At 69.0% G+C, this 56109-nt stretch carries 50 protein-coding genes and 1 pseudogene; 23 read left to right on the forward strand and 28 right to left on the reverse strand.

The window, feature by feature from the left end; translation table 11 throughout:
- Window positions 1-174 precede the first annotated feature (174 nt).
- The 5 genes from EJC77_RS12205 to EJC77_RS12220 are packed head-to-tail and all read right to left on the reverse strand — an operon-like array spanning window position 175 to window position 5010.
- Window positions 175-1449: an MFS transporter gene (locus EJC77_RS12205; protein WP_240630188.1), complete on the reverse strand. Its 1275-nt coding sequence runs from the start codon at window positions 1447-1449 to the stop codon at window positions 175-177.
- Window positions 1446-1592 carry a hypothetical protein gene (locus tag EJC77_RS20720; RefSeq protein ID WP_205787219.1) on the reverse strand — a complete coding sequence of 49 codons (147 nt, stop codon included), beginning with the start codon at window positions 1590-1592 and terminating at the stop codon, window positions 1446-1448. Before EJC77_RS20720 ends, EJC77_RS12205 begins: the two co-directional genes overlap by 4 nt.
- Window positions 1589-2518: a LysR family transcriptional regulator gene (locus tag EJC77_RS12210; RefSeq protein ID WP_125612995.1), complete on the reverse strand. Its 930-nt coding sequence runs from the start codon at window positions 2516-2518 to the stop codon at window positions 1589-1591. The genes EJC77_RS20720 and EJC77_RS12210 overlap by 4 nt, the downstream gene beginning before the upstream one ends.
- 28 nt (window positions 2519-2546) lie before the next feature.
- Window positions 2547-3701 carry an ROK family transcriptional regulator gene (locus EJC77_RS12215; RefSeq protein ID WP_240630190.1) on the reverse strand — a complete coding sequence of 385 codons (1155 nt, stop codon included), beginning with the start codon at window positions 3699-3701 and terminating at the stop codon, window positions 2547-2549.
- Between the two features lie 31 nt (window positions 3702-3732).
- A complete protein-coding gene (locus EJC77_RS12220) occupies window positions 3733-5010 on the reverse strand; it encodes an FAD-binding protein (protein WP_125612999.1) in 1278 nt (425 codons plus the stop codon).
- 213 nt (window positions 5011-5223) lie between these two features.
- On the opposite strand from EJC77_RS12220, the gene xylA reads away from it, so the two are divergent.
- Together xylA and xylB are read left to right on the forward strand one after the other, a co-directional pair.
- Window positions 5224-6414: a xylose isomerase gene (gene xylA, locus EJC77_RS12225; protein WP_125613001.1), complete on the forward strand. Its 1191-nt coding sequence runs from the start codon at window positions 5224-5226 to the stop codon at window positions 6412-6414.
- 6 nt (window positions 6415-6420) lie between these two features.
- Complete coding sequence (xylB, locus tag EJC77_RS12230; RefSeq protein ID WP_125613003.1) at window positions 6421-7893, forward strand: xylulokinase; 1473 nt, start codon at window positions 6421-6423, stop codon at window positions 7891-7893.
- Between the two features lie 188 nt (window positions 7894-8081).
- Here the strand turns inward: xylB and EJC77_RS21095 are convergent, their stop codons facing one another.
- From EJC77_RS21095 to EJC77_RS12245, 3 genes are all read right to left on the reverse strand, one after another.
- On the reverse strand, window positions 8082-9092 hold the full coding sequence (locus EJC77_RS21095) for a C40 family peptidase (RefSeq protein WP_240630191.1): 1011 nt from the start codon (window positions 9090-9092) through the stop codon (window positions 8082-8084).
- Between the two features lie 162 nt (window positions 9093-9254).
- Window positions 9255-9899, reverse strand: coding sequence for a response regulator (locus EJC77_RS12240; RefSeq protein WP_125613005.1), 645 nt, complete (start codon window positions 9897-9899; stop codon window positions 9255-9257).
- Entirely contained in the window at window positions 9896-11176 is a 1281-nt protein-coding gene (locus EJC77_RS12245) for a sensor histidine kinase (protein ID WP_240630193.1), read from the reverse strand. Before EJC77_RS12245 ends, EJC77_RS12240 begins: the two co-directional genes overlap by 4 nt.
- A 165-nt stretch (window positions 11177-11341) precedes the next feature.
- Here EJC77_RS12245 and EJC77_RS12250 point away from each other — a divergent pair, with 165 nt between their 5' ends.
- From EJC77_RS12250 to EJC77_RS12285, 8 genes are all read left to right on the forward strand, one after another.
- Window positions 11342-12439: an ABC transporter permease gene (locus EJC77_RS12250; RefSeq protein WP_125613006.1), complete on the forward strand. Its 1098-nt coding sequence runs from the start codon at window positions 11342-11344 to the stop codon at window positions 12437-12439.
- Window positions 12440-12592: 153 nt separating this feature from the next.
- The gene (locus EJC77_RS12255) at window positions 12593-13297 is read left to right on the forward strand and encodes an ABC transporter ATP-binding protein (RefSeq protein WP_125613008.1); all 705 of its coding nucleotides are present in this window, start codon (window positions 12593-12595) and stop codon (window positions 13295-13297) included.
- Window positions 13298-13386: 89 nt separating this feature from the next.
- A complete protein-coding gene (locus tag EJC77_RS12260) occupies window positions 13387-13749 on the forward strand; it encodes an META domain-containing protein (protein ID WP_125613010.1) in 363 nt (120 codons plus the stop codon).
- Between the two features lie 91 nt (window positions 13750-13840).
- A complete protein-coding gene (locus EJC77_RS12265; RefSeq protein WP_125613012.1) occupies window positions 13841-14173 on the forward strand; it encodes a trypsin-like peptidase domain-containing protein in 333 nt (110 codons plus the stop codon).
- Window positions 14174-14293: 120 nt separating this feature from the next.
- Window positions 14294-14416: a hypothetical protein gene (locus tag EJC77_RS21355; RefSeq protein WP_276309074.1), complete on the forward strand. Its 123-nt coding sequence runs from the start codon at window positions 14294-14296 to the stop codon at window positions 14414-14416.
- 111 nt (window positions 14417-14527) lie between these two features.
- The gene (locus EJC77_RS12275; RefSeq protein WP_205787221.1) at window positions 14528-15340 is read left to right on the forward strand and encodes a TIGR04255 family protein; all 813 of its coding nucleotides are present in this window, start codon (window positions 14528-14530) and stop codon (window positions 15338-15340) included.
- On the forward strand, window positions 15340-16083 hold the full coding sequence (locus EJC77_RS12280; protein ID WP_125613016.1) for a hypothetical protein: 744 nt from the start codon (window positions 15340-15342) through the stop codon (window positions 16081-16083). The genes EJC77_RS12275 and EJC77_RS12280 overlap by 1 nt, the downstream gene beginning before the upstream one ends.
- Entirely contained in the window at window positions 16080-16964 is an 885-nt protein-coding gene (locus EJC77_RS12285; protein ID WP_125613018.1) for a hypothetical protein, read from the forward strand. Before EJC77_RS12280 ends, EJC77_RS12285 begins: the two co-directional genes overlap by 4 nt.
- 192 nt (window positions 16965-17156) lie before the next feature.
- Here the strand turns inward: EJC77_RS12285 and EJC77_RS12290 are convergent, their stop codons facing one another.
- From EJC77_RS12290 to EJC77_RS12315, 6 genes are all read right to left on the reverse strand, one after another.
- Window positions 17157-18179 (reverse strand): zeta toxin family protein, encoded by a 1023-nt coding sequence (locus EJC77_RS12290; protein WP_125613020.1) that lies wholly within the window; start codon window positions 18177-18179, stop codon window positions 17157-17159.
- A 14-nt stretch (window positions 18180-18193) separates the two neighbouring features.
- Entirely contained in the window at window positions 18194-18682 is a 489-nt protein-coding gene (locus EJC77_RS12295) for a helix-turn-helix domain-containing protein (RefSeq protein ID WP_125613022.1), read from the reverse strand.
- A gap of 274 nt (window positions 18683-18956) precedes the next feature.
- Window positions 18957-20495 (reverse strand): arabinosylfuranosidase ArfA, encoded by a 1539-nt coding sequence (gene arfA / locus EJC77_RS12300; protein WP_125613024.1) that lies wholly within the window; start codon window positions 20493-20495, stop codon window positions 18957-18959.
- A gap of 34 nt (window positions 20496-20529) precedes the next feature.
- The gene (locus EJC77_RS12305) at window positions 20530-21432 is read right to left on the reverse strand and encodes a carbohydrate ABC transporter permease (protein WP_125613026.1); all 903 of its coding nucleotides are present in this window, start codon (window positions 21430-21432) and stop codon (window positions 20530-20532) included.
- 2 nt (window positions 21433-21434) lie between these two features.
- A complete protein-coding gene (locus tag EJC77_RS12310; RefSeq protein ID WP_125613028.1) occupies window positions 21435-22376 on the reverse strand; it encodes a carbohydrate ABC transporter permease in 942 nt (313 codons plus the stop codon).
- A gap of 12 nt (window positions 22377-22388) precedes the next feature.
- The gene (locus tag EJC77_RS12315; RefSeq protein WP_240630195.1) at window positions 22389-23738 is read right to left on the reverse strand and encodes an extracellular solute-binding protein; all 1350 of its coding nucleotides are present in this window, start codon (window positions 23736-23738) and stop codon (window positions 22389-22391) included.
- A gap of 17 nt (window positions 23739-23755) precedes the next feature.
- Here EJC77_RS12315 and EJC77_RS12320 point away from each other — a divergent pair, with 17 nt between their 5' ends.
- Window positions 23756-25804, forward strand: a complete 2049-nt coding sequence (locus EJC77_RS12320; protein ID WP_125613030.1) for a hypothetical protein — start codon at window positions 23756-23758, stop codon at window positions 25802-25804.
- A 9-nt stretch (window positions 25805-25813) separates the two neighbouring features.
- Here EJC77_RS12320 and EJC77_RS12325 read toward each other — a convergent pair.
- Window positions 25814-26826: pseudogene (locus tag EJC77_RS12325) on the reverse strand (LacI family DNA-binding transcriptional regulator).
- 396 nt (window positions 26827-27222) lie between these two features.
- On the opposite strand from EJC77_RS12325, the gene EJC77_RS12330 reads away from it, so the two are divergent.
- On the forward strand, window positions 27223-27486 hold the full coding sequence (locus tag EJC77_RS12330; protein WP_125613032.1) for a hypothetical protein: 264 nt from the start codon (window positions 27223-27225) through the stop codon (window positions 27484-27486).
- Between the two features lie 64 nt (window positions 27487-27550).
- On the opposite strand, the gene EJC77_RS12335 is transcribed toward EJC77_RS12330, so the two are convergent.
- The 6 genes from EJC77_RS12335 to EJC77_RS12360 all read right to left on the reverse strand — a co-directional run bounded on the left by EJC77_RS12335 (window position 27551) and on the right by EJC77_RS12360 (window position 35194).
- The gene (locus EJC77_RS12335; protein WP_125613034.1) at window positions 27551-28459 is read right to left on the reverse strand and encodes an aldose 1-epimerase family protein; all 909 of its coding nucleotides are present in this window, start codon (window positions 28457-28459) and stop codon (window positions 27551-27553) included.
- Between the two features lie 5 nt (window positions 28460-28464).
- Window positions 28465-29979, reverse strand: coding sequence for an L-arabinose isomerase (gene araA / locus EJC77_RS12340; RefSeq protein WP_125613036.1), 1515 nt, complete (start codon window positions 29977-29979; stop codon window positions 28465-28467).
- Between the two features lie 23 nt (window positions 29980-30002).
- On the reverse strand, window positions 30003-30692 hold the full coding sequence (locus EJC77_RS12345) for an L-ribulose-5-phosphate 4-epimerase (protein ID WP_125613038.1): 690 nt from the start codon (window positions 30690-30692) through the stop codon (window positions 30003-30005).
- Window positions 30689-32437 (reverse strand): ribulokinase, encoded by a 1749-nt coding sequence (gene araB / locus EJC77_RS12350; protein ID WP_125613040.1) that lies wholly within the window; start codon window positions 32435-32437, stop codon window positions 30689-30691. Before araB ends, EJC77_RS12345 begins: the two co-directional genes overlap by 4 nt.
- Before the next feature lie 118 nt (window positions 32438-32555).
- Window positions 32556-34070, reverse strand: coding sequence for an arabinosylfuranosidase ArfA (gene arfA / locus EJC77_RS12355; protein ID WP_125613042.1), 1515 nt, complete (start codon window positions 34068-34070; stop codon window positions 32556-32558).
- 98 nt (window positions 34071-34168) lie between these two features.
- A complete protein-coding gene (locus EJC77_RS12360; protein WP_125613044.1) occupies window positions 34169-35194 on the reverse strand; it encodes a LacI family DNA-binding transcriptional regulator in 1026 nt (341 codons plus the stop codon).
- Between the two features lie 85 nt (window positions 35195-35279).
- On the opposite strand from EJC77_RS12360, the gene EJC77_RS12365 reads away from it, so the two are divergent.
- On the forward strand, window positions 35280-36530 hold the full coding sequence (locus EJC77_RS12365) for a D-arabinono-1,4-lactone oxidase (protein ID WP_125613046.1): 1251 nt from the start codon (window positions 35280-35282) through the stop codon (window positions 36528-36530).
- On the opposite strand, the gene EJC77_RS12370 is transcribed toward EJC77_RS12365, so the two are convergent.
- Window positions 36527-36925, reverse strand: a complete 399-nt coding sequence (locus tag EJC77_RS12370; protein ID WP_125613048.1) for a winged helix-turn-helix transcriptional regulator — start codon at window positions 36923-36925, stop codon at window positions 36527-36529. The genes EJC77_RS12365 and EJC77_RS12370 overlap by 4 nt on opposite strands.
- 83 nt (window positions 36926-37008) lie before the next feature.
- On the opposite strand from EJC77_RS12370, the gene EJC77_RS12375 reads away from it, so the two are divergent.
- The gene (locus tag EJC77_RS12375; protein ID WP_125613050.1) at window positions 37009-37623 is read left to right on the forward strand and encodes an NAD(P)-dependent oxidoreductase; all 615 of its coding nucleotides are present in this window, start codon (window positions 37009-37011) and stop codon (window positions 37621-37623) included.
- Here the strand turns inward: EJC77_RS12375 and EJC77_RS12380 are convergent.
- From EJC77_RS12380 to EJC77_RS21360, 3 genes are all read right to left on the reverse strand, one after another.
- On the reverse strand, window positions 37605-39077 hold the full coding sequence (locus EJC77_RS12380; protein WP_125613052.1) for a phytoene desaturase family protein: 1473 nt from the start codon (window positions 39075-39077) through the stop codon (window positions 37605-37607). The genes EJC77_RS12375 and EJC77_RS12380 overlap by 19 nt on opposite strands.
- Complete coding sequence (locus tag EJC77_RS12385; RefSeq protein ID WP_125613054.1) at window positions 39070-40518, reverse strand: glycosyltransferase family 87 protein; 1449 nt, start codon at window positions 40516-40518, stop codon at window positions 39070-39072. The genes EJC77_RS12380 and EJC77_RS12385 overlap by 8 nt, the downstream gene beginning before the upstream one ends.
- A gap of 129 nt (window positions 40519-40647) precedes the next feature.
- Window positions 40648-40779, reverse strand: coding sequence for a hypothetical protein (locus tag EJC77_RS21360; protein WP_276309075.1), 132 nt, complete (start codon window positions 40777-40779; stop codon window positions 40648-40650).
- Window positions 40780-41597: 818 nt separating this feature from the next.
- On the opposite strand from EJC77_RS21360, the gene EJC77_RS12390 reads away from it, so the two are divergent.
- The 4 genes from EJC77_RS12390 (at window position 41598) to EJC77_RS12405 (ending at window position 47417) form a co-directional block, all read left to right on the forward strand.
- Complete coding sequence (locus EJC77_RS12390; RefSeq protein WP_125613056.1) at window positions 41598-42581, forward strand: ABC transporter permease; 984 nt, start codon at window positions 41598-41600, stop codon at window positions 42579-42581.
- A gap of 3 nt (window positions 42582-42584) precedes the next feature.
- Window positions 42585-43511: an ABC transporter permease gene (locus EJC77_RS12395; RefSeq protein WP_125613058.1), complete on the forward strand. Its 927-nt coding sequence runs from the start codon at window positions 42585-42587 to the stop codon at window positions 43509-43511.
- Window positions 43504-45591: an ABC transporter ATP-binding protein gene (locus EJC77_RS12400; RefSeq protein ID WP_240630196.1), complete on the forward strand. Its 2088-nt coding sequence runs from the start codon at window positions 43504-43506 to the stop codon at window positions 45589-45591. Before EJC77_RS12395 ends, EJC77_RS12400 begins: the two co-directional genes overlap by 8 nt.
- Before the next feature lie 95 nt (window positions 45592-45686).
- Entirely contained in the window at window positions 45687-47417 is a 1731-nt protein-coding gene (locus EJC77_RS12405) for an ABC transporter family substrate-binding protein (protein WP_205787223.1), read from the forward strand.
- 210 nt (window positions 47418-47627) lie between these two features.
- Here EJC77_RS12405 and EJC77_RS12410 read toward each other — a convergent pair whose 3' ends face one another.
- From EJC77_RS12410 to EJC77_RS12420, 3 genes are read right to left on the reverse strand one after another with little or no spacing between them, the layout of a single operon-like run.
- A complete protein-coding gene (locus tag EJC77_RS12410; protein WP_205787225.1) occupies window positions 47628-48170 on the reverse strand; it encodes a PH domain-containing protein in 543 nt (180 codons plus the stop codon).
- 33 nt (window positions 48171-48203) lie between these two features.
- The gene (locus tag EJC77_RS12415; protein WP_125613064.1) at window positions 48204-48791 is read right to left on the reverse strand and encodes a histidine phosphatase family protein; all 588 of its coding nucleotides are present in this window, start codon (window positions 48789-48791) and stop codon (window positions 48204-48206) included.
- On the reverse strand, window positions 48788-50257 hold the full coding sequence (locus EJC77_RS12420) for a CCA tRNA nucleotidyltransferase (RefSeq protein ID WP_125613066.1): 1470 nt from the start codon (window positions 50255-50257) through the stop codon (window positions 48788-48790). Before EJC77_RS12420 ends, EJC77_RS12415 begins: the two co-directional genes overlap by 4 nt.
- A 137-nt stretch (window positions 50258-50394) precedes the next feature.
- Between EJC77_RS12420 and EJC77_RS12425 the strand changes: the two genes are divergently transcribed.
- The 5 genes from EJC77_RS12425 (at window position 50395) to trxA (ending at window position 55647) form a co-directional block, all read left to right on the forward strand.
- Window positions 50395-50889, forward strand: coding sequence for an NUDIX hydrolase (locus tag EJC77_RS12425; RefSeq protein ID WP_125613068.1), 495 nt, complete (start codon window positions 50395-50397; stop codon window positions 50887-50889).
- Between the two features lie 59 nt (window positions 50890-50948).
- Complete coding sequence (gene murJ, locus EJC77_RS12430) at window positions 50949-52718, forward strand: murein biosynthesis integral membrane protein MurJ (RefSeq protein WP_240630198.1); 1770 nt, start codon at window positions 50949-50951, stop codon at window positions 52716-52718.
- 83 nt (window positions 52719-52801) lie between these two features.
- Window positions 52802-54244 (forward strand): ABC transporter substrate-binding protein, encoded by a 1443-nt coding sequence (locus EJC77_RS12435; protein WP_125613071.1) that lies wholly within the window; start codon window positions 52802-52804, stop codon window positions 54242-54244.
- Window positions 54245-54326: 82 nt separating this feature from the next.
- The gene (gene trxB / locus EJC77_RS12440; protein WP_125613073.1) at window positions 54327-55304 is read left to right on the forward strand and encodes a thioredoxin-disulfide reductase; all 978 of its coding nucleotides are present in this window, start codon (window positions 54327-54329) and stop codon (window positions 55302-55304) included.
- A 16-nt stretch (window positions 55305-55320) separates the two neighbouring features.
- The gene (gene trxA, locus EJC77_RS12445; protein WP_125613075.1) at window positions 55321-55647 is read left to right on the forward strand and encodes a thioredoxin; all 327 of its coding nucleotides are present in this window, start codon (window positions 55321-55323) and stop codon (window positions 55645-55647) included.
- The last annotated feature ends 462 nt before the right edge of the window (window positions 55648-56109 follow it).

A 56109-nucleotide genomic window follows, 5' to 3' on the forward strand; every position in this document is an offset into this window, starting at 1 on the left:
ATGACCCGGAGGCTGGCACCGGCCCCGGGACGCCGGCCATGGCAGACGGGAACAGCACAATGAGCGCTTTCCCAACACGTTCTTAGCGTTGGGTGATGGCAATGTGGTGACGCAGGTGCGTGGGTTGGCGCGGGCCGGGTCAGCCCAGGCGTCCGCGGGTCTCGGGCACCTTGGTCAGCGTGATGAGGAGGAAGACGACGACGGCGGCGGCCGCCATGTAGATGCCGGGTGCGTGCGGCAGCCCGGTGCCGTGCCGACCAGCGGGGCCGTGCCGCCGAACACGGCGTAGGCGGCGTTGTAGCTGACGGCGGCACTCGTGAAGCGGGTCTTGGTGGTGAAGATTTCCACGAAGAACGTGTAGCAGCCGCCGCCGTAGATGCACAGCGGGATGACGAACAGCGCCTGGCCGAGCAGGGCCAGCGGCAGGCTTCCGCTGGTGACGAGCATGAAGCACGGGATGGACAGCACCGCCAGCGCCGCCGAACCGGCGATCAGCATCGGCTTGCGGCCCACCTTGTCGCCCAGCCGGCCGCCAAACGGAAGGAGCAGTGCGTACAGGGCCAGCGCCATGGCGTTGACCATCAACGACTGGCCGCGGCTGAGGTGGCCCGTGGTCTGGACGTAGGAGACGAAGTAGGCGGAGAGGAAGTAGAACCCCATGGCCGTCAGACCCATCACGAAGATGACCTGGACCATGCGCAGGCCGTTGTCGCGGAAGGCCTCGCGGACCGGGCTGAATTCCTTGCCCTGCCGCGCCCTGGCCTCCTTGAACTGATCGCTCTCATCGGTGCGGCTGCGGATCCACACGCCGAACAGGGCCAACGGCAAGGCGAGCAGGAATGGCAGGCGCCAGCCCCATGCGGTGAACGCGTGGTCGGGCAGCAGCTGGCTGAGGGCCAGGATCAGCCCGCCGGCCACAACCGACGGCAGTGCCGTCGCGGCGATGGTGATGTTCAGCCAGAAGCCCCGCCGGTCCACGGGGGCGTGCTCGAACACGAACGACGGGGCCCCCACCGATTCGCCGCCGGCGGAGAAGCCCTGGACGAGCCGGCACAACACCAGCAGGATGGGGGCGAGCGCGCCGATCTGGGCATAGCCGGGGAGCAGGCCCATTAGGGCCGTGGCCGCACCGATGGCCGTCAGGGTCACGGCCAGCACCCGGCGCCGGCCGATCCGGTCGCCCAGAGCGCCGAAGAAGAGACCGCCCAGCGGCCGGACGACGAACGCCACGCCGAAGGCGGCGAACGTGGCCAGCAGGCCGGCGGCCTGGCTTTCACCGGGGAAGAACTGTTGGGAGAAGATGACGGCCGTCAGCCCGTAGAGCGTGAAATCGTAGAACTCGACGAACTGGCCGACGCTGCCGCCCAGCAGGACGCGCTTCTTGAGGGCGTGCGACGCGTCGGGGCCGGCTGCTGTGGCCGACCGCGTTTCGAGTTTGTTTGCGCTCATGAGCCGGACGCCGGTTCCGCTGTGTGGCAAATGGTGGGCAAAAGCATGGGGTCTCCTTCGATGGCCAACTGTCCACAAGCTTCGGTGACGCCCATCACATCTGTCCAATTGATTGTTTCTGCCGAATCAATCAATTCGTTCAATACATTGATGATGCCCCGGCGCCGTCGGCACCGTAGACCAGCTTGCAGGTTTCCTCGAAGGCCAGGGCCCGCCGCGTGGGGCGCACCCCGTCGGGCCGCACCAGCATGACCTCGATCGGGGGCAGCTCCTCGGTGATCCGGAGGGCGACGACGCGGCCGCCCGAGTACGTGACGTCGCTGTGCAGGCGCTGGTTCAACACGGCGTAGCCGTGGCCGCTGGCGACGAACGAGCGCACCGTCTCGTAGCCGGAAAAACGGTGCCGGATGTTCGGGCTCACCCCGACCATGGCATAGAGGCTTTCGTAGTATTCCCGGCTGTGCCGGACATCGAGGGCGACGGCGGGCTCGGCGGCAAGCTCGCGCAGCGACACCGCCCGCCCGGGCCGGCCGGCGGCCGGATGCCCGGCGGCCACCAGGACATGCGGGGGCACGCGCTCGAGCACGTGAGCGCTGAAGCCCGGCCCCAACCCCAAACCGTAGGTCAGGGCCACTTCGCACCGACCGTCGAGCAGCGCGGCCTGCAACGTCGCCAGGTCCGCCTCGACGATCGACACGGCGACACCGGGATGCTCGGCCTCGAAGGCCTGCAGGATCACCGGCAGCCGGAACGGGGCCAGCGGCGAATACACGCCGACATGCAGCGTCCCCGCCAGGACCCCCTCGGCCCCCCGGGCGGATTCGTACAGCCAATCGGCCTGCTCCAGGAATCCGTTCGCATCCTGGGCGAACTGGCGGCCCGCTGCGGTGAGGGTGATTCCGCGCCGGCGCCGAAAGAGCTGCACGCCGAGACTGGCCTCCAGCTGCGTCATGGCGGTCGAGAGTGCCGATTGCGTCACCCGCAGCCGCTGCGCCGCGGCGGTCATGTTCTCCAGCTCGGCGACCACGGAGAAGTACCGGAGCTGGATCAGCGTAAAGGGTCTGGCCATGGTGCCATCGTGCCACCCGCGGACGGCTCTACCGCACCCCACCACCGGCGGGATCGGCCAACAACGCGGCAAACGCGAGTTCGGCGGCGCCCACCATCATCAGGTCCGGGCCGAGGGCCGCCCGGGAGATGTGTACCTGGGCGGCCGGTTCCCGGATCGCCTGCGCGGCCACGGCCGCGTCCAGCTCCTCCGCGGCGACACCGTGCAGCGCGGCGAGGAAGCCGTCCAGCACGATCGCCTCCGGGTTGAACACGTTGACCACATTCCGCAGGGCCGTCGCGAGATGGCCGATCTGGCGGCTCACCTCCCTGTGCACCACCGGGTCCGTGCTGGCACCCAGTGCAGCTTCGAGATCACCGGGCGCACCGCCGTCGAGCCTCAACAGCGCCAGCAGCGCCTCCTGGCGCACCTCCGTCTCCAGGCAGCCGGAGGCGCCGCAGTGGCAGCGCAGGCCGTTCGAGCGCACGAACGTGTGGCCGAGCTCGCCGGCGAACCCGGACGTGCCGGCGAGCAGCCGGCCCTCGGCGATGATGCCGCCGCCGATGCCGCTGGCCCCGCCGTTGAGGTACACCAGGTTGCCGGCGCCCGTGCCGGCGCCGAACACCATTTCCGCCTCCGCGGCCAGGGAGGCGTCGTTGGCCGCGTGCGCCGGGTACCCGGTGGCGTCCGCCAACATGGCCGCGACGGGTTCGTCGTGCCAGCCCAGGTGCGGCGCGTGGCGGACCACCCCGTCTTGGGCCGTCACCAGCCCCGGCACGGCGATCCCGATCCCGCACACGCGGTAGTTGGCGTCCAGCTCCGCCCGCATGCCGGCGATGACGGCGGCCGCGATGTTGACGGCCTCCGCGGCGCTGGGGATGCGTTCGGTGGCGTACCGGATGTGCTTGTCCACACGCCCGCCGAGGCCCACCAGGCCGATCGTCACGGCGTCGACCTCCGGGTTCACGGCCAGCGCGGCCACGGCCGGATGCGGCCGCACGTCCGGGCTCGGCCGGCCCACCTGCGCCTCCCCCGCCGGCGCCTCCTCATAGACGAGGCCGAGGGCCACCAGCTGGCCGATCAACACGCTGACGGTGGACCGGTTCAGCCCCGTCAGCCGGGTCAGCCGGGCCCGGCTGAGCGTGCCGCGATGATGGATGAGCGTGAGCAGGCGCGCAAGGTTGTTGGGCTTGACCGGGGGCATCATCCCATTCTGGTCCATCGGCGCCCGGCCATCAGGCAGGGACAACACGGTCCAGGAAGCCGTTGCGGAATTTCCCCTCCGGATCCAGCCGCCGGGCCAGCGCGCGGAAGTCGTCGAAGCGCGGGTACAGCGGGGCCAGCTCCGCGGCGCCGGCGTGGAACGCCTTGCCCCAGTGCGGCCGTGCCCCGAACGGCGCCAGCGCCGCCTCGATCACGGGCAGCACGCGTTCCACGGCCGGCTGGTCCGGCTGCCACGTGAAGTGCAGGCCGATCCCGTCCCGGCCATGGTTGGGGCTCAGCCACAGGTCGTCGGCGGCGATGGTGCGGATCTCGGCCACCTGCAGCAGCGGCGAAATGGTCCCGGACAGCGCGCGCATCGCCGCGATGGCGGCCACCGCATGTTCGCGCCCCACCAGGTATTCGGACTGGATCTCGTCGCCGCTGCTGGGCAGGTAGTCCATCCGGAAGTGCGCCAGCCGGTCCGCCCACGAGCCCGGGACGCCGAGCTGTTCGGTGCAGTTCTCCGCGGACACGCCGGGGACCGGATGCCTGGGCGCCGCGGCCGCGCGGCCGCCGAAGAACGACGACGGCGCCCCCGGGTCCGTCGCGCCGGTCGCCGCACGCCGCTTGAACCAGGCCTGGCCGACGGTGTCCGCGCGCCAGTCGGTGAAGAGGCTGACCGAATAGGCCGCCGAGGTCACCGCGTCAAGGTTCGCCAGGACGTTCTCCCACGGCAGGTCCTCGAGCACGTGTTGGGCCACCGTGAAGTGCGGTTCGATCCGCAGGGTCAGTTCGGTGACGATGCCGAGCGCGCCCAGCCCGACCACGTACCCGGCGAAGTCGGGCGTTGCCGCGCGGCTGACGGTGTGCTCGCGGCCGGCGCCGTCGATGAAGCGCAGGCCGACGACGGCGGTGGCCAGGTTGCCGTTGCGGTCGCCGGAGCCGTGCGTGGCGGTGGCGACGGCCCCGGCGACGGAGATGTGCGGCAGCGACGCCAGGTTGTGAAGGGCGAAACCCTGCCGGGCGAGCTCGGTGGCCAGCGTGCCGTAGCGGACCCCGGCCCCCACCCGCACCGTCATGGCCTCCGCGTCGATGACGATGCCGGCGGCGATCCGGTCCAGGCAGACCAGGGTCCCCTCCGTGTCGGCGATGTCGTTGAACGAGTGCCGGGATCCCAGGGCGCGCACGCGCTCCGCGCCGGCGACGATCCCCGCCAGCTCCTCGACGCTGCCCGGATGCTCGATCCGGGCGGCGCGGTACCGGTGGTTGCCGGCCCAATTCAGCTCCGCCGTCGTGTTTTCGACCGTCATGTTTCGCTCCTCAACCTCACGGCACATAATTTGATGTGGGTCACAACATAACAGGAGCAGGAGACGAAGGCCAGCCCCCTTCGTGCGGTTCTCACTGCGGAGCAGCCCCAACAACACTGGTTCGGCTCTTGACAGTCTGCGAAATTCGCATATGTTTGTGTTCAGAACTTATTAGCGTGATTGACCGCACACCACCCCTCGAGGAGCAGACCAATGGCACTTGACCCCACCCGCGACGACAAGTTCTCCTTCGGCCTGTGGACCGTCGGCTGGCAGGCCCAGGACCAGTTCGGCGCCCCCACCCGGCCGCCACTGGACACTGTCGAGGCGGTCAACCGGCTCAGCGACCTGGGCGCGTACGGCCTGACGTTCCATGACAACGACCTCTTCCCCTTCGACGCCACCGCAATGCAGCGCCGGGCCGAGATCGACCGGCTCAAGGGCGCGCTGGAGTCCACCGGCCTGGTCGTCCCCATGATCACCACGAACCTGTTCAGCCACCCGGTGTTCAAGGACGGCGGCTTCACGTCCAACGACCGCGGCGTGCGCCGGTTCGCGCTGCGCAAGGTGCTGGAAAACCTGGACCTCGCCGCAGAGCTCGGCGCCAAGACGTTCGTCATGTGGGGCGGGCGTGAGGGCAGCGAGTACGACGCCGCCAAGGACATCCGCGGCGCGCTGGAGCGCTACCGCGAGGCCGTGAACCTGCTCGGCGACTACGTCACCGACAAGGGCTACGACATCCGCTTCGCCATCGAGCCCAAGCCGAACGAGCCGCGCGGGGACATCCTGCTGCCCACGCTCGGCCACGCGCTGGCGTTCATCGAGACGCTCGAACGCCCCGAACTGGTGGGCATCAACCCCGAAACCGGCCACGAGCAGATGGCCGGGCTGAACTTCACGCACGGCGTCGCCCAGGCCCTCTACCAGGGCAAGCTGTTCCACATCGACCTCAACGGCCAGCGCAGCATCAAGTTCGACCAGGACCTGGTGTTCGGCCACGGCGACCTGCAGAACGCGTTCTCCCTGGTGGACCTGCTGGAGAACGGCGGCCCCAATGGCGGCCCGGCCTACGACGGCCCGCGCCACTTCGACTACAAGCCGTCCCGCACCGAGGACATCAACGGCGTCTGGGACTCGGCGGCGGCCAACATGCGCACCTATCTGCTCCTGAAGGAGCGCGCCGCCGCCTTCCGCGCCGACCCGGCCGTGCAGGCGGCGCTGGCCGACTCGCGCGTCGACGAGATCAACCGGCCCACGCTGAACCCGGGCGAGGGCTACACGGAGCTGCTCGCGGACCCGTCCGCCTATGAGGAGTTCGACGCCGACGCCTACTTCGGCGGCAAGGGCTTCGGTTTCGTGAAGCTCCAGCAGTTGTTCATCGAGCACCTGCTCGGCGCCCGGTAGGACCGCATGATGCTCGTCGCGGGGATCGACTCATCCACCCAGAGCTGCAAGGTCGTCGTCGTGGACGCGGCCACCGGGGCCATCGTGCGCACCGGCCGGGCCGCCCACCCGGACGGCACCGAGGTGGATCCGGCCGCGTGGTGGGAGGCGCTGCACGCGGCCGTGGCCGACGCCGGCGGGCTGGCCGATGTGGCGGCCGTCGCCATCGCGGGGCAACAGCACGGCATGGTGCTGCTCGACGCGGCCGGCGAGGTGATCCGCCCGGCCCTGCTCTGGAACGACACCCGCTCGGCGCAGGCCGCCGCGCAGCTGCGCGACGAGCTGGGCGCCGCGGCCTGGGCGGAGCGGACCGGCTCGGTGCCGGTGGCCTCGTTCACCGGCACGAAGGTGCGCTGGGTGCGCGACCACGAGCCGGAGCATGCGGCGAAGGTGGCCGCCGTGGCGCTGCCGCACGACTGGCTGACGTGGCGGCTGCGCGGCTACGGCCCGGGCGGGTCCAGCCCGCTGGGCCCGGACCTGGAGCAGCTGGTCACCGACAGGTCCGACGCCAGCGGCACCGGGTACTGGTCTCCTGCGGACGACGCGTACGATCTCGATCTCTTTGCCCGGGCGTTCGGCCGGGCCGGGCGCGAGGCGGCAGGCGACGGTCGCGCCCGAGCCGCGGACGCCGTCGTGCTTCCGCGCGTCGCGGCACCGGACGAGGCGGTCGGCACCGTCCATGAGGCGCTGTTCCCGGGCGTTGCCGCCGGTTCCGTGCGCGTGGGACCGGGGGCCGGCGACAACGCCGCCGCCGCGCTGGGGCTCGGCGCCGGGCCGGGCGACGTCGGCGTGTCGGTGGGCACGAGCGGGACGGTGTTCGCCGTCTCGGCGACCCGGTGCGCCGACGCCAGCGGCACGGTGGCCGGGTTCGCCGACGCCGCCGGGGGGTTCCTGCCGATCGCCGTCACGCTCAATGCCGCCCGCGTCCTGGGTTCCATTGCCGGGCTGCTCGGCGTGGACCTGGACCATCTGGCCGAACTGGCGTTGGGGGCCGAGCCGGGCAGCGGCGGCGTGGTGCTCGTGCCGTACTTCGAGGGCGAGCGGACGCCGAACCTGCCCGAGGCCAGGGCCAGCGTCCATGGGTTGTCCATCGCCTCGACGACGCGGGCGAACGTGGCCCGGGCCGCCATCGAGGGCATGCTGTGCGGGCTGGCGGACGGGCTCGACGCCGTGCGCGGGCAGGGCGTGGACGTCCGGCGCGTGCTGCTGATCGGCGGCGCCGTGCAAAACCCGGCCGTCCAGGCGGTGGCCGCGCAGGTGTTTGACGCGCCCGTCGAGGTCCCGGTGCCCGGCGAGTACGTGGCCCGCGGCGCGGCCGTCCAGGCGGCCTGGGTGCTGTCCGGCCTCCGCCCCGACTGGCCGTTGGAGCTGGCCGGCGCCCCGGCCCTGAACGTCCGCCCCGGCATCCGCGCCCGCTACGCCGAGTTCGCCGGCGCCTGAGCCCGGTGGTCGAGCTTGTCGGTGGTCGAGCTTGTCGGTGGTCGAGCTTGTCGAGACCCCCGGTGGTCGAGCTTGTCGGTGGTCGAGCTTGTCGAGACCTGATTTCGACGGGCTCAATCAGCGCGTCCGGTGGTCGAGCTTGTCGAGACCCCCGGGCCGGGACCGCCGGCCGCACCCAGCCAACGGAATCACGACGTGGGTGTGGGCGTCGGGCCGGCCGCGGACTGCGTCGGCTCGGCGCTCGGCGTGGCGGTTCCCGTGGGCGAGGCGGTCGCGCTGCGTGTTGTCGCGGTGGCCGTCGGACTCGGCGTGGCCGTCTTGGTCGGCGTCGGCGTCGGACTCGGCGTCGGACTCGGCGTGGCAGTCTTGGTCGGTGTCGGCGTGGCCGTCTTGGTCGGCGTCGGACTCGGCGTGGCGGTCTTGGTCGGCGTCGGACTCGGCGTGGCCGTCTTGCTGGGTGTCGGCTTGTGCGTGGGCGTCGTCGCAGTGACGGACGCCTTCGTCGAGCCCCTCGCGGACGCCGCCGCTTTCGCGTCGTCGGCGGCGAACTCGGGCAGCGTGAAGTAGGTGGAGACACCGGTGGACGCGGTCGGCGCCAGGATGGTGCCCACCGTCGGGTTGAGGGCGCTGATCATCCTGCCGTCACCGACATAGATCCCCACATGGGACCAGTGATGTGGCCCGTCCGGGTTCTGCGCCACCAGGTCGCCCGGTTGCGGCGACGAGGTCTGGACCATCGGCTCCCATTGCTCGGTGCGCGGCAGCAGGATCCCGGCCTGCCCGTAGGCCCACTGGACGAACCCGGAACAATCCCACCCGTTCGCAAAACTCGTCCCGCCCCACACGTAGGCGTGGCCCAGGCCCTGGTAGGCGGCGGCGAGAATCTCCCGGCGAACCTTGGAGACCAGGGCGGCCGGGAGTTCCGGCACGTCCCCGCGCATGGCCAGCACGCTGTCCCCGGGGGGAACCCACCCGTCCGGTCCGGCCAGATCGATGAGGGGTGCCGGCGCCGGCTTCCGGCCAATCACCAGGGTGTCGGCGAAGCGAATCGTCACGTGGGCCGCCACCACACTGCCGTCCAGCGCACCGGGATCGGCGGGGCGCACGGAGACGGCGGCCAAGCCGGCGGGCGACGGCGTCGTGGCACTGACGTAGCCGGCGCCGACGAACCCGGACCCGCCGAGTACGGCGCAGGCCACCGCCAAGCCAAGTTGGGCCGATCGCGAAATCGCCAATGCCTGCCCCCAACCGAATCATTCCCTGATACAGCACACGCTATTGGCGAGCCTACGCGCCGCCGCGGAGACCCGGAAGGGTTCGGGCGGAAAACGAGTACCCGGACATCACGTGCCACGGAAGGGCTACGCGGGCCCCCGGATGATCCGCCGGGCCGTGGCGGCGGCGATCGCGGCGGTCCGGTTGTCGACGCCGAGCTTGTCGTAGATGTGCACCAAATGGGTCTTGACGGTCGCCTCGGAGATGAACATCTTCTTGGCGATGGCCTTGTTCGCCAACCCCGTGGCCAGCAGTTCCACCAGCTCGATCTCCCGGGCGGACAACGCCGGGGCGGGGTTGCGGATCCGGCCCATGAGCCGGGCGGCGACCTCGGGCGCGAGCGCCGTCTCCCCTGCCGCGGCCGCCTGCACCGCCGCCCGGATCTGTTCGGGCGGCGCGTCCTTGAGCATGTAGCCGCTGGCGCCGGCCTCGACGGCGGCCAGGATGTCCGCGTCGGTGTCGTACGTGGTCAGGATCAGCACCGGCGGGGCCGTCGGCATTGCCCGGATCCGGCGGGTCGCACCGACCCCGTCCATGCCGGCGCCCATCTGCAGGTCCATCAGCACGACGTCGACCGGCTCACCGAGCGTGGCCAGCCGTTCGATCTCGCGGATCGCGCCGGCGCCCTCGGCCGCCTCGGCCACGACGTCGAACTCCTCGAAACCGCCCAGCATGGCGCGCAGCCCGGCCCGCACCACCGGGTGGTCGTCCACCAACAGGATCCGGATCATGCCGGCACCTCCCCCTCCGCAGTCGCCCCGACCGGCAGCCGGATGGCCACCACCGTCCCCTCGCCCGGCGCGGACTCCACGTCGAGCGTGCCGTCCAGCGCGGCCACGCGCTCGGCCAGGGCACGCAGCCCGAAGCCGGTCCCTGGCCCCGCGGCAGCCGGCGCCCCGGGCGTGAAGCCGACGCCGTCGTCGTAAATGTCCATGGTCACCTCCGTGCCCAGGTAGGCCAGGCTGACGACGGCGGTGCGCGCCTTCGCGTGCGCGCGCACGTTGGCCAGGCTCGCCTGGGCCGCGCGCAGCAGCGCCACCCGGTGCGGCTGCGGCAGGTCGAACGGTTCCCCGTCCAGCCGGAACGTGCAGGAGAGCGCCTGGCCCCGGGCGGCCGCCTCCCGCTGGGTCGTCTCGCACAGCCGGGTGAGGCTCTCCACCAGCGTGCCGGCGTCGAGCTGGGGCGAGGACAGGCCGCGGACGAAGGTGCGGGCCTCGGCGAGGTTCTCCGCGGCGGTCGCATGGATCAGCGCCAGCGCCTCCGCCGCGGCGGCCGCATCCCCGGCGGCCAGCGACTTCTCCGCCGCCCGGGACACCAGCACGATGCTGGAGAACCCCTGCGCGAGGGTGTCGTGGATCTCCCGGGCCAGCCGGCCGCGCTCGGCCAGCACCCCGGCCTCGTGCTGGGTGCGCGCCAGCTCGGCCCGGGTGCGGCGCAGCTCGTCCGCGGCCCGGCGCTGGTGCTCGCCCTCCCGGTACAGCAGCCGGTAGGCCTGGGCCGTGGCGATGGCGAACGCGGCGCCGAGCACCGGCCCGATCACGGCCGCCGGCGGCGGACCGGCCGTGCCCGCGGCGGCCCACTGCGCCCAGACCACGGCGGCCGTCATGAGTGCCACGACCGTGACGCCCGCCCACCGGGGCAGCAGGTGCAGGTGCAGGAAGAACAGCGGGAACACGACCCAGGAGAACTCGACGGAGGAGGCCAGCAGCACGCCCCACAGGGCCGTGACCACGGCCAGCCACAGGACGGCGTAGCGGCCCGGATCCGCCGCCGCGGCCCTGTTCGCAAGGGGTTCGGCGGCGAACCGTTTCTCGGCAACCGTGCCGGCAAGGTACACGGCGGCCAGCAGCACGGCCGGCACCAGCAGCAGGTAGCGTCCGGGGGAGACCGCGCGCAGCACGGCGACGGCCAGCAGCACGGCGAACCCGACGTGCAGGGCCACGCGCAGGAACCGCAGGATCGAGGCGCTGGACGTTTCCGGCACATCGTGGAGGTCCATGGCAGCCATGTCACCAAGAGTAGGCCACGCCCGGCCGCACTGGATCAACCGATCGGTTGACCGGCGCCTCAACCACCCGGCACGGCAGGATCATCCAACCCCGCGATGGAACGGACCCGGGATCGAAGGAGAGTGGAAGCAACGGAAAAAACCTGTACAGAAAGAAGGACCACCGTGTTCCTCGCCATCCGAGACATCCGCAACGCCCGGGGCCGCTTCGCCCTGATGGGAGGCGTCGTGGCGCTCATCAGCCTGTTGCTCGTGCTGCTCTCCGGGCTGACCGCCGGGCTGGGCAACCAGTCCACGTCCGCCATCGCGGGGCTGGGCACCGGGCCCGGCGGCACCGGCGTCGACCGGATCGCCTTCGGCGTGCCGGCGGGCGAGAAGCCGTCGTTCACCAACAGCGAGGTCACGGCCGCCCAGGTAGAGGCCTGGGCCCGGCAGCCCGGCGTCGCCTCGGCCGTGCCGCTGGGTGTCAGCCAGACCCGGCTGCAGTCCCCCGGCGGCACCACCAATGTGGCCGTGTTCGGTGTCGGGACCGCCGCTTCGGGCACCCAGGCCGGCCTCACGCCGTCGTCCGTCCGCGCCGGCACCGTGGTGCTCGGCAAGACCGCCGCCAAGGACCTCGCCGTGGCCGTCGGCGACACCGTCACGGTGGGCGGGACAACGTTGCGCGTCGGCGGCATCGTCGCCGACCAGTGGTACTCGCACACGCCCGCCGTGTGGACCACGCTGCCGGACTGGGCGAAGCTGTCGCATGCCGGCTCGCTCGCCACCGTGATCGCCGTGACGTACGACGCCGGTGCCTCCGCCGCCGCCGACGCCGCCGACGCGGCCGGGACCGTGAGCACCACGCGCCCCGGCGCGTTCGCGGCGCTGGGCGGCTATACGAGCGAGCACGGGTCGCTGCTGATGATGCAGGGCTTCCTGTACGGCATCTCGGCCCTGGTCATCGTGGCGTTCCTGACCGTGTGGACGGTGCAGCGCACCCGCGACATCGCCGTGCTGAAGGCGTTGGGCGCGTCCGGCGGCTACCTGCTGCGCGACGCCCTCGTCCAGGCCGCCCTGGTGCTCGTGGCCGGGGCCGGGCTCGGCGCCCTGGTCGGGGTCGGCGGCGGACTCCTGGCAGCCACGGCGGCCCCGTTCCTGCTCACGCCCGCCACGACGCTGCTGCCCGCGGCCGGGATCGTGCTGCTCGGGCTGGCCGGCGCCGTGCTGGCCGTCCGCAACGTCACCCGCATCGACCCGCTGATCGCCCTCGGCGGCAACTGACACCGCCTGGTCTCGCTCCCCAGCCGCTCCCCGCACTCGCAAGCTCGCGCGGGGCCCCTCGCGGCCGTGGGCCCAGCTCGACCACCGGTGATCAAGCCCGTCCGGTCTCGACAAGCTCGACCACCGACCGCCCCCAACGAAAGGAATCCCCCCATGTCTGCCCTGAACCAACCTGTCTTGAAGCTTACCGACATCACGCTCGAATACCCGGACGGCGACGGCATCGTCACCGCCCTGGACCGCGTCACCCTGGACGTGGCCGCCGGCGAATTCCTGTCCCTGATCGGCCCGTCCGGCTCCGGCAAGTCCAGCCTGCTGGCCGTCGCCGCCACGCTGGTCACCCCGACCGGTGGCACCGTGCTGATCGACGGGGTCGACGCGACCGGGTTGCGCGACGCCGCGCGGACGGCACTGCGCCGCGACAAGGTCGGCATCATCTTCCAGCAGCCGAACCTGCTGGCGTCGCTGACGGCGCTCGAACAGCTGGTGATCGTGGACCACCTGCGCGGGGACTCGCTGCGCGCCGCGCGGGAGAAGGCCGCCCAGCTGCTGGACGTCGTCGGCCTGGCGGGGTCCGCCGGCAAGCGCCCGCACCAGCTCTCGGGCGGGCAGCGCCAGCGCGTCAACATCGCCCGGGCGCTCATGGGCGACCCGTCCGTGCTGCTCGTCGACGAGCCGACGGCGGCGCTGGACCACGAGCGCAGCGACTCGATCGTGCGCCTGCTGCGCCGGGTGACGGACACGTTCTCCGTGGCCACGGTCATGGTCACGCACGACACCGAGTTCGTGCCGCTGACCGATTCGGTGGCGAGCATGCGCGACGGCGTGCTGGCCGCGGCCCGGCCGGTCGGTGTGTAACGAACCGGTCCAGCCCGGCGCCGGGTCGCCTGCCGTGTCGTAGCATGGGCCTTGGAACGGACCCGCACAATCCTGATCGGAGCACGCTGATGCGCAAACGCCTTCCCCTCCTGGCCGGGAGCCTGCTGCTGGCCCTCACGCTCGGGGCCTGCGCCGGGCCCAGCGGCCCCAGTGGAACGTGGGGCAATGGGGTCAGCACGGACAAGCTGCCGTACCTGCAGCTGTTCGACGGCGGCCTCTTCTCCGGAAGCGACGGCTGCAACCGGCTCCTGGGCGGGTGGAAGGCCAATGGCGACAAGGTGACGTTCGGCCCGGTCTCCTCGACCCAGGCGTCCTGTCCCGACGTCGACACGTGGCTGTCGAAGGCGGCCACCGCCAGCATCGACGGCAACACACTGACCGTCTTCGACCAGGGCGGCACGAAGCTGGGCACGCTCGACCGGCAGGGCTGAGCCGCGTGACGCCGGGCCGCCACCCTCCCCACGGAAGGTGACGGCCCGGCGTCGTGCGGCGGAGCGGGCAGCGGCGGGTTCATCCGCCCGGATGGCTACATCCTGTCCAACAACCGCGTCATCTCCGCCGCGGCTCCAGGCGGCACCATCGACGTCGTATACAGCGACGGCCACGAGGACCAGACCCAAGCTGGTGGGCCGCCACCCGTTGTCCGACCTGGCCGTGCTGATGGTCCCCGCCGCCGAGGCGCCGCCCACCATGGTGCTTGGCGATTCGTCTGCGGTCCGGGTGGGCCAGCCGGTGGGGGCGCTCGGCGCGCCGCTGTGCCTGTCCAACACGGTCACGGTCGGCATCGTCAGCGCACTCAGGGGCATGCCCGAGGCCCCGGCAAAGGCGTGTTTCACGGGGCCGGCAGCAGTTTGACGGGTCGCTTTGCGTGTCTGGCGTGATGTCGTAGGGCCTTGGCGATGTTCTCCCAGCCGGCCAGACGCAACAGGCTGATGACGGTGTTGCGCACAGTGGCCATGACCCGGGGCGCATATCATGGCCAGCATCCGTAACCTGGCCATCAGCATCCACCGGCTGGCCGGCGCGACCAATATTGCCAAAGCTCTCCGAACTGCAATGCGTGATCCCCGGATCGCCCGCCAGCTCACCGGACTTTGAAAAGGCCCTGGGCGCGTAGACACGGGGTTCGCCGTCACGGCTACCAATTGTCCGTGAGTGCATCTAAAGTGCATATCATGGTGAGAAGAGATGTCTGACACTGCCCAGCCCATGACCACCGACCTGCCTCTTGGTGATCTGCCGTCGGTCGACAACACCCTGCTCTCGAATGCTCCGCTGGAGGTCGCGATCTGCGAGGTCCGATTCACGTCTGCGCGGACCGAGGTTCGGGCTGAGACGGCTGCGCGCATCCGGGATGTGCTCGTTGAGACGATGGGCATCGACTTCCCCAGCATCCAGGTTGCCACCCAGGGCACGATGCAGATCAACCTCAACGCCGGAGCCCCTTCGTGGTCGGGGGACCAGACAACGGGCTGGCAGGTGGCGTCAACGGATGGCCAGCACAGCGCGACCGTCTTCCCCGGCAGCGTCATCTGGCAGGTCGGTGCCTACGAGCGCTGGAGCGTGAGCATGCGCGCACCGCTCAAAGTGCTCCTGAATTCCCTTGCAGCCGATCAGCCTCCGTCACTCGTGCAGCGGGTCGGCCTGCGGTATGTGGACCGCTTTGTCGATCCCGCCTGCCATGCCCTTGGGGACTGGTCCGGGAAGATCGACACAACCCTGCTGGGGCCCGTCGGCAACAAGGTCTTCGGTTCGAAGGTCCGCGGGGCACAACAGCAGATCGAGATCGCCCTCGACGGTCGGCACGGAGCCATCCTGCGGCACGGTCCGATCCCCGACCAGGAGACCAAGAGCGTCAATTACCTGCTGGACATCGATATCTTCGCGAATGCCGCGGTTTCGTTCGATGTCATCGGGGTGCTCGACACCGCCGAGAGGCTGAACCGCACAGCACTGAGCCTGTTTCAGGCATGCGTCTCGGCGGAATATCTGCGAACGCTCAAAGGAGAGGGTGACGACTGATGTCCATGGCAATAGGCTCTCAACTCGCTTCGGCCACGCTACCGAGCTGGAACTGGAGCAGCGGGCGCGCTCCGGAGAATACCAGCGACGCAACGCCGATCGCGCTCGATCCGACCGCACCTGCACTGCGGGAAGCCTTCATCCTCTTTGCCGAGACATTGGAACCGATCCGCGACCAGGAGACGGTCCGGATCGTGCGCCGCGGCGACGCCAGATATCCGACGTTCATCTCCAACTCCTACGTCTCCGGTCCGATGTTCGTCCTGATGGTCGGAGACCCTTCGAAGCCCTTTGGGACGGCTTCACAGTGCGACCCCGAAACACCCGACCCGCTGGCCGTGTTCGAGCGCATCCAGGGCGAGCTGCGTGTCACCCAGAAGGACTTGTTCGCCGCGACCGGGATCAAGCGCCGGACGTTCTACTCGTGGAAAGACCCGTCCACGCCTCGGCCGCGTCCGTCGAGCCTCGGGCGGCTCTGGCATCTCGCGGATGCGTTGGAGGATCTGCGCGAGACCCTGGACCGGCCCGTGGCGGTTTGGCTCCACTCATCGTCTGAGCGCATGACTGCCTTCAAAGCCGGTCATTTTGAAGACCTCGTGGACCTTGCGGTCGCGATGCCCAAACCCGCGGAGAAGACGCACGGCACCTCGCGCAGACTCGGCGTTGCCTCCGACGTCGAGGTACCCATCGTGAGGACCGGCAGGCCCAAGGTGTCGGTGGTCGAGCGAGGTGTCCGGCGTTGACGGTCGATGACCTGCTCCCGGACTCGTGGCCTGAGGAGGCCGTCGTCGAACTCGATTCGTGGAAGCAAGGTCATCTCATCCACGGCGATGCAGGCGTGTGGCTTGCAGCTGCCGGAGGCGTGGACCCGGTGACCGGAGACGACTACCCCGACCACGATGGCGGGCTTGTCGCTGCGGTTGCGGAGCTCAGCGACACGGGCTATCTGGCAGTCGTCTCGCAGACCTGTGACATCGCGGCAACGGGCCCTGGCGCACGCCATCCGTTCATCCAGGTCTGCCCCGTCCGGGACATCGGAGCGGCGTTCCCCTCAGAGAAGATCGAGCAGATCCGTGCCGGGGAGATTGTCGAGTACGTGTACCTGACGAAACCGCCCGAGACGGGGAAGGAGTGGGCGATCGATCTGCGTGTCTCAGTGCCCCTCAGCAAGGGCGCGCTGATCGCGAATCAGCCGATCGAGGGTTTCGCCAGCGAGGACGACGAACTGAACCTCGGGGCACGGATCGCAGCCAAATACGAGCGTCCTGCGCTCCACGACTACCTCTCAAAGAACTTCATCGACGCGCTCAATGAATTCATTTCCGGGGCGAAGAAGTCACAGGACTGGTGCGATGACATCGAACAACTTCGTCTGGCGGTCGAAGGCCCGCGTCTGACGCCCAAGCGGGTGCGCCTCATCGTCGTGACGGATGGCGACGTCCTCGTCCCCTCGAAAAGGAAGCCGCTGCGCGAACACTGGAAGAGCCATAGGAAAGCCCTGAAAGCCGCGGGCATCGAGCAGGCACCCATCGGCTTCCGGCACATCGAAAAGCTCAAGGTCAAGGATTACCGGGAGAGCATCCCACTCAACATTCCGACCCTCGGCCGCGGACGCTTCGACTGACCGGCCAGTCCAACCTGTCGGTTCCCACTTCGGACTGGCAACTACGTTGAGACCGGACAGCCGGCTCTCCCGGCATCGGCGCCGGCCGCCAGCCGGCGTTCCAGCTTGGCGCGTTCCTCAGCGTCGGGTGAGTCAATCTTTCCTCGGCGGATCTCCACCTCGATGCGGCCTGAGAATGACCGCTCCACGGCACTACCACCCAAAGTCGTTACTGGATGAGGGCCGTCCCTTGGACGGTGCTGCATGGGTCGGTGAAGCCGTCCGAACGGCGGCCAGGGTGTCGGCGTCCACCAGCGGCCCGTCGGGTTTCGTGCGGCGGTGCTTGATGTCCAGCACGGGGCCCGAGTTCCGGTCCGCGACACGGTACACGACGTACTCACTGACACATCCATAGTCGGCGGCGACGGCCGCCGCGTTGGCTGCGCACCGGGATTCTTTGTCTTCCGGCGCAGTGAACAGTGAAGCCGAGAACGACTGAGGCACCCAGCGGCCTCCCAGCTCGGTATCCTTGCCAGTGTCCTTTCCATTCTCTGCCGCCAGGTAGCCACGTTCCCAGCGCACCATGATGCGGGCCTCGCTGACGGCCTGGGTTGTTTCAACGTCGGCCACCATGACGTCGTAGCCGGCCGCATTCAGGGCGTCGAGCAGCATACGCGCGTTCTTCTCGCTCGACAGCGTGCCGTCAATGATGATGTTGTCTCCCCGCCCGATAGCTTCCCTGGTAGCCCTCTTCGCCAGATAGGACGATTCGTTGTGAACCAGTGAGGCAAGTTTGCGTGGGTAGAACTTCTCCCCCGCCGCTTCCAGCTCTCGCACTTCATCCGGCACCAGATAGCTGTCGTAGCTGCCGTCCTGGATTGCCTCGCGCAGCAGGTCGTCTTTGAAGTCGTCCGCGTTGATCGCCAGCCACTGTTTGGGCCGCATCCGGGTCTCTTTTATCAGGGCGTCTTGCGCGGTGGATTTGCCGACACCGGGAGGGCCGGCCAGAACGATTGCCTTGCGGTCCCGGCGCACGTCGGGGTGGGTTTCAATGAAGCGGCTCATGATGCTGTCATGTACTCGTGCGCGTACATCACGGGCACGCCCGCGTTTGACGTTGAACCACTCCGGGTTCTGGCTGGTGGCATGCTGGCTGTGGGCCGTCAGAGGGCCGCCGTCTGCGCAGAGCCGTTCAAGGTGTGCGCGGTGCGCGGCGGCTTGTTCTTCGCTGGTCACGCGTTACAGCGCAGTCATGGGGCGTCCAGGACGTCGTCCGACGCGTCCAGAATGAGGTCGTAGGCCTCACCGTCGATCAGTCCGGCGCTGCGGGCGTCCTCCACTTCCTCGAACGTTCCCGGCGGGTCCGGATACGGTGTGGAGTCCCATTCTGCCTGCGCGGCCGTATGGGCGTCGCTCTTCACGTAGGGCCACGCGGACAGTTCGCGGATCATGGTGTCCCGGTCGATGTCGCCGGCCGCGTAGCGCTCTGCAATTTCGTAAGGGCTGGCTCCGCTGAACCCCTCTGGAATCGGCTTCACTCCCCTGGCAGCCGCCTGCTTCAGCAGGCGGCTAATGGCCGGCTGTGCCACGCCCAGGGCGCGGGCAATGTCACGCTGTGCCGCCCCGGCGTCCACGGCGGAACGAACGGCCCTGATGTAGTCCAGGCCGCCCAGCTCCCGGCGTGCCCGGGCGCGGCGGGCACTGCTAAGCGCGGCTTCGGGGCTGGTAGTAATTGTCATATCCAAACCTCCTATATAACCAATGTTATCATCGGCGGATGGAACCTCCAGTACGCCGGCCAGTGCGACGGTGCCCAACGAAGACGGACCTCCGGCGGCGGCAGCGCGGGCATCGGGTTCGCCGTGCACTGGATCCAACAGCGCAATCGCTGCGGTTGCGACGCGGGGTTGACCAGCAGGCCGGCGCCCCGGCCCGCTGACGCTGCGTCGGAACGCACGCCGGGCCGTCACCCTCCCCACGGAAGGTGACGGCCCGGCGTCGTGCGTGGAACAGCTACGCCGTGGCGACCTCAAGCTCGACGACGGCCCAGGACAGCGCGGGCAGCGTCAACTTCAGCTCGTCCCCGGCCGCCTTGACGCCGTCCAGCGGCTTCAGGCCCACGGTGTCCCGGGCGCCGAGCAGGTTCGCGGCGAACCGGTCCGCGCCCTCGGGCACGGTGAGCACCTCGGCACGGGTGATGCGCCCGGCGTCGAAGCCGCGCAGCGCCACCTCCACATCCGCCGCCTCCGCCAGGCCGCGGTTGGCGAGGAAGAACGCCATCCGGCCGCGCTCCTCATCCCACGTGGCGGAGACGTCGACCAGGTCGGCGTCGCCGAACCGGGCGGTGGCGTACTTGTCGGAGACCACCCGGGTGCGCAGGATTTGCCCCTTCGCCAGTTCGGCCATGCGGGCGAACGGGTGGAAGATGCTCTGGCGCCACGCCGGGCCGTTCTCCTCGGCGAGAATCGGCGCGATCACGTTCACGAGCTGGGCCTGGTTGGCGATCTTGACCCGGTCACCGTGGCGCAGCAGCGAATTCAGCAGTGTGCCGACCACGACGGCGTCCGTGACGTTGTACTTGTCCTCGATGACGCGCGGGTGCTCGCGCCAACCCGCCGCGCTCACCCGCTCCGGCTGGTCCTCGCCGTCCAGCCCGCGCTGGTACCAGACGTTCCACTCGTCAAAGGACAGGTTGATGTGCTTCTTGTGCTTGCCCTTGGCCCGCACGGCGTCGGCCGTGGCCACCACGGATTCGATGAAGTAGTCCATGTCGACGGCGCTGGCCAGGAAGGAGGCGGCGTCGCCGTCGTGCTCCTGGTAGTAGGCGTGCAGCGAGACGTAGTCCACCTCGTCGTACGCGTGCGTGAGCACCGTCTGCTCCCAGGCGCCGAACGTGGGCATGCCCGAGCTGGAGCTGCCGCAGGCGACCAGCTCGATGCCGGGGTCCACGAAGCGCATGGCCTTCGCCGCCTCCTGGGCGAGCCGGCCGTACTCGTCGGCCGTCTTGTGGCCGATCTGCCACGGCCCGTCCATCTCGTTGCCCAGGCACCACAGCTTGATGTTGAACGGGCCCTTGTGGCCGTTGGCCGCCCGCAGGTCGGACAGGTACGTCCCGCCCGGATGGTTGGCGTATTCGACGATCTGGCGGGCCGCGTCCACGCCGCGGGTGCCCAGGTTGATGGCCTCCATGACCTCGGTGCCGGCCTTGGCGGACCAGTCGACGAACTCGTGCAGGCCGAACGCGTTGGTTTCCAGGGTGTGCCAGGCCCCGTCCAGCCGGCGCGGGCGGTTGGCCACCGGGCCGATCCCGTCCTCCCAGTTGTAGCCGGAGACGAAGTTGCCGCCGGGGTAGCGGACCACCGTGGCGCCGAGTTCCCTCGTCAGCGCCAGCACGTCCTTGCGGAAGCCCTGCTCGTCGGCCTCCGGGTGGCCGGGTTCGTAGATGCCGGTGTAGACGCACCGGCCCATATGCTCCACGAACGATCCGAACAGGCGCCGGGGCACCTCGGAGATCGTGAAGTCGCGGTCGATGCTGATCCGTGCACGGGACATGGTGGGGTTTCTCCTGTTTTCTTGTGGTGGTTGCTCAGGTGCCGGCCAGGCCGGTGGTCGAGATGCCCTTGATGATCTGGCGCTGGAAGAACAGGAACACCACGATCAGCGGCAGCGCGGCCAGCAGCGCGGAGGCCATGTTCTGGGCGTACTGGATGCCGTAGGCGCTCTTGATGGTCTGCAGCCCCACGGGCAGCGTCAGCATGGAGCTGTCATTGGTGACGATGAACGGCCACAGGAAGTTGTTCCAGGCGCCGATGAACACGAAGATGGCCACGGCGGCCAGGATGGGCCGGGACAGCGGCAGCACCACCTGCCAGAAGATGCGCACCCGACCGGCGCCGTCCACGCGCGCCGCGTCCTCGAGTTCGTGCGGGATCTGGTCGAAGAACTTCTTCAGCACGAACACCATGGCCGGGGCGATGACCTGCGGCAGGATGATGCCCCAATACGTGTCGACCATGTGGAACGCGACCATCTGGTAGAACAACGGGATGATCAGCACCGGCGGCGGGACGATCAGCGACGCGATGATGCCGACCATCAGCAGCTTCTTGCCCCTGAAGTCGATGCGGGAGAGCGCGTAGGCGGCCAGCGCGGAGATGACCAGCGTGATGGCGGTGATCAGGGCGGAGGTGAACAGCGAGTTCCACGTCCACGCCGGGATGTTGCCCTCCTTGAGCACCTTGGCGAACGCGTCGAACGTGAAGCCCGACGGCGGCACGATGGTGATGGGGGTGGCCGCGGCCTCGGTCTCGCTCTTGAGTGCCGTGATGGTCGCCCACGCGAACGGGACCAGCCAGGTCACGGCGAGCACGGCCACGATGACGGTGGCGATGACGCGGCTGGGTTTGATTCGTTTGCCGGGCCTGTTCGACGGCGTCTGCCGGGCGGGTGCCCGGCCCGCCCGCGGCGTGGCGAGGGTCTGTGTTGCCATGGCTAGGCGCTCCTTTTGCGGGTGGGCTTGGTCCGGGTGACGAAGAACTGGGCGACGGAGACGACGACGATGAGGGCGAAGAAGATGTAGGAGATGGCGGACGAGTAGCCGAGCCGGTAGCCGGTGAACCCGCTCTCGAAGATGTACTGCACCACCGTCCGGGTGGCCCCGCCGGGGCCGCCGCCGGTCATCTGGTACACCTGGTCGAAGATCTTCAGCGAGGCCAGGACCTGCAGGATCACGATCATGACGGTCGTCGGGGTCAGTTGGGGCAGCGTGATGGAGAAGAACTGGCGCCAGCCGCCGGCCCCGTCCAGCGCGGCCGCCTCATAGTGCTGGACGGGGATGTTGGCCATGGCGGCCACGTAGAGCAGGAAGTTGAAGCCGACCGTCCACCACAGCGTGGCGATCACGATGGACCACATGGCCACGTCCGGGTTGTTCAGCCAGTCGACGGGCGGGATGCCGACCTTGCCGAGCACGTCGTTGATGAGGCCCAGCTGCGGGTTGAACATCCACGTGAAGAACATGGACACGACCGTGGAGGCGAGCAGGAACGGGGCGAAGAAGGACAGCCGCCACAGCCACTGCGCCGGCAGGCCCATGTTGGCCAGCGCGGCCATGGCGAGCGCCACGATGACCAGCGGCACGGTGCTGATGACGGTGAAGTACAGCGTGTTGCCCATGGAGTGCCACATGTCGGCGTCGCCGAGCGCCTCGAGGTAGTTGGCGAAACCGAGGAACGCGCTGTTCGCGCCGGTCAGCGACTTGCCCGTGAAGCTCATGATGACGCCGTGGATCAGCGGCCAGATGAGGAACAGCAGGAAGAACGCCAGGAACGGGGCCATGAACCCCCACCCGTGCAGGGCGTCGCGTTTCCGGCGGACGGCGTGCGTGTTGTCGGCCGCGTGGCCGGTCGCGCTTTTCGTGATGGATGTGCTCATTGCGTGTCTCCCTTACACCGGGTTCGGCTTGGACAGCAGCGTGTCCACGCGCTTGATGAATGCGTCCCAGCCGTCCGCGGCCTTGGTCCGGCCCAGGAAGACGTTCTGGATGTTCTCGGCGAAGTACGACTGGAAGTCGGAGCCGGAACCGGTGAACCAGGCCCGCGGGTCGTAGTTGATGATGTCCGCGGCGCCGGCGTAGTGCGCCTGCGGCCGCAGCGCCTTGTACGCGGCCGATCGGACCACGGGTTTGAAGGCCGGGATGTGGCCGGCCTGCGCCCAGGACAGGGATCCCTTGAGGATGGCGGCCACGAACTTGTACACGTCCGCCCGCTTCGTCTCGTCCAGGTTCAGCTGGTGCGGCAGGACGAACGCGTGCGAGTCCGCGTAGGCGGCCGGCGTGCCGAAGAGGGTGGGGATCGGCATGGCGTCCAGCGGCACGCCGGCCGTTTTCATGGTGGGCAGCTCCCAGACGCCGCTGAAGAACATCCCGGATCCCTGGCCGGCGAACTCGGCGATGGCGGTGCCGCCGTCGCCGCTCCTGGCCGTGATCTTGTCGTCGAGCAGGGACGTGATGAATTCGAGCACGTCGACGGCCACGTCCCGGTCGACCTTGGCCTTGCTGCCCTGGACCAGGTCCATGGTGGCCCCGTGCTGCTTGTAGAGCGTGTAGAACATGCGCCACATCTGCGCCCCGTCACCCAGGTAGCCGTAGGACAGCCCGTGCTTGCCGGTGACCTTGGCCATCTCCATGGCCAGCTCCTTGAACCGGTCCGGGCCGGTGATGGCCGCCAGCTGCCCGTTGGGTGCCAGCGCCCCGGCCTGCCGCGCCACCTTGGTGTTGTACATCATGATGAACGGGTGCGAGTCCAAGGCAATGGAGAACGACTTTCCGTCCACGATGCCGTTCTCCCAGATGCGCGGCGCGAAGTCCTCCTTCGTGACGCCATGGTGCGCCAGCAGGTCCAGGTCCCACGGGTCGAGCAGCCCGCCGGGCGCATAGCCGACCACGCGGGTGGCGTGCATGATGGCCACCTCCGGCGGCCGGCCGCCGGCGGACGCCATTGCCAGCTTCGTGTAGTACGGGGCACCCCACGCAAGCACCGTCGGGTTGACGTGGAAGCCGGCCTGCGAGGCGTTGACCGCATCGATCATGGCCTGCATCTTGATGCCGTCGCCGCCGGAGAGCAGATGCCAGAACCGCAGCTGCTGCTCCCCGGCCGCCCCCGCGGAACCGCCGCAGCCGGACAATGCCCCGGCGGCCAGCAGGCCTGCGAGGGCCGCCCCACCACCCTTGAGCACTTGGCGCCGGGATACCGCCCGATTGGGCAATTCTTCGAACAATCCCTTGTGTTGCTTCACCCGTCACTCCTTTGGACGTGATTCCTCCCGATCCGGGCCGGGCTGTGCCGCAGCGTATGACGGCGCTTTCCCCGGCCGGGATTCGTGATCTGGCTCATAGATTACATCGTTGTAAAAGTGAGGGCAAGACCTTTTTGTTAGCGCACACATTGTTACGCATGGCCAGTCCGCGCCCTGCCGCCGGCCGGACGGCGGGGCCGGCAACCGCCGTCGTCCGCGGCAACCGGGCGCACGGCTGCCGGATCACACTACGAGAGCACCATTATTCTGTGCCCAAAACGGATTGCGGGCGGCCCGGAAATGGTGCTAGGCCGTTAAGTGGCTTGTCCGCCGGACCCGGTGGGCCAGCCGTCGATGGCAGGTGCACAATGAATGTTCACAAGTTCGGGCAACGATCCATCTGGACAGCCGCGGTGGCGGTTTTCGTGACTGTTCTCGGGGTGACGGGCGCCGGCTGGACAATTGCCAGCCCGGCGCAGGCGGGGGCACCGCCCACGCAGTCATCGGGCGAACTGGACTGCAACGGCCACAGTACGGCACAGCAACCGATTCGCCCGACCATGAACTGTACCGATGTCCGCGGCCTCGCCGGGGTGGACAACGCCAATACGTGGGGCGGCCGCTTCTACGACAACGGTTACTACATCGGGCATGACGAGCCTGACCTGACCTACTTCTCCTCGAGACCGGGGTCCGGGAACAACGTGACGTGGCTGGAGACCCTGGGATCCGATCCCGCGGCCGCCCCCACGGTGGCGACGCCGGGCGCGGATGTGTCCCACTGGTTCGAGCTGTCGATCGCCCCATGGTTCTCGATGGACATGTGCGATCCGAATTCGTATCCGCTGAACGCGTGCACCCCGCAAAGTGACGCGAACGCACCATCCGCGACGTTCTCCGGCGGCGGGTCCGCATTCATGGAGATGCAGTTCTACCCGCCGGGGTTCGCGCCCTTCGCCGAGTCGATCAGCTGCGACAACACGCACTGGTGTGCGGCCCTGAATATCGACAGCCTCGAGTGCACCCTGAACTTCGCCTCGTGCAACACCTCCTGTGTGGAGCCGGTCAACTTCGCCTTCATCCAGACCAATGGCGTGCCGGCCGGGCCGCCCAGCCCGCAGAAGACGAACCTGGCCACGTTCACTCCGAACAGCCACACCCTGCTGATGAATCCCGGGGACAGGGTCGCGGTGAGCATGAAGAATGCGCGGGTCCCGGGTGGCGGGGGCAGCGCCTTCGAGGTCGTGCTCGCTGACCTGACCACCCACCAAACCGGTTTCATGCAGGCGTCGGCCGCGAACGGCTTCCAGAACACGTCGATCGCGGACTGCTCGGGCACGCCGTTCAACTTCCAGCCGGAATACTCGACCGCGACCAAGGGAAACATCACGCCGTGGGCGGCCCTGCAGACCAACATCAGCACCCAGTTTGAAATCGGCCACTTCGAGCCGTGCACCCAGGTGTCCGACGTCGTGTTCAACGGTGCCGGCGGCCCGGCGGACCCGGTCTACAACAAGTGCACCGGCCCCTACGAGGCCAGCTCGGACACGGGCACCCCGGAACAGGGGGATGCGGCCTGCTTCCCGCTGGGCGACACCCACGGCACCCTCGCCTCGGCCCCGAACGTGGTCAGCGGCTGCATTGACAACGTCTTCCAGAACGGCGACCTGGACTTCGACGGTTCGCCGTACTGGGCGCAGTGGCCGACCGGCCCGAGACCGACCGGCACCTTCCCGGCCAGTTTCGTCCAGTCGACGCCGTTCACCGCCGGCCACCGGTATTCGTCGTTCATGTTCCAGACCGACGTGGCCCTGAGTGAATCCACCTGCACGGCTAAGACGCAGACCGGCTGTGCCGTTCCGCCGCCGAATTCGCCAGGCAACTTCTACCCATACTGGAGCCTGGCCAACCTGGTCGGCGGCGGCTGCGCCATTGAATTCGGCAATGTGTCCGGTCCGGGCGTCAACACCTTTGGCAAGGATGCGCAATACGGCACCAACCTGTTCACGACGCTCGGTTACCCCGAGTTCGAGAGTGCGGTGTATCCGAACACCTGCCGCTACTGAGCCACGCCGCTAGGGTCCCAGCGGACCCGTGCTGGCGCGTTCGATGATCCGGTACGGAAGCGTGACGTCCACGGGCGGGCGCTTCCGTTCCGCCATGCGTGCGGTCAGCAGCCGCAGGGCCTGCTGCGCGATTCCCCGCTTGTCGACGTGGATCGTGGTCAGGGCGGGCACGGTGAACCGGCCGTCGGCGATGTCGTCGAACCCGGCCACCAGCACATCCTCGGGTACGCGCAGCCCGGCGCCGGCCAGCACGCTCAGGGCGCCGATGGCCAGTGAGTCCGTGAAGCAGAACAGCGCCTCGGGGGCCGGGTTGTCGCGCAGGAACTCCCGCAGGGCGTCGGCGCTGCCCTGTGGCGTCCAGTCGTCGCAGACGATCTCCAGCGTGGGATCGTGCGGGAGTCCCAGTTCGGCCAACGCGGCGCGGTAGCCCGCGGCGCGCGCCAGGGCCGTGGCGGAGCGGCGGGTGCCGTTGGCGCCGAGCACGGCGATCCGGCGCCGTCCCGTGCCGGCCAGCGCCATGGTCATGGCCCGGGCGGCGGCCACGCTGTCCACGCCCACGTGGTCCACGATCTGCTGCGACACCTCGCCGAGCAGGACCATGGGCGGCAGGTTCCCGCCCACCCTGATGGCGCTCTCATCCAGGGCCACGGGGTTCAGGATCAGCCCGTCGACCAGATTGGCCCGCGCCCGGGAGACCAGCTCGAATTCGCGNTTGCGGGTCACGGCCGGTCTCCTCGATCTGGATGCCCCAGCCGAGCTCGTGCGCCTCCTCCACCACGTGGTGGGCCAGCTCGGCCGAGTAGGGCGTGCCCAGGTCGGGAAGGGCCAGGCCGATCACGCCCGTGCGCCCGTTGCGCAGCCCGCGGGCCGACAGGTTGGGCACGTAGTCCAGCTCGGCCAGCGCCGCCTCCNACCCGGGTCCGGGTCCGCTCGCTGACGGGCACCAACCCGTTGACCACGTTGGACACCGTTTTCGGGGACACGCCGGCCAGGGCGGCCACGTCCTTGACCGTGGCGCGCATGGCTCTCTCCCTTGCCGTCAATTTGCCTGCGGCGGGCTGGCTGCCGCGCCTGCCTTGATGCTACAAGACGAGCGCGGGCGCCGCCTTGCGATGCAAACTGGGTGTACCTTTCCCACATGGGTGAGACTTCATACTGAGGACGGTTTCGTGCGAACTTCCACGTTGTGGTGTGTTGCTTTGCTTTCCGCGACGGTGCTCATGAGTTGCGCCTCGTGCGGGAGTTCGCCGGCGTCGAGCACGACCCCATCGAGGAGTTCACCAGGGGCCCCCACCCCGGCCTGCGGCACCACGGAAACCTTGGGGTGTGGCATCTACGTGTCCGTCTCGGGCAAGGACGCCAGGATGAATGACCTTCCATGGCTCACCGCCCAACCCCTGAGGATGACGGTCAGCTCGATGAACGGCACCCAGAGCCTGGTCATGACCACGCCATGCAACACACTCAATGTCCCGATCATGCTGACAAACACGCTCATCACCCCTGATGCTGCGGCCATTGTGTCCGGGACCCAAGGGTGCCTCGGATCGAACGGCGATGACGAAGCATGGGTTCACGCGTTCCTGAGCCATCCAATTGCGTATTCACGGGTGAACACGACGTTCACGCTCACCAATGAGGCCGGCACCATCGAATTCACCAGCACCAGCCCGGCCAACTAAAGGTGTCACCGCCGGCCAACGGTTCTTGGGTCGCTCCCCATCCCCGCCCTGGCGGAGGCGGGTGTCAGGCCCCGAAGATCGTCCAGCCCGCCACGTGCGTGCTGCCGGGGTACAGCCGGATGAGGTCCGTGCCGGAGGTGAACGCCTCCGGCGGGCAGGTCATGGGCTCGACGGCCAGTCCGAGTCGGTTCGGCGCGGGCGCCGGTTTGTCGGCCGTGTGGACCTGCAGCCACGGGCAGCCCTCGTCCCAGGCCATCCCGACGGAGGTGCCGGACGGGTCGGTGAGCAGCAGCCGGGCCCGGCCGGCGTCGTCGATGGTGATGTTCGTGAACGCGTGGTCGATTTCCGTGGCCCCGATGACGCGCGGTTCGCGGAAGTCGAAGGCGTGGCCGGCCACGGGGGCCAGCCCGATCGGCAGCAACCGGTCACCGGTCACCTCGAGGAACGACTCGGCCGGCAGCTCCAGCGTCCACTCATCCAGCGGCGCCGGGCCGGCCACCAGGTACGGGTGCGGGCACACGCCGTACGGGGCGGCCGCGTCCCCCACGTTCGTGGCGGCCACGGCGCACGTCAAACCATCCGCGTCGAGGTCGAACGTGGCGTGCAGCTCCAACGCAAAGGGATAGCCGGGCGTCGGGGCGATGGCACAGCGCAAGGCGAGCCTGTCGTCGTCGTGCTCCACCATCTCCCACAGGCGGTCGTAGACCAGCCCGTGCAGCGCCGTGTTGCGGTCCTTCTCGTTGACCGGCAGGTGCCGCACCGTGCCGTCCCAGCGGTACGCGCCGTCGGCGATTCGGTTCGGCCACGGGGCCGCGACGATGCCGCGGAAGTCCGGGATGGGCGCGGCCGCCTCGAACGGGACCACCAGGTCGCGGCCGCGGAACCGCAGCCGGCACAGGGCCGCGCCGCGCTCCACGACCCGCGCCTCGTAGTCGCCGGCGGCGATCACATGCACGGCGCCGTTCGCATTCATACCGGTCACAGTCCCCCGGCCAGCCTGTAGTACGCCGCGTTCCACCGGATCTCCTTCTTGAACTGCCCGATCGTGGTGCCCTCGCCGATGGTCAACAGTTCGGTCTGCGCCATCTCGGCGAAGTCCTCGAACGCCTCCACCCCGACGGCCGTGGACAACACGGTGTGGTGCGCGGCGCCGGCCGTCAGCCAGGCGGCCGCGGACGTGGCGAAGTCGGGCTTGGGGCTCCACAGCGCGCGTGCCACCGGCAGGTTGGGCAACGGGGCATCGAGCTCGACGACGTCGACGGCGTTCGCGACGAGGCGGAACCGGTCGCGCATGTCGGACAGGGCGACGACGACGCCGGCGCCCGGGTCCGTGTCGAACACGAGCCGGACCGGGTCCTCCCGGCCGCCGATGCCCAGCGGATGGATCTCCAGCCGGGGCTTCGAGATGGTCAGCGACGGGCAGACCTCCAGCATGTGCGCGCCGAGGATCTTCTCCGCACCCGGCACCAGGTGGTACGTGTAGTCCTCCATGAGCGACGCGCCGCCGGGCAGCCCGGCACCCATGACCTTCGCGGCACGCACCAGGATGGCCGTCTTCCAGTCGCCCTCAGCGCCAAAACCGTAGCCGTCGGCCATGAGCCGCTGGACGGCCAGGCCGGGCAGCTGGCGCAGCGCGCCCAGATCCTCGAAGGACGTGGTGAACGCGGCCGATCCGTTGGCCTCCAGGAAGGAACGCAGGCCCAGCTCGATCCGGGCGCCGTAGCGCAGCGAGTCGTGCCGGGGCGCGCCCGGCCGCAGCTCCGGGGCCACGTCGTACAGGTCCAGGTACTCGGCGACCAGTGCGTCGACGTCCGCCTCGGCGGCCGCGTGCACGGCGTCGGCCAGCTCGTTGACGCTCCACGTGTTCACGGACACGCCCAGGCGCAGCTCGGCCTCGGTCTTGTCTCCCTCGGTGACGGCCACATTGCGCATGTTGTCGCCAAAGCGGGTCAGCTTCAGCCCACGCACGGCCGCCCAGCCGGCCGCAGCACGCTGCCAAATGCCCACCTGGCGGCGGACCTCCGGGTTGGACACATGCCCCACCACGGTCTTGCGCGGCACGCCGAGGCGGGCCTGGATGTAGCCGAACTCGCGGTCGCCGTGCGCCGCCTGGTTCAGGTTCATGAAGTCGAAGTCGATGTCCTCCCACGGCAACTCCACGTTGGCCTGGGTGTGCAGGTGCAGCAGCGGCTTGCGCAGCGCGTCCAGACCCTGGATCCACATCTTGGCCGGGGAGAACGTGTGCATCCAGGCGGTCACGCCGATCACGTGGTCGGCCGCGTTGGCCTCCAGCGCGGTGCGGCGGATGGCGTCGGCGTCGGTCAGGACCGGTTTCCACACCAGCTTCACGGGCGCGTCGGCGTTCAGCGCGTCAGCGATCTCCCGCGACTGGGCGGCCACCTGCTTGAGGACGTCCTCGCCGTACAAGTGCTGGCTGCCGGTCAGGAACCACACCTCGTAGCGGTCCAGGGAGACGGAGTTTGCTGTGCTCATGTATGTGCTTCCTTCGGAATGCTTCAGCGGGCCGGCTGCCCGTAGACGTTTTGGTAGCGGGCGTGCAGCGAGTCGACCACGGCGCCGTCGAGGGGCGCCGGCTCGCCGAGCTGGCGGGCCACGTGGACGGTCTTGGCCACCTCCTCGCACAGGACGGCGGCCTTCACGGCGGCGCGCGCGTCCGGCCCGATCGTGAACGGGCCGTGGTTCTTCATCAGCACGGCCGGCGAAGGGCACGCCCGCAGCGTCTCCACGATGCCGCGGCCGATCGAGTCGTCGCCGATCAGCGCGAACGGCCCCACCGGGATGTCGCCGCCGAACTCGTCGCCCATCATGGTCAGCACGCACGGGATGGGCTCCCCGCGCGCCGCCCACGCGGTCGCATAGGTCGAGTGCGTGTGCACCACCCCGCCCACCTCCGGCATATGCCGGTAGACGTATGCGTGCGCGGCGGTGTCCGACGACGGCGCCAGCGCCGGGTTGCCCCAGTCGCCGGCGGCGGGGGTGCCGTGCAGGTCGGTGACGACCATGGCGTCGGGGGTGAGGTCGTCGTAGGAGACGCCGGAGGGCTTGATGACCATCAGGTCTGCGCCGGGCACCCGGGCGGAGACGTTGCCGGCCGTCCAGACGACCAGGCCGTTGCGCGTCAGTTCGGCATGCAGCGCGCACACCTCGGCGCGGAGGGCCGCGATTGATGCTCTGAGGTCGCTCATGCCGGCACCACGGCCATCCGGGCATCCCCGGCATCGCGGGCCGCCCGCGCGATGCCTTTGAGCCGGTGCATGAGCTCGTTGGCGCCGCGGCCGAAGTAGTCGTGCAGCGCCGTGTACTCGGCGAATAGGGCGTCGTAGGCGGCCACGTTCTCCGGAACCGGCTCATACACGTCGGCCGGGTCGGCGCCCATGGCGTCGGAGGCGGCCCGCACGTCCGGGTACGCGCCGGCCGCGACGGCCGCGTGGATGGCCGAGCCGAGGGCCGGCGCCTGGGTGGAGCCGATGGTGCGCACGGGCAGCCCGATCACATCGGCGTAGATCTGCATGAGCAGCCGGTTCCGCGGCAGCCCGCCGGCCGCGACGAATTCCGTCACCGGAACACCCGAGGCGTTGAACGCCTCGACGATGGTGCGCGTGCCGAACGCCGTGGCCTCCAGCAGCGCCCGGTACGTGTCCTCGGGCCGGGTGGCCAACGTCTGGCCCACCACCACGCCGGAGAGTTCGTGGTCCACCAGCACGGACCGGTTGCCGCTGTGCCAGTCCAGCGCCACGAGCCCGTGCGCGCCGATCGGCTGTGCGGCGGCCAGCTCGGTCAGGTGCTCGTGCACGCCCAGCCCGCGCGCGGCGGCCGCGTCGTGGTAATGCGGCGGGACTGAGGTGTTGGCGAACCAGCCGAAGATGTCGCCCACCCCGGACTGTCCGGCCTCGTAGCCCCACAGGCCGTCCAGGATGCCGCCGTCGACGGCGCCGCACATGCCGGGCACCTCGCGCAGTTCGCGGCCGTTCATGACGTGGCAGGTCGAGGTGCCCATGATGGCCGTCAACTGGCCGGGAGCGACGGACCGGGCGGCCGGGGCGGTCACGTGCGCGTCGACGTTGCCGACGGCGACGGCGATGCCCGCCGGCAGCCCGGTCCAGGCCGCCGCCTCCGCGGTGAGCGTGCCGGCGGCCTCGCCCAGCCGGCCGATCCGGTGCTCCACCTTGTCCGTGACGAAGTCGGCGAACGCCGGGTTCAGCGCGGTCAGGAAGTTGCGCGACGGATACGCCCCGTCCTGGTAGATGCCCTTGTAACCGGCCGTGCAGGCGTTGCGCACGTAGCGCCCGGTCAACTGCCACACGATCCAGTCCGCCGCCTCCACCCAGTGCTCCATGGCGGCGTACGTCGCGGGGTCCTCCTCGAGCAGCTGCAGGCCCTTGGCGAACTCCCATTCGGCGGAGATGAGCCCGCCGTAGCGCGGCAGCCACGCCTCGCCGCGGGCCGCGGCCACCGCGTTGATCCGGTCGGCCTGCGGCTGCGCGGCGTGGTGGCGCCACAGCTTCACGTACGCGTGCGGGTGGTCGGCGTAACCGGGGACCTCGTTCAGCGGCGTGCCGTCGGCCAGCGTGGGCACCATGGTGCAGGCCGTGAAGTCGGTGCCGAGGCCGATGACGTCGGCCGGATCGATCCCGGCGTCGCCCACGGCGGCCGGCACGGCGTGGCGCAGCACGTCGCGGTAGTCGCCGGGCACCTGCAGCGCCCAGTCGACGCCCAGCGGCACCCGCCGCCCGCCGGTTGCGGCGGGCGGCAGCTCCTCGGTGAGGACGCCGTGCGGGTAGTCGTACACGCCCGTGCCCAGTTCGGCGCCGTCGCCGACGCGCACGACGACGGCGCGCCCCGACAGCGTGCCGAAGTCGACGCCGATCACGTACTTGGCGCCGGCCTCCGGCGCTTCGGCGGCCCCGGTCGGGGGCGGGAATTCTGTCATGGTGACCTCTCAACCAGGGGTGAAGATGTGATTGGGCTCAATTGTTAGCGCTAACAACGTGCGCTGTCAAGGATAGTGCGCTGTCAAGGCCTGCCCAGGGTCTTCCCGGGCCTCCGGTTCAGCGGGCCAGTGCGACGGCGGACCAGGACACGGGCGGCAGCGTCACCGTGAGCATGCCGCCGGCCAGCACCGCCTCCTCGAGCGTCTTGAGCCCCACGCGCTCCTGGTCGTCCAGCGTGTTCTTGGCGTACACGTCATCGTCGTGCAGCGTCACGGCCTCCGTGATGGCCGTGGCCGCCAGCGAGCGCACGTCGATGCTCACCTCGATCGGCTCGGTGCGGCCGCGGTTGACCAGGAAAACCGCGGCAGCGCCGTCGTCGACCGTCACCACCGAGTCCACCAGCGGGGCGTCCCCGTGCACGGCCGTGCGGTACGTGCCGGCATCGATGCGCGGGCGCAACACCTCGCCGCCGGCAAGCCGGGACATGACGGAGAAGGGGAAGAATGTGGTCTGGCGCCAAGCCGCGCCGCCGGGCTCGGTCATGATCGGGGCGATCACGTTGACCAACTGGGCGAGCGACGCCGAGGCCACCCGGTCGTGATTCTGCAGCAGCGTGATGAGCAGGTTGCCCAGGACGACGGCGTCGGCCACCGAGTACACGTCCTCCAGCTGGCGCGGGGCCACCCGCCACCCGTCGTTGACCTCGTCGGACGCGCGGTGCTCGTCGAGGTACCAGATGTTCCACTCGTCGAAGGAGAGCTTGATCTTCTTGCTGCTGCGCAGCTTGTTGCCCACGTGATCGGCCGTGGCGGCGACCGTGTCGATGAAGTACTTCATGTCCAGCGAGGACGCCAGGTAGGAGCCCAGGTCGCCGTCGCGTTCCTGGTAGTAGGCGTGGCAGGAGATGTAGTCGACGTGCTCGTAGCTGTGTTCAAGCACGGTGCGTTCCCAGTCGCCGAACGTCGGCATGGCCGATCCGGAGGACCCGCACACCACCAGTTCCAGGTCCTTGTCGGCGGCCTTCATGGCCTGCGCGGTCCGGGCGGCGAGCTTGCCGTAGTCGTCGGCGCTCATGTAGCCGGTCTGCCACGGGCCGTCCATCTCGTTGCCCAGGCACCACATGCGCACATTGTGCGGCTCCTCGGTGCCGTTCTTGATGCGCGCGTCGCTCAGCGTGGTGCCACCGGGATGGTTCGCGTAGTCGAGCAGGTCCACGACCGCCTCGATGCCGCGCGTGCCCAGGTTGACGGCGAGCATGAGCTCCGAGCCGGTCAGCTTCAGCCAGCGGGAGAACTCGTCCAGCCCCACCTGGTTCGTCTCGATGGAGTGCCAGGCCAGGTCGCGGCGGACGGGCCGGTTCTCGCGCGGGCCGACGCTGTCCTCCCACCGGAATCCCGAAACGAAGTTGCCGCCCGGGTAGCGAATGGTCGTGGAGCCGAGCTCCTTGACGAGTTCGACGACGTCCAGGCGGAAGCCGTCCTCGTTGGCGGTCGCATGCGTGGGTTCGTGGATGCCGTCATACACGCAGCGACCGAGATGCTCGACGAAGGACCCGAAGATCCGCCGGTTGACGGGGGCGACGACGGCGCTGCGGTCGACGACGATGGTTGCCTTGGTGACGGTGCTGTTCATGATGTGTTTCCTTTGTCTCGAGTACACGTTCTACAACGTTGTAATGCTAATGAGGCCGCGGCCGGGTGTCGATGCCCGCCAGCGAAGGCGTGGACCGTTCAGCCCCCTGCAAGGCCCGCCGTCGTCCCGCGCACCACCAGTTCGGGCCGGACGACGACGGTGGCGCCCCGGCTGCCCTCGGCCAGTTCCGCCAACAGCACCTCGATGCAGCGCCGGCCCAGCGCCTCGAAGCCCTGCCGCACCGTGGTCAGCGGCGGTTGGTAGTAGCCGGACTCGGGCACGTCGTCGAAGCCGGCCACCGAGATGTCCGCCGGAACGCGCCGGCCGCTCTCGGCAAAGGCGCGCAGCAGGCCGAGGGCCATCTGGTCGTTCGCCGCGAAGACGGCCGTCACGTCCGTGTTGGCGGCCAGTTCCAGTCCGGCCCGGTATCCGCCGCCGGCGCTCCAGTCCCCCTCCACGAGCGGCCCGTCGGACAGTCCGGCGTCGGCCAGCGCGCCGCGCCACCCCTCGATGCGGGCCTTGGCGTCGATCCAGTCCCGCGGGCCCGACACGTGCCCGATGGTCCGGTGGCCCAGCCCGATCAGGTGGGCCACGACCTGCCGGGCACCGGATTCCTGGTCCACCCTGACGCCGCTGAGCCCGGTGGCCCCGGCCGCGCCGATCACCACGACCGGCACGTCCAGGGACAGCTCGCGAAGGGTCTCGAAGATCACGTCATGGGGCACCTGGACGACTATGCCGTCCACGCTCTGGTCCGTGAACCGCCGCAGCGCCTCCTGGATGGTTCGGGCCGAGACGTCGCGGATGCCGGCGATGCTGACGAAGTAGCCCGCCTCCCGGGCCGCCTCCTGGACGGCCAGGAGCGTGCTGGAGGGTCCGTATTCGCTCATCTCGCTGGCCAGCACGCCGATGGTCTGCGACCGGCGCGTCACGAGCGAGCGGGCCGCCGTGTTGCGCCGGTAGCCGAGCTCGGCAATGGCCCGTTCAACCTTCTCCCGGGTCCGGTCGCTGACGTTCGGGTTGTGGTTGAGCACCCGGGACACGGTCTGGTGCGACACCCCGGCGACTCGCGCCACGTCCTCCATCACGGGGGCCCGGTGCTGCCCTTCGGATGCTGCCGCCATGCCTGCTCCTGTCCCATCGACAACTTGTTCGCGCTAACATAGCATTATTCCACACCCCCCGCACGTCCGGCCATCGAAAGGCATCATGAAGAACTGGGCAGGAAACCTGGGCTACCGGGCCGCACGCACGGAACACCCGTCCACCGTCGCCGAATTGCAGGCGCTCATCGGTGCGGCCTCGTCGGTCAAGGCGCTCGGCTCGCGGCATTGCTTCAACACCATCGCCGACACGGCCGGCACCCACGTGGTCCTGGACAAGCTGGCCGATGAACCGGAAATCAAGGCGGCCGCCGGTACGGTCCGGGTGGCCGGCGGCCTCAGCTACGGCGTCGTCGGCGCGTACCTGCAGGAGCGCGGCTACGCGTTGGCCAACCTGGCCTCGCTGCCGCACATCTCCGTGGCCGGGGCCGTGCAGACGGGCACGCACGGATCCGGCGTCGGCAACGCGTCGCTGGCCGCGGCCGTGCGCGCCGTCGAGCTCGTGCGCGCGTCGGGCGAGGCGGTCCGGCTCACCGCGGACGACGGCGGGGAGTTCCGGGCCGCCGTCGTCGGCCTCGGCGCGCTGGGCGTGATCACGCACCTGGACCTGGCGATCGAACCCACGTATGCGGTGCGCCAGCAGGTGTATGTGCGCTTGCCGTGGGAGCGCGTACTGGCCGATTTCGACGCCGTGGCCTCGGACGGTTACAGCGTCAGCCTGTTCACCGACTACACCGGCGACGCGGTCGCGCAGGTCTGGCGCAAGGTGCGCGACGACACCCCGGGCGCCGAACGGCGCGCCGACTTCCACGGCGCCCCGGCGGCGACGGCGGCGATGCATCCGCTGCCGGGCATGTCGGCGGACAACTGCACCGCGCAGTTGGACGTTCCCGGCCCGTGGCTGGACCGGCTGCCGCACTTCCGGCTCGAGTTCACGCCCAGCAACGGGGCGGAACTGCAGACCGAATACCTGCTGCCGCGCGGGCATGCGGCGGCAGCGCTGCGCGAACTGCGGGCTCTGGCCCCCGTGCTGGCCCCGAAGCTGCTCGTCTCCGAGGTCCGCACGGTCGCCGCGGACGACTTCTGGTTGAGCCCTTCGTTCGGGCGCGACAGCGTGGCCTTGCACCTGACGTGGAAGCCTTTGCAACCCCAGGTGGAGGCCGTGCTGCCGCTCATCGAGGAGCGGCTGGCGGCATTCGGGGCCCGGCCGCACTGGGGCAAGCTGTTCGCCGCGGACGCTGCCGCGCTGCGCCCGCTGTACCCGGGTTTCGACGACTTCCGCGACCTGGCCGCGAAGCACGACCCGACCGGAAAGTTCCGCAACCCGTTCCTGGACCGCGTCTTGTACGGCGCTTAGTCGCCGGCGATCCGCCCGTCCTGCGCGTCGTCGTACCGGTCGCGGGCCCGCAGCATGGCGGCCACGTTGTGCTCGGCCCAGTGCCGCAGCGTCGCCAGCGGTTCCAGCAAGGTGGCACCCAGGTCCGTCAACTCGTAGTCCACGCGCGGCGGCACCTGCGCGTGGATCGTGCGCCGGAGAAGCCCGTCGCGTTCCAGTGTGCGCAGCGTCTGTGTGAGCACCTTCGGCGTGACGACGCCGACCATGCCCTTCAGTTCGGAGAAGCGTCGCGGCCCGTCCTCGAGCACGGCGATGATGAGCGCGGCCCACTTGTCGCCGACGCGCGCCAGCACGACGCGCGACGGACAGTTGGGGTCCAGCACGTTGCCGACCATGTCCGCGGCCTTGGTATCCATGAGATAACTCGGTTTCGTTGAAGCTATCAGTATCCAATACATACTATTGGGTCATCAGCGCACCACCTACCCCAGGAGTTCCCATGAAGATTGCAGTCATCGGCGCCACCGGCATGATCGGATCCCGCATCGTCGCCGAGGCCGCCGCCCGCGGCCACGAAGTGACCGCGGCGTCCCGCTCCGGCAAGCCCGTCGAGGGCGTGCCGGCCGCCACGGCGCTCTCCGCCGACCTGGCCGACGGCGCGGCCGTTGCGAAAATGGCGGCAGCGAGCGACGTCGTCGTGCTCGCCGCGGGGCCGAGCCGCACCGGCGGCGACCACGGCCAGTGGCTCGCCGCGCTCGAGACGGCGCTGGCGAATGTGGGCGATGCCCGCGTGGTCGTGGTCGGCGGCGCCGGAGCGCTGCTGGTCAACGGCTCCCGGCTCGTCGACCTGCCCGGTTTCCCCGATGTGTACAAGCCCGAAGCCGTGACCATGGCGGCCGCGTACGACCTGGTGGCTGCGCTGCCGGAGTCGGTCAACTGGACCATGCAGGCGCCGGCGCCGGAAATCGGCCCGGGTGAGCGCACGGGCACCTACGTCACGGCCCTGGACGCGCCCGCTGGGGACCACATCTCGGCCGAGGACTTCGCGGTCGCGGTGCTCGACGAAATCGAGAAGCCCAGGTACGTGCGCGCCCGCTACGGCGTGGCTAACTGATCCCCATCCCGGCCCAGCTTGGGCGCGGGCAGCCCGAACGTGTGCCGCAGCGCCGACCTGGCCGCCAGCCACCCGCACATGCCGTGCACGGCGGGCCCGGGCGGCGTCGCGGCCGAGCCCAGGTACAGTCCGGGCGCGGGCGTGCGCCACGGGTCCGCCGCCACGACCGGGCGCCTGAGCAGCTGCGCGATGGTCACCGCCCCGGTGGAAATGTCCCCGCCGATGTAGTTCGCGTTGTAGCCGGGCAGCTGCGCGGCGGTGACCGTGCGGGAGGCGAGCACCAGGTCGCGGAAGCCGGGTGCGAACCGCTCGATCTGGGCCGTGATAGCCCCGGCCCGGTCCCCCGAGGACCCGGCCGGCACGTGCGTATACGCCCACAGGGTGTGCTGGCCGGCCGGTGCCCGGGTCGGGTCGAGCACGCCGGGTTGGGACACCAGCACGTAGGGGTCCGCCGGGATCCCGCCGGCGAGGACCCGGTTTTCCGCGCGGGCGATGGCCGCCCTCGTGCCGCCCAGGTGCAGCGTCGGGGCACCGGCCAGGTCCGCGTTGGTCCATGGCACCGGTCCCGACAGCGCGTAGTCCACCTTGCACACGCCCGCGCCATATTTGAAGGATTCCATCGAGCGTATATACCGCTGCGGCAATTCGTCGGCGGCCATGGAGACGAGTGCGCGCGGCGTCACGTCGAGGACGACGGCGGCCGCCCCGGTTTCGGCGCGCAGCTCGCGGACGCTGGTGACGGTGCGGCCCAGCGTGATCCGCCCGCCGTGGGCCGTGAAGTCGGCGGCCAGCGCATCCGCAATGGCCTGCGATCCGCCAATGGGCACCGGCCAGCCGGCCGCGTGCGCCAGTGTTCCCAGCAGCAGCCCGGCACCCGCGGTGCCCAGCCCGGGCAAGCGGCCGATCGCATGGGCGGCCACGCCGGCCAGCATGGCCGGCGCCGTGTCCTGGCGGAACCGCAGGTTCCACCCGGCCGTGCCCTGTTCCAGCGTCCGCAGGCCCAGCAGGACCGCGGCCAGCGGATCCCGCGGCAGGCGGACCAGTCCGTGCTGGGTGAAGTCGATGACGCCGTCCAGCCGCCGCAGCAGGGGGCGCAGCAGGGCCCCGTACGCGCGACCGTCGGGCCCGAGCTCATCGACGGTCCGGTCCAGGTCCCGCCACGCGATGCCGGCCCGGCCGCCGTCGAGCGGGTGGCCGTAGGAGATCGCCGGCACGGCCAGCTCGATCCGGCGATCCAGCTCGAACGCCCGGAAAAAGGGTGAGGCCAACGCCATCGGGTGCACGGCCGAGCAGATGTCGTGCCGGAAGCCCGGCAGCGTGGCCTCCCCGGTGCGGGTCCCGCCCCCGACGGTGTCCTTGGCCTCGAAAAGCCGCACGTCCAGCCCGGCCCGGGCCAGCGTGACGGCGGCGGCCAGGCCGTTGGGGCCGGCCCCGACGACGACGGCGTCAGCCACCGTCCCCCACCGCCGGGGCTGCGGCGTGGCGGCGCCATGCCACGGCGTCGGGCGCGTGCTCCAACACGCCGCCCAGCGGGTCGTCCACGCCGAGCCGGCGCACGACGTCCTGGCCCGGGTCCAGGATTCCACGGATCACGAGGGCCATGAGCGTGATCGTGGCGGCCCCGTCGACCACGGCGGCGAGCACGAAGTATGGCATGTCGATCGCGTGCTGGTCGCTGAGGTTGCCCAGCACCTTGGCCTGGAACAACATCAGCGCCACGAAGTGCGCCACCACTGCGGCCTGCCACAGCAGCGCCGCCCGCCAGCGCGGGTAGGCGAGCGCCAGCAGCGGCAGCAGCCAGATCGCCTGCCACGGGGCCGCCTGCTTTCCGACGACCGTCAGCCCGGCGACGGCCAGGAACGCCAGCTGTGCCACGCGCGGGCGGCGCGGCGCCGCCCGCGCCACGAACGCGACGCCAAGCAGGACCACGGCCACCAGCACCAGCTCCAGCACGTTGGTGGTCACCGGGTCGAGCCGCTGGAATCCGAGCCGCCCCGCCAGCAGGTTGTAGCCGCCGTACAGCGACGAGTCGCTGGGCGGGCGCGTGAGGAATCCGGTGACATAGGCCCCCCACGCGGCCGGGTTCACGAGCAGCACCGGGGCAACGACCAGGCAGGCCGTGACGAGCCCGGTGACGACGGTCTCCAGCACCGCCATGACCTGCCCGGCCCGGATCGACAGCAGGAACAACACGAACAGGACCAGCAGCGCATAGGGGGCCGCCGTGATGGCGAGTCCGATGGCCGCCCCGGCCCACCAGGTACGACGGCGGGCGAACAGGTAGGTGCCGACGCCCACCAACGCGGCCGCCCAGAAGTCCCAACTGACATACGCGGTCAGGATGAGCACGGGGCTGGCGGCGACGATGGCGGCGTCCCATGGCCGCCGGCGGGCACTGCGCGCCGTCACCACGACCGTGACGAGCCAGGCGATGCCGATCAGGACCGCATTCACGTCGAAAAAGGCGAGCTGGCGGGCCGCGCCGGTGCCGGCCCAGCCGGTCAACCAGGCCGTGACCCCGGCAATCATGCCGGCCAGGGGCGGTTGGTCGAAGGTGACGCCCGGGGTGAAGAACGGGAACGCGTGCGCCAGGTTCGCCTCGACGAACGTGTTCGGCAGCTGCGACCAGCACACCGTGGAGTACTGGTCGGGCGTCGTCCACCCGGACTTGCGGCAGTGGTACTTGAAAATGACGGCGACGAGCGCGGAGACCAGCGTCATGAGGACCAGGACCCGTTCGACCGTGAAGAATCCGGGTGCCACCAGGCCGGGGGCGCTGCGCCGGCCGAGGGGTCCGCCGGCCACCTCGGTCAGGGCGCCGAGCAGGGGGTCGTTGCGTGTGGGCACGGCGATGCGGTGGCGCCGGGCGTGCCCTGGATGCTCTGGCTCCTGCATGGATTTGAGCTTACCGGCTGCCGCGGGGGCTTAAACGAAACAGCCCGCACCGGGCGGTGCGGGCTGTTTGCACAGCATGTGGGGAACGTGTCATGGCCATTTCCTCCATCCTTTCGACGGCAGGATGGCCTACCGCATGTTCAACAGGTTCGTGGCGGCCATCGTGCGGATGTGCTGCTCGCGCAGCTCATCGAACTTCTGCTGGTTCACGGGAGCAAAGAAGACACGCTTGAGCGATGAAAGGGACAGTTTGTCCTTCATGGGTCACCTCCTTTCAAACATAATTGGGCAGACAAAGGCTTATGGCACAGATCATTCTTGGGCACGATCAATTCGGGAACAGCAATGTTGGGCGCAGTAAACAAAGCCCTTGTGCGGGAGCGAAAAGGACTTCATTCGGGCACAAAAGGGCGCGGAATGTTTTGTGCCACTGGACACCAGGATGAACTGGTGGTTGATCACACTTGGACGCCGGCGGCGTCACGTGCGGGATGCTGTCCCGTGCCGGCCCTTGCCTGGGCGACTACCGGGCGGCGGCTGCCTCGTGGAGGCTATGCGGCCATGGTGGCGTGCCAGGCAAAGGCCAGGTGGGATCCGACAACTCCGGACTTGATTTGAATATTCATCATGGCCTCCCCTCATCTTGCACGCGGTAACATACACACGGCGTATCTTGCACACCGTCATCCACGCGGTTCGCGGTGGACTGCTAACAACCTACAACACAAATTCCGCGAAGGCCAGTCGGCGGCGCAATATTGTTGAAATATTCCTGGAATGGCACGGCAGCCGCCCGGCCGGAGTGATGTCCGCGGCTCGCATGGCACGGAACCGGCGCGGCGTTTGGCAAGATTGTTACACGCCCGCAGCCGCGCCGGGGGCGAACTTGTGGTTGGCGTCATAGTAGATTTGCACGACAAGGTACCGGTCGGTAACAAATCCGGCCACACCGAGCGATTGACCAGTCTGTCCGGGCGGCATCCATCCCTTGCCGGGCCCGGGTGGGGGAGCAAAGAGGACATGCCAATGCACAGAGCGTTGCAGCCAACGCCGCACACCCGACGATGGAGGCGGGTCGCATGATCGGCTTCATCATCAAGCGGTTCATCAACTATGCGATCCTGTCCGCCATCGCCACGCTGAGCGCCTACGTGCTGGCCAGCATGATCCTGAATCCGGCCGCCCGGTACTACGGCCGGAACCCGCGGCCGTCGGACCAGACGGTCAACGCGATCCTGGACGGCCTGGGCGTCAATCCGAACACGCCCGTCATCGAGCGGCTGTGGTCCTGGTTGGTCAACCTGGTCACGCGCGGCTCCCTGGGCGACACGATCCACAACACCTCGGTCCTCAGCGAGATGGCCGCCCGGGCCGGGACGAGCCTTCGCCTGCTGATCCTCGGGACGGTCATCGCCGCCGTCGTCGGCGTGATTCTGGGCGTCTGGGGCGCGGTGCGGCAGTACAGGGCCAGCGACCAGATCATCTCCTACGCGTCGTTCACCATCCTGGCCATGCCGTCGTTCGTCATCGGCATCCTGCTCATGATCCTCGCGACGGGGCTGAACAACGTGCTCGGCATCCAGTTGATCAGCTTCACCGGGGAGTACACGCCGGGGCTCGACGGCGGCTGGTGGGCCCAGGTCGCCGACCGCGCCGGGCACCTGGTGCTGCCGACCATTGCCCTGGCGCTGGTGGGCGCCGCAGGCTATTCGCGCTACCAGCGCAGCGCCATGCTCGACGTCCTGTCCGCCGACTACATCCGCACGGCCCGGTCCAAGGGTCGCACCCGCGGCTCGGCGCTGGTCCGCCACGGCGTCCGCGTGGCCCTGATCCCCATGTCAACCTACTTCGCGTACTCGTTCGCCACGATCCTGGCCGGCGCCGCCGTCATCGAACTCGTGTTCAGTTGGCACGGCATGGGCGAGTTCCTGTTCCAGGCCATCCAGCAAAGCGACATCAACGCCTTCACCGGCGCCATCCTGTTCAATGCCGTCCTGGTCCTCATCGCCGGCACGCTGTCGGACATCGTCTATGCCGCCCTCGACCCGAGAGTGCGGGTGTAAGCCATGGAAGTACTCAACGAGCTGCCCATCTCCGAACCCATCGAGGAGCCCGTGGCGGCGCGGCCGGGCAAGAAGCCCGTCTCCCGCTCCCGCATGGTGCTCAACCGATTGCGGCGCATGCCCCGGTTCTGGGTCGGCCTCGTCGGCTTGGGGCTGGTCATCCTGTGGGCCATCTTCGGCCTCATCCCCAACGCCTGGAATTTCACCGACCTCGACGTGTACAACATGGGCTCCAGCCCGTCGGCCACGCACTGGTTCGGGACCAGCGACATCGGCGAGGACATCTACGCCCAGACCATCGTCGGACTGCGCAAGTCGCTGATCATCGGCCTGCTGGCCGGACCGCTGGCGTCCCTCATCGCCGGCATCATCGGCGCGTTCGCCGGCTACCTGGGCGGCGCGTGGGACAAGACGATCATCTGGTTCATCGACCTGCTGCTGGTGTTGCCGAGCCTGTTCCTGTTCGTGCTGCTGAGCCCCATCTTCAAGTCCCTGTCGTGGGTGGCGCTGATCTTCCTGCTGGCCGCGTTCGGCTGGATGATCATGGCCCGCGTCATCCGGGCCCAGACCATGTCGCTGCGCGAACGCGACTTCATCAAGGCGGCCCGCTTCATGGGCGTGGGCACCTGGACCATCATCAGCCGGCACATCCTGCCCAACGTGTCCTCGCTTCTCATCATCGACGCCACGCTCGGCGTCGGCGCCGCGATCCTGGCCGAGACGACGCTGAGCTTCTTCGGCTTCGGCATCCAGGCCCCCGACGTCTCGCTCGGCACGCTGCTGTCCGCCGGCCAGGGAGCCGCCGTGACACGGCCGTGGCTGTTCGTTTTCCCCGCCGCCATCCTGGTCTGGACCGTCTTGTCCGCCAGCTTGGTCGGCGACGCACTGCGCGACGCCGTCGATCCGACCTCGGGAGTCAACCGTGACTGACAACAACAACCATCTACTGGAGGTCCGCGACCTTACGGTCACATTCCCGCAGCCCTCCGGCGCCGTCACGGCCGTGCGCGGCGTCAACTACCACGTCGACAAGGGCGAATTCCTCGGCATCGTCGGCGAATCCGGGTCCGGCAAGTCCGTGTCCTCGCTGGCCGTCATGGGCCTGCTGCCGTCCTCGGCGCAGATCACCGGCGACATCCTGTTCGAGGGCACGTCCCTGCTGGGGCGCAGTGACGCCGAGCTGTCGCGGCTCCGTGGCGAGGGCATCTCGATCATCTTCCAGGACCCGTTGTCCGCGTTGACCCCCGTCTACACGGTGGGCGCGCAGATCTCCGAGGCGCTGCTGCTGCACGATCCGAAACTGTCCAGGCAGGCCGCCGCCGCCCGGGCCGTGGAACTGCTGAGAATCGTCGGTATCCCCCACCCCGAGCGCCGCGCCCAGGCGTTCCCGCACGAGTTCTCCGGCGGCATGCGCCAGCGCGCCATGATCGCCATCGCCATCGCCAACAACCCGCGGCTGATCATCGCCGACGAGCCGACGACGGCGCTGGACGTGACCATCCAGGCGCAGATCCTGGAGGTCCTGCAAAGGGCCAAGGACATCACGGGCGCCGCCGTCGTCCTCATCACCCACGATCTGGGCGTCGTGGCCGGCAACGCGGACCGCATCGCCGTCATGTACGCCGGGCGCATCGTGGAGACCGGTACCGTGGACCAGGTGTTCCACGAGCCGACCATGCCGTACACGATCGGGCTGCTGCGCTCCATGCCGAACCTGGCCACGGCCGGGCACACCCGGCTGGTGCCGCTGGAGGGGCGCCCGCCGTCGCTCGGCAACCTGGCGCCGGGGTGCCCGTTCGCGCCGCGCTGCCCCATCGCCGTCGATGCGTGCCGCGGCACGGAACCGCCACTGGCGGCCCTCAACGACCCCCAAGGCAAGGATGCCCGGCACAGCGCCGCCTGCCTGCGCATGGACGAGATCGCCGGCGGCCAGCTCCAGCGTGCGGAACTGTTCCCGCGCCCGGAGCGCGTCGCCGAGGCCGAGCGGGCCGACCTGACGCCGGAGACCGTCCTGAGCGTGGACGGGCTGGTCCGGCACTTCCCACTCATGAAGGGCGCCGTGTTCAAGCGCCAGGTCGGCACGGTCAAGGCGGTCGACGGCGTCAGCCTCGCTATCCGCTCGGGGCAGACCCTCGGCCTGGTGGGCGAGTCCGGCTGCGGCAAGACGACCACCATCATGGAGATCCTGGAACTGGCGAAACCGCAGGCCGGCCGGATCACGGTGGACGGCCGGGACGTGGCCGGCATGAGCGCCAAGGAGCGGCGTGCCCTGCGCCGCGACATCCAGGTGGTATTCCAGGACCCCATGGCGTCCCTCGACCCGCGGCTTCCCATCCAGGACATCATCGCCGAACCGTTGACGGTCCACGGCGTGCCGGCCGGGGCGCGCCGGGCCAAGGTCGCCGAGGTGCTGGACCTGGTCGGCTTGGATCCGGCCATGGGCGCCCGGTACCCGCACGAGTTCTCCGGCGGCCAGCGCCAGCGCGTGGGAATTGCCCGCGCCCTCGTGACGGACCCGAAGATCATCGTGCTGGACGAGCCGGTCTCCGCGCTGGACGTGTCCATCCAGGCGGGTGTGATCAACCTGCTCGAGGACCTGCAGGAACGGCTCGGGTTGTCCTACCTGTTCGTGGCGCACGACCTGGCCGTGGTGCGCCAGATCGCCGACACGGTGGCCGTCATGTACCTGGGCCGCGTGGTGGAGTCCGGGCCGGCCGAGGCCGTCTTCGACGATCCCCGGCACCCGTACACACGTGCCCTGCTGTCCGCCGTCCCGGTCCCCGACCCGTCCCTGGAGCGGGGCCGGCGGCGGATCATCCTGGACGGCGACCTGCCCAGCCCCACGGAGACCACCCCGGGCTGCAACTTCCGCGCACGCTGCCCGCTGTACAAGCTGCTCGACGCCGACCAGCAGGCGCTGTGCCGCGACCAGGACCCGGCCCTGCGGCCGGTCGCGGGCACGTCGGCGGCCTGCCATCACGCCGCATCAATCGAACTCGTCCTGAACTGACACCAGAGCAGCCCTCCGGCAAAGGTATCCGCCGGCCGGGGTTCGCCCAACAAGTTCACCCAACAAGTTCACCCAAACAAGGAGGCATCAAGATCATGACCCGCATCAAGAATGTGATGACGGCCGGGGCGGCGTCGTTGACCCTGGCCCTCATAGTCTCCGGCTGCAGCGCCGGAGGAGGGGGCGGCGCCAAGCCGAGCGTCGACAACAGCAAGGGCGCCGCCGCGACCGGCGCGCTGCCCAACACGGCATGGACCAGCGCCGACTATGCGGCGGTCAAGGACGGCGGCACGCTGACCCTGGCCGTCGACCAACTGCCGGACAACTGGAACACGTTGCAGGCCGACGGCGCCAACGTCTCGGGCGCCGAGATCGTGGACCCGACCACCGGCGGGCCGGTGCGCACCACGGTCGACGGCGGCTGGGAGGTCAACCCGGACTACGCCACCGAGGTGAAGCTGGTCAGTGAGAATCCCCAGGTCGTCGAGGTCAAGCTGAACCCGAAGGCCGTGTGGGAGGACGGCACGCCGATTACGTACAAGGACTTCGAAGCGACGGTCAAGGCGGCCAGCGGGGCCAACAAGGCCTACCAGCTCGCCTCGAGCAACGTCTACCAGGACATCGCGTCGGTCACCAAGGAGGACACCGACCAGAACTTCAAGATCACGTTCAAGAACAAGAACGCCGACTGGCCGGCGATCCTGGGCGGCAGCACGGCCGGGCAGGCGACCGCCAGCATCCTGCCGGCCGCCGTCGCGGCCGACCCGAAGGCGTTCAATGAGGGCTACAAGGCCAAGCCGCTGCCCTCGGACGGCCCGTACAAGGTCTCCACCGTGGACACGAACGGCAAGGTCGTCACACTGGTCCCGAACCCGAAGTGGTGGGGTGAGAAGCCGAAGCTGGCGAAGATCATCATGAAGGTGGTGAGCCGCGACGCCTTGGCCCAGGCCTACGCCAACAAGGAGATCGACGCGGTCAGCGTCGGCACCAACAAGGATAACTACGACACGGCCAAGAAGCGCGCCGACGGCGCCATCCAGCAGTCCGGCGGCCTCACCTGGAACCACGTCACAATGAACGGCTCGAAGGGGCCGCTGGCCGACGCGAAGGTCCGCCAGGCCGTGGCCCGTGCGCTTGACCGGAACACCATTTCCGCCAGCCGGCTCAGCCCCATCGGAGCCCCGGTGACCAGCCAGGGCTCCTACATCTACATGCCCGGCCAGAAGGGCTACCAGGACAACGCCACGCCCGTCATCGGCTATGACCCGGCGGCGGCCGGCAAGCTGCTCGACGAGGCCGGCTATGCGAAGGGCTCCGACGGCATCCGCACGAAGGACGGCAAGCCGCTGACCCTCGCCTACACGTTGGACGCCAACAACCCCGTGTCCGAGCAGATCTTCAAGCAGATCCAGGCGAACCTCAAGGCCGTCGGCATCACGCTGAAGAACAACACCGTCCCGTCGGACAAGTTCTTCTCCGACTACGTGCTGAAATCGAACTTCGAGATGACCGGCTTCGCCTGGTCCGGCACCCCGTTCCCGATCTCCTCGACCGAGTCCATCTTCTACCCGGCTGACGGCGGCCAGAACTTCACCGGCATCACTGACCAGAAACTGGGCGACCTGTGGGCCAAGGCGAACGCCGAGCTCGATCCGGCCAAGCGCATCGAGCTGGCCAATGAGATCGACAAGACGATCTTCGCCTACACGCCGGTCATTCCGTTGACCCCGACCCCGAACACCTACGGCGTCTCGAAGGGTCTGGTCAACTACGGCGCGGCCCAGTTCCAGTCGATCGACTGGACGAAGGTCGGCTGGAAGGCCTGACCCCGGTGGTCGAGCCCGTCGAGACCGGGTCTCGACAAGCTCGACCACCGGTGATTGAGCCTGTCGAAATCACCAGGTCTCGACAAACTCGACCACCGGTGATTGAGCCTGTCGAAATCACCAGGTCTCGCTCCCCGGGCGCTCCCCGGCCTCGCAAGCTCGACCGGGGCCCCTCGCGCCCGTGGGCCCAAGCTCGACCACCGCAGGCGCCTACAGGAACGTGGTCGCCGCCAGGATCACCAAGACCAGGCCGACGACGGCGACCGGCACGTTCCAGCGCGAGCGCACCGTGCGCCCTGGTTCCGCCGCGCGGGATCCGGCCTCCCGGGCGGCGTCCCATGCGTCCCAGGCCCGGTTGATGACGCCCTGGGTGTCGTCGCCGCGGACCGTCTCGCCGGTCGCGCCCCGCGCTCCCACCCTCGGCCCGAGCTTCCCGGCCCCGGGAGCGCCCCAGGCGGGAATCCGGCCGGCCGTCGTGTCCAGGCTGACGGTTTGCCCGACCCGGACGGCGACCAGCGCGTCAAAGGGGATGGCGTGGTCGCGCAGCAGGTTGCGGACCCGGACGCCGTCGTCGTCCACCACGATGCAGGGGCGCCACAACAGCACATACAGGACCCAGGCGGCGAACAGGAGCCACGGCAGGAACGTCCGGATGGACGTCCACGTCCCGGTCCAGAGCAGGTTGACGGCGAAGAACGCGCAGATCACCCACGCGGCCCAGGGCAGCAGCCGTGCCGACGTCGTGCGCAGCACCTGACGGTCGGGCCCCTGCCGGCGCGGGCGCAATTACAGCCCCCAGGCCTCGATGGCCGGCGTCTTCTTGTCCCAGCCGAGCGTGCACACCTTCGCCGTGCCGAGCACGAAGTGGCGCCCCTCGCCGGCGGGCAGTTCCAGCCAGCGGGCCGTGAGGATGCGCAGGAAGTGCCCGTGCGCCACGACCAGCACGTTGCGGGTCCCATGGTCCGCCCGCGGCGCGCGCACCCGGGCGATGACGCTGTCGGCGCGGGACGCGACCTGCTCGATCGTCTCCCCATTGGGCACGCCGTCGTCCCAGATCAGGTAGGCCGGGTTGCCGGCCCGCACGTCGGCACTGTTGACACCCTCGTAGTCGCCGTAGTCCCATTCGTGCGCGTTCGGCTCCACGACCGCGTCCGGGAACCCGGCCAGGGCCGCCGTGCGGCGGGCGCGTTGCAGCGGGGACGTGAGCACCAGGTCGAAGTCGACGCCGTCCAGCGCGGGGCGCGCCGAGCGGGCCTGCTCCTCACCCTCGGCCGTCAGCGGCAGGTCGGTCAGGCCCGTGTACTGGCCGCTGCGCGACCATTCGGTCTCACCGTGACGCAATAGCCACAGCCTCGGTCCCTCGTCCGCGCTCATGCCTGTTCCTCCACACGATTGGTTGATGCCGCACCTGATTCCGGCTGCCCGGTCCACCATGCCAGCAGGCTGTCCCGGGCCTCCGCGGGGGCCATCGGCCCGTTCTCCATGCGCAGCTCGAGCAGGTGCTTGTAGGCCCGTCCCACGACGGGCCCGGGCTTGATGCCCAGCAGTTCCATGATTGCCGCCCCGTCCAGGTCGGGCCGGATCGCGTCCAGCTCCTCCTGGGCGGCAAGCGCCTCGATGCGTTCCTCCAGGTCGTCGTAGGCGAACGAGAGCCGGTCCGCCTTGCGCTGGTTGCGCGTCGTCACGTCGGAGCGGGTCAGCCGGTGCAGGCGCTCGAGCACCGGGCCGGCGTCCGTGACGTAACGCCGCACGGCCGAGTCGGTCCAGCCGGAGTCGCCGTAACCGAAAAAGCGCATGTGCAGCTCGACGAGCCGGGACACCGCCTTGATGGTGTCGTTGTCAAAACGGAGCGTACGCATCCGCTTGGCCGTGAGCTTGGCCCCCACCGCCTCGTGGTGCCGGAAGCTGACAGCGCCGCCCAATTCGAAGCGCCGGGTGGCCGGCTTTCCGACGTCGTGCATGAGCGCCGCGAACCGCAGCACGAAATCGGGCCCGGGGACGGGACCGTCCGGCCCGGTCTCCAGGGCGGCCGCCTGCTCCAACACCGTCAGCGAGTGCTGGTAGACGTCCTTGTGCCGGTGGTGCTCATCGGTTTCCAGTTTCAGCGCCGGCACCTCGGGCAGCACGATCGCGGCCAGCCCGGTGCATACCAGCAGGTCGATGCCGGCCCTCGGGTGTGCGCCGCAGATGAGCTTGACCAGTTCATCGCGCACGCGTTCGGCGGAGATGATCGTGATCCTCTCCGCCATCGCCGTCATGGCCGCCGCGACGTCCGGGTGCACGGCCAAGCCCAGCTGCGAGGCGAACCGGGCGGCGCGCATCATGCGCAGCGGGTCATCGGAGAACGACATTTCGGGTGACGCGGGCGTGCGCAGGATGCCGGCGGCCAGGTCGGCGGCGCCGCCGTACGGGTCGACGAGGTCAAGGGAGGGCAGCCGCAGCGCCATCGCGTTGACGCGGAAGTCGCGGCGTTCCAGATCCGCCTCGAGGTTGTCGCCGAACGCCACGACGGGCTTGCGCGAATCGGGGTCGTACGCCTCGGCCCGGTACGTGGTGATCTCGATCATCAACGCCGGCTGGTTGCGCCTCTTCTTGCGGAAGCCGATGGTGCCGAACGCGCGGCCCACGTCCCAGTTGGCGTCCGCCCAGTCCCGCGCAACGGCCAGGATCTGGTCCGGCGTGGCATTGGTGGTGAAGTCCATGTCCGGCGAGGTGCGGGCCAGGAACAAGTCGCGCACCGGACCGCCGACCAGCGAGAGTTCGTAGCCGGCATCGACGAAGAGCTGCCCCAATTCGAGTACGGCGGGGTCCAATTGCAAGGTGTCCGGCACGAGTTCCATAGTCTTACAAGTTTGCCAGATTTTCCGGCCCCGCCCCGGCCGCCGGCGGGCCGCGCGGCTTTCCTCTTCGCCGCACAAAGGTAGCTAGAGTGGACTCCATGGCCCACCCCGTGCCGCGCGCACCGAAAAGGACACCGTTGCCCTCGGCAATCGGTGCCCATGTGGCGCCCGCACCGCAGGGGTCCGCGCTGCCCACGGTGGAGGAGGTGTCCGCCGGCGGCGTGGTGGTTGACAGGCACGACGACGGCCTGAGGGTTGCGATCATCGCCCGCCTCAATCGCGGGGGCCGGCTTGAATGGTGCCTGCCCAAGGGTCACCCGGAGGGGCGGGAAACGCACGCGGAGGCGGCCGTGCGCGAGATCGAGGAGGAGACCGGCATCGCCGGGGACGTCCTGGCGCCGCTGGGCAGCATCGACTACTGGTTCACCGTCAGCGGGCACCGCGTCCACAAGACGGTCCATCATTTCCTGCTGCGCGCCACCGGCGGATACCTGACCATCGACAACGACCCCGATCACGAGGCCGTCGACGTTGCCTGGGTGGGGCTGCCTGAGCTGGCCCGCCGGCTGTCCTTTCCGAACGAGCGACGCATCGCCGACCTGGCCCGCGACCTGCTGCCCGAGGGCTTCTGATCCCCCTGCCCTCCCACGCCCTGCGGGCATTGCCAGCAAGCGATGAGAGGATGGGGACGATGTCAAAGCTACAAGGCACCCCACTGGGCATGCGCCACATCTCCCGCATCCCGGTTGCCGACACCTCATCCCTGCCCGTGGTCGGCCCACCCCAGGGTGCGGGCGTCGAACAGCCGACGCAACGCTCGGCCGTGCGGTCCAGCGCGTCGATGGCGGTCGGGACGCTCGCCTCGCGCATCCTCGGCTTCGTGAAGGGCATCATCCTCGGTGTGGCCGTGGCCGGCACCACGGTGGGTGACATCTTCGACGGCGCCAACTACCTGCCGAACCTGATCTTCCTGCTGGTCGCCGGCGGCGTGTTCAACGCCGTGTTGATCCCGCAGATCATCAAGGCCAGCAAGGCGCCGGATCGCGGCGCCGACTTCATCTCCCGGCTCCTGACCATGGCCGTGGGCGCCCTTCTCACGCTGACCATCCTGGCCATGGTCTTCGCCCACCCGCTCATGCGCCTGACCTCGGCATTCACCGGCGACCAACTGACCCTGGCCGTTTCGTTCGGCGTGTTCCTCTTGCCACAGATCCTCTTCTACGGTCTGTACTCCCTGCTGGGGCAGGTGTTGAACGCGCACAACTCGTTCGCCGCCTATGCCTGGGCGCCCGTGGTGAACAACGTGGTCGCCATCGCCGGGCTACTGCTGTTCATCGGGGTGGCCGGCAGCGCCCGCGTCGCCCCGCACACCGTGGACAACTGGACGCACGGCCAAACCTGGATGCTGGCCGGAACGGCCACCTTGGGCATCGTCGTCCAGTCGGTGGTGCTGCTCATCCCGGTGCACCGGCTCGGGCTGCGACTGCGGCCCACGTTCGGGTTGCGCGGGACCGGTCTCGGCGCGACCGCGCGCATCGCCGGCTGGACCATGGGCACCATGGTGATCGGCAACCTGAGCTTCCTGCTGATCATGCGCATCGCCACGATCCCTACCCGCTACAAATCCGACGGCGCGGTCGATCCGGCCCACTCGATCGCCGGCATCTTCGCGTTGAACCGTGCCACCGAGATGTACATCATGCCGCACTCCGTCATAGCGCTGTCGATCGCCACCGTCATGTTCACCAACATGGCCCGCGCCGCCGCCCACAACGACGCCGGCGGCCTGCGACGCTCACTTTCCGCCGCCCTGCGCACCACCGGCGTGGCCACCGTGTTCGCCGGGGTCGCACTGGTCGTGCTGGCCGGCCCGTTCGGCATGTTGTTCAGCGGCAACAACCAGTACGCAGGCCGCCAGGTGGCCATCACCTTGGCGATCCTGGCCATCGGCGCCCCGTTCTACAGCATCAACTTCATCCTCAACCGTGTGTTCTACGCCCAGGAAAACGCCAAGACCCCCTTCGTCATCCAGACGATCCTGGTGGTGCTGGGCGTCACCACCGCGCTGCTCGCCTCGCTGTTCCCGCCGTCGATGATCATCTACGCCCTGGCCAGCAGCTACACGATCAGCAACATCGCGGCCGCCGTGGTCAGCCACCTGTTCCTGCGTCGGAAGATCGGCGACTATGGGCGCGGGACGATCCTGCGCTCGCACATGCGCTTCCTCACGGCCGCCCTGGCCGCCGGAATCGTCGGCGACCTGGTGCTGGCCGTGTTCGGCGGCTTCTCGACGACCGGCTTCGTGTGGCAGTCCATCACGCACGCGGCGGTGGCGCTCGTCGTCGTCGGCCTCGTCATGGCCGTCGTCTACTTCGTCGCGCTGCGCGCGCTGCGCGTCCGGGAGGTCGACGACGTCCTGGCACCGCTGCTGTCCCGGCTCCCCGGCAGGCGTGTCCGCTAAGATCAGTACACAGTGGGGGGCCTGGCGCCTCCGTCGCCTTGAACACCGTTCCAGGTCTCTATAGAATTCGCAAGGAGGAATCCGTGACGCAACCCATTGCAGTGGGGTCCGTGCTGGGCGGTCGCTACAAGGTCGTTGCCCATGTCCTGGATTCCGTCGAGGACGACGTCATCCTCGACGGCATGGACGAGGTCCTCAACCGGCCCGTCAGCATTCTCGTCGCGGCGGCCGCGAATTCGGACAACCTGACCCAAAGCGCCCGTGAGGTGGCCACCGGCGAACGCGACGCCAACGTCTCCATCCTGGACCTGGGCCGCACCGAGGATTCCACCTACCTGATCGCCAACCGCACGGCCCCGGCCGAACTGCTCGACCTGGTGATCGCCACGGAGCCGTACGAACCGCCCCCGTACGAGGAACCGTTCTTCACGGACACGCTGGGAACGGAGATCTTCGGCTCGGCCCGGGACGCGTCGCCGGCAAAGTCGGCGTACGTCTACGACGACGAGTCGCCGGTCGTGCCGCCCGCCCCCGTCATCCCGCCGGCCGCGCCCGCGGCCCCGCCGCGCGCCCGGGTCGAGTCCGGGCCGGGGGCCAACCCAACCCGGCCCGCCGCCGTCGTGCCTCAGCCAGCGGTTCCCCAAGCGGCGGTTCCTCAACCCGCGGCTCCCCAGCAACCTGTTCCCCAACAACCGGCACCGGAACCGGAGCAGCCACGCGTCACCGTGTGGAAGGACGACTATGAGGAACCGGTGGTCGAGCCTGCCGAGACCCCCGCGCGCAAGGCCGCGAGCTTCCCTGCCTCCGCCCGCGGCGCGGACGAGCCGGACGACTACGAGTATGAGGAGTCCGACGACGACGAGAACGCCCCGCGCACCGGCGGCCGCTGGCTGGCAGGCGGCATCGTCGCCGTCCTGGTGGTGGGTGCCCTGATCTTCGCGTTGGCCAATATCACCACCCTTTTCGGCGGCGGCAACAAGGCCGGCGGCAACGGGACGCACACCCAGGCGCAGACGCAGGCGCAGCAAACCACCGGCGCGGGAACCACCGCGGCACAAAAACCCGTGGCGCCGGTCGTCGCCCCGGTGATCGTGAACATCACCCGCTTCACGCCCGATGACCCGAATGTGAGCTCGCAGTTCGACAGCCGGCTCAAGGACGCGTTCGACGGCAACATCGGCACGTACTGGCCCACGCTCGAGTTCTCGGACGACAAGTTCGCCAACATGACCACGAGCATCAACCTGATCGTGGAACTCAAGGCCGACTCAGACATCAGCTCCGTGACCATCAACCAGCTCGGCGGCACCGGCGGGCAATTCAACGTGCTGACCAACGACACCGGGAGCCTGGCCGGGGCGAAGAAGATCGGCAGCGGCTCGTTCAGCTCCCCCGACTTCACGCTCAAGGTGGCCTCCGGCATCAAGGCCAAGTACGTCATCATCAACTTCACGCAGCTGCCTCGGCTCCAGCCGTTCGTTACCTACCCTTACGGCCTGAAGATCGCGGAGATCTCGATCAAGTAGCCTGCATGGAATATCCCACCCGCCGATCCTGTTGTGCAGGACGAGACCCACGGCGCACCGTCCATCACGGCGCGCCGAGCGCATGAAGAAAGAGGAACACCCACCCGTGAGCACCGAAGTCACCACCGCCAGCGACGTGCGCGACGTCATCATCGTCGGTTCCGGCCCCGCGGGATACACCGCCGCCATCTACACGGCCCGCGCCAACCTCAAGCCGCTCATGATCGCCGGCTCGGTCACGGCCGGCGGCGAGCTGATGAACACCACCGACGTGGAGAACTTCCCCGGCTTCCCCGACGGCATCATGGGCCCGGACCTCATGGAGAACTTCGGCAAGCAGGCCGAACGCTTCGGTACCGAGGTGATGTACGACGACGTCGATTCCGTTGCGCTGGACGGTGATGTCAAGACGGTGGTGCTGGCGGATGGGCAGGAATTCAAGGCCCGCACGGTCATCATCTCCACCGGTTCCGCGTACCGCGAGCTGGGCCTGGCGGACGAGAAGCGGCTGTCCGGCCACGGCGTGAGCTGGTGTGCCACGTGCGACGGGTTCTTCTTCAAGGACCAGGACATTGCCGTGATCGGTGGCGGCGACTCCGCCATGGAGGAGGCGACGTTCTTGACGAAGTTCGCCAGGACCGTGACGGTGGTGCACCGCCGCGAGACGCTGCGCGCCTCCAAGATCATGGCCGACCGGGCGCTGGCCAACCCGAAGATCAACTTCGTGTGGAATAGCGAAGTGATCGGCATCGACGGCGACGCGAAGGTCAGCAACCTGCGGTTGAACAACCTGGTCACGGGCGAGAAGAGCGATCTTCCCGTCACCGGCGTTTTTGTTGCCATAGGCAACGATCCGCGGATCGAGCTTGTGCGGGATCAGCTCGACCTGACGAACGAGGGCACGATCGCCGTCGAGGGCCGCTCGTCCAAGACCAGCATCCCCGGCGTTTTCGCCGCCGGCGACGTCGTTGACCCGACGTACCGCCAGGCCATCACCGCTTCCGGTTCCGGATGCGTGGCGGCGCTGGACGTCGAGCACTACCTCGCCGCACACGAATAAGGAGAAACAGGTAACCATGAGCAACGCAAAGAGCGCCACCGACGCCACCTTCAGCACCGACGTGCTGGGATCGGACAAGCCGGTCATCGTCGACTTCTGGGCCGAATGGTGCGGGCCCTGCCGCAAGCTCGGACCGATCCTGGATGAAATTTCCGTGGAGTATGCGGACAAGGTTGAGGTCGTCAAGGTCGACGTCGACGCCAACCCGGCCATCTCGGCCCAGTTCGGCATCACGTCCATCCCGGCCGTGTTCCTGTTCCAGGGCGGCGAGGTGAAGAGCACAGTGATCGGCGCCAAGCCGAAGCAGTTCTTTGAGAAGGAATTCGCCGACTACCTGCAGTAAGCATCCGCAGGCAAGAGAAATAGAAAAGGTAAGGACCGGCTGAGCCCGGTCCTTACCTTTTGTATTGTATGGGCAATTGTCTGAACAACAAAATGTTTCAGTACACGCTTTGACATGTTTTCATTTCTCCCAGATCGATCCTAAGCGCTGAAAACCGGCTGGTGGTCGAGCCTGTCGAGACCCGGCGGTCGAGTCTGTCGAGGAGGGCCGGNCGATTCTCCCGGCGTCATGGGGTTCGCCGCGTCGACGTTCCCGGCCCTGTCGCGCATGCTCCTGACCCGTTTCACGTGAAACGGAAAGACTGGCACTCCAAACATATCCACAGACTAGTACACAGCCTGTGGACAACGTTTCATCCAGTCCTCCATAAGAACCCACGTATTCCGGAGTGTTTTGGTCGACACGCTCGCATCGGCACGAAGAGTCTTGGGCAATATGTTCCAAAATCATTGACACAATGTG

The sequence above is a fragment of the Specibacter cremeus genome, assembly GCF_003946885.1.
Classification (GTDB): Bacteria; Actinomycetota; Actinomycetes; order Actinomycetales; family Micrococcaceae; genus Specibacter; species Specibacter cremeus.

What these genes read in the sequence shown, in the direction of transcription:
- EJC77_RS12205 (WP_240630188.1), bottom strand. Translation starts at nt 1,449, where the DNA reads ATGAGCGCAAACAAACTCGAAACGCGGTCGGCCACAGCAGCCGGCCCC.
- EJC77_RS12210 (WP_125612995.1), bottom strand. Translation starts at nt 2,518, where the DNA reads ATGGCCAGACCCTTTACGCTGATCCAGCTCCGGTACTTCTCCGTGGTC.
- EJC77_RS12215 (WP_240630190.1), bottom strand. Translation starts at nt 3,701, where the DNA reads ATGCCCCCGGTCAAGCCCAACAACCTTGCGCGCCTGCTCACGCTCATC.
- EJC77_RS12220 (WP_125612999.1), bottom strand. Translation starts at nt 5,010, where the DNA reads ATGACGGTCGAAAACACGACGGCGGAGCTGAATTGGGCCGGCAACCAC.
- xylA (WP_125613001.1), top strand. Translation starts at nt 5,224, where the DNA reads ATGGCACTTGACCCCACCCGCGACGACAAGTTCTCCTTCGGCCTGTGG.
- xylB (WP_125613003.1), top strand. Translation starts at nt 6,421, where the DNA reads ATGATGCTCGTCGCGGGGATCGACTCATCCACCCAGAGCTGCAAGGTC.
- EJC77_RS12240 (WP_125613005.1), bottom strand. Translation starts at nt 9,899, where the DNA reads ATGATCCGGATCCTGTTGGTGGACGACCACCCGGTGGTGCGGGCCGGG.
- EJC77_RS12245 (WP_240630193.1), bottom strand. Translation starts at nt 11,176, where the DNA reads ATGGCTGCCATGGACCTCCACGATGTGCCGGAAACGTCCAGCGCCTCG.
- EJC77_RS12255 (WP_125613008.1), top strand. Translation starts at nt 12,593, where the DNA reads ATGTCTGCCCTGAACCAACCTGTCTTGAAGCTTACCGACATCACGCTC.
- EJC77_RS12260 (WP_125613010.1), top strand. Translation starts at nt 13,387, where the DNA reads ATGCGCAAACGCCTTCCCCTCCTGGCCGGGAGCCTGCTGCTGGCCCTC.
- EJC77_RS12265 (WP_125613012.1), top strand. Translation starts at nt 13,841, where the DNA reads ATGGCTACATCCTGTCCAACAACCGCGTCATCTCCGCCGCGGCTCCAG.
- EJC77_RS21355 (WP_276309074.1), top strand. Translation starts at nt 14,294, where the DNA reads ATGGCCAGCATCCGTAACCTGGCCATCAGCATCCACCGGCTGGCCGGC.
- EJC77_RS12275 (WP_205787221.1), top strand. Translation starts at nt 14,528, where the DNA reads ATGACCACCGACCTGCCTCTTGGTGATCTGCCGTCGGTCGACAACACC.
- EJC77_RS12280 (WP_125613016.1), top strand. Translation starts at nt 15,340, where the DNA reads ATGTCCATGGCAATAGGCTCTCAACTCGCTTCGGCCACGCTACCGAGC.
- EJC77_RS12295 (WP_125613022.1), bottom strand. Translation starts at nt 18,682, where the DNA reads ATGACAATTACTACCAGCCCCGAAGCCGCGCTTAGCAGTGCCCGCCGC.
- arfA (WP_125613024.1), bottom strand. Translation starts at nt 20,495, where the DNA reads ATGTCCCGTGCACGGATCAGCATCGACCGCGACTTCACGATCTCCGAG.
- EJC77_RS12305 (WP_125613026.1), bottom strand. Translation starts at nt 21,432, where the DNA reads ATGGCAACACAGACCCTCGCCACGCCGCGGGCGGGCCGGGCACCCGCC.
- EJC77_RS12310 (WP_125613028.1), bottom strand. Translation starts at nt 22,376, where the DNA reads ATGAGCACATCCATCACGAAAAGCGCGACCGGCCACGCGGCCGACAAC.
- EJC77_RS12330 (WP_125613032.1), top strand. Translation starts at nt 27,223, where the DNA reads ATGAACGGCACCCAGAGCCTGGTCATGACCACGCCATGCAACACACTC.
- EJC77_RS12335 (WP_125613034.1), bottom strand. Translation starts at nt 28,459, where the DNA reads ATGAATGCGAACGGCGCCGTGCATGTGATCGCCGCCGGCGACTACGAG.
- araA (WP_125613036.1), bottom strand. Translation starts at nt 29,979, where the DNA reads ATGAGCACAGCAAACTCCGTCTCCCTGGACCGCTACGAGGTGTGGTTC.
- EJC77_RS12345 (WP_125613038.1), bottom strand. Translation starts at nt 30,692, where the DNA reads ATGAGCGACCTCAGAGCATCAATCGCGGCCCTCCGCGCCGAGGTGTGC.
- araB (WP_125613040.1), bottom strand. Translation starts at nt 32,437, where the DNA reads ATGACAGAATTCCCGCCCCCGACCGGGGCCGCCGAAGCGCCGGAGGCC.
- arfA (WP_125613042.1), bottom strand. Translation starts at nt 34,070, where the DNA reads ATGAACAGCACCGTCACCAAGGCAACCATCGTCGTCGACCGCAGCGCC.
- EJC77_RS12360 (WP_125613044.1), bottom strand. Translation starts at nt 35,194, where the DNA reads ATGGCGGCAGCATCCGAAGGGCAGCACCGGGCCCCCGTGATGGAGGAC.
- EJC77_RS12365 (WP_125613046.1), top strand. Translation starts at nt 35,280, where the DNA reads ATGAAGAACTGGGCAGGAAACCTGGGCTACCGGGCCGCACGCACGGAA.
- EJC77_RS12370 (WP_125613048.1), bottom strand. Translation starts at nt 36,925, where the DNA reads ATGGATACCAAGGCCGCGGACATGGTCGGCAACGTGCTGGACCCCAAC.
- EJC77_RS12375 (WP_125613050.1), top strand. Translation starts at nt 37,009, where the DNA reads ATGAAGATTGCAGTCATCGGCGCCACCGGCATGATCGGATCCCGCATC.
- EJC77_RS12385 (WP_125613054.1), bottom strand. Translation starts at nt 40,518, where the DNA reads ATGCAGGAGCCAGAGCATCCAGGGCACGCCCGGCGCCACCGCATCGCC.
- EJC77_RS21360 (WP_276309075.1), bottom strand. Translation starts at nt 40,779, where the DNA reads ATGAAGGACAAACTGTCCCTTTCATCGCTCAAGCGTGTCTTCTTTGCT.
- EJC77_RS12390 (WP_125613056.1), top strand. Translation starts at nt 41,598, where the DNA reads ATGATCGGCTTCATCATCAAGCGGTTCATCAACTATGCGATCCTGTCC.
- EJC77_RS12395 (WP_125613058.1), top strand. Translation starts at nt 42,585, where the DNA reads ATGGAAGTACTCAACGAGCTGCCCATCTCCGAACCCATCGAGGAGCCC.
- EJC77_RS12405 (WP_205787223.1), top strand. Translation starts at nt 45,687, where the DNA reads ATGACCCGCATCAAGAATGTGATGACGGCCGGGGCGGCGTCGTTGACC.
- EJC77_RS12415 (WP_125613064.1), bottom strand. Translation starts at nt 48,791, where the DNA reads ATGAGCGCGGACGAGGGACCGAGGCTGTGGCTATTGCGTCACGGTGAG.
- EJC77_RS12420 (WP_125613066.1), bottom strand. Translation starts at nt 50,257, where the DNA reads ATGGAACTCGTGCCGGACACCTTGCAATTGGACCCCGCCGTACTCGAA.
- murJ (WP_240630198.1), top strand. Translation starts at nt 50,949, where the DNA reads ATGTCAAAGCTACAAGGCACCCCACTGGGCATGCGCCACATCTCCCGC.
- trxB (WP_125613073.1), top strand. Translation starts at nt 54,327, where the DNA reads ATGAAGAAAGAGGAACACCCACCCGTGAGCACCGAAGTCACCACCGCC.
- trxA (WP_125613075.1), top strand. Translation starts at nt 55,321, where the DNA reads ATGAGCAACGCAAAGAGCGCCACCGACGCCACCTTCAGCACCGACGTG.